This is a genomic window from Sphingomonas sp. (genome assembly GCF_965200105.1).
Classification (GTDB): Bacteria; Pseudomonadota; Alphaproteobacteria; order Sphingomonadales; family Sphingomonadaceae; genus Solisphingomonas.
Genome location: NZ_CBDATN010000002.1, coordinates 2,185,077 through 2,238,352 on the forward strand (window position 1 = coordinate 2,185,077; position 53,276 = coordinate 2,238,352).

The 53,276-nt window shown below is 71.7% G+C and carries 60 protein-coding genes (2 of these 60 cut by a window edge); 39 read left to right on the forward strand and 21 right to left on the reverse strand.

What is annotated here, in order from left to right; all coding sequences use genetic code 11:
- Together purE and gpmA are read right to left on the reverse strand one after the other, a co-directional pair.
- Positions 1-374, reverse strand: the 5' portion of a protein-coding gene (gene purE / locus ACOFKX_RS12175) for a 5-(carboxyamino)imidazole ribonucleotide mutase (RefSeq protein WP_419827232.1). Its footprint begins 109 nt before the window's first position; only the first 374 of its 483 coding nucleotides appear in the window; it begins with the start codon at positions 372-374; its stop codon lies beyond the left edge, outside the window.
- A gap of 21 nt (positions 375-395) precedes the next feature.
- Positions 396-1,082: a 2,3-diphosphoglycerate-dependent phosphoglycerate mutase gene (gpmA, locus tag ACOFKX_RS12180; RefSeq protein ID WP_419827233.1), complete on the reverse strand. Its 687-nt coding sequence runs from the start codon at positions 1,080-1,082 to the stop codon at positions 396-398.
- Positions 1,083-1,153: 71 nt separating this feature from the next.
- On the opposite strand from gpmA, the gene ACOFKX_RS12185 reads away from it, so the two are divergent.
- Positions 1,154-1,849, forward strand: coding sequence for a dienelactone hydrolase family protein (locus ACOFKX_RS12185; protein WP_419827234.1), 696 nt, complete (start codon positions 1,154-1,156; stop codon positions 1,847-1,849).
- Here the strand turns inward: ACOFKX_RS12185 and ACOFKX_RS12190 are convergent.
- Both ACOFKX_RS12190 and ACOFKX_RS12195 read right to left on the reverse strand, forming a co-directional pair.
- Complete coding sequence (locus tag ACOFKX_RS12190; RefSeq protein ID WP_419827235.1) at positions 1,846-2,967, reverse strand: M14 family metallopeptidase; 1,122 nt, start codon at positions 2,965-2,967, stop codon at positions 1,846-1,848. The genes ACOFKX_RS12185 and ACOFKX_RS12190 overlap by 4 nt on opposite strands.
- The gene (locus ACOFKX_RS12195; RefSeq protein WP_419827236.1) at positions 2,964-3,617 is read right to left on the reverse strand and encodes a DUF4136 domain-containing protein; all 654 of its coding nucleotides are present in this window, start codon (positions 3,615-3,617) and stop codon (positions 2,964-2,966) included. The genes ACOFKX_RS12190 and ACOFKX_RS12195 overlap by 4 nt, the downstream gene beginning before the upstream one ends.
- Before the next feature lie 155 nt (positions 3,618-3,772).
- On the opposite strand from ACOFKX_RS12195, the gene ykgO reads away from it, so the two are divergent.
- Genes ykgO through ACOFKX_RS12210 form a run of 3 tightly spaced genes read left to right on the forward strand, consistent with a single transcriptional unit; the run spans position 3,773 to position 5,929 of the window.
- Positions 3,773-3,898: a type B 50S ribosomal protein L36 gene (gene ykgO / locus ACOFKX_RS12200; protein WP_004210176.1), complete on the forward strand. Its 126-nt coding sequence runs from the start codon at positions 3,773-3,775 to the stop codon at positions 3,896-3,898.
- Positions 3,898-4,530, forward strand: a complete 633-nt coding sequence (locus ACOFKX_RS12205) for an HAD family hydrolase (protein WP_419827423.1) — start codon at positions 3,898-3,900, stop codon at positions 4,528-4,530. Before ykgO ends, ACOFKX_RS12205 begins: the two co-directional genes overlap by 1 nt.
- 25 nt (positions 4,531-4,555) lie before the next feature.
- Positions 4,556-5,929: a serine hydrolase domain-containing protein gene (locus tag ACOFKX_RS12210; protein ID WP_419827237.1), complete on the forward strand. Its 1,374-nt coding sequence runs from the start codon at positions 4,556-4,558 to the stop codon at positions 5,927-5,929.
- A 10-nt stretch (positions 5,930-5,939) separates the two neighbouring features.
- Here the strand turns inward: ACOFKX_RS12210 and pyk are convergent, their stop codons facing one another.
- Positions 5,940-7,412, reverse strand: a complete 1,473-nt coding sequence (pyk, locus tag ACOFKX_RS12215; RefSeq protein WP_419827238.1) for a pyruvate kinase — start codon at positions 7,410-7,412, stop codon at positions 5,940-5,942.
- Between the two features lie 67 nt (positions 7,413-7,479).
- Here pyk and ACOFKX_RS12220 point away from each other — a divergent pair, with 67 nt between their 5' ends.
- The 5 genes from ACOFKX_RS12220 to ruvA all read left to right on the forward strand — a co-directional run bounded on the left by ACOFKX_RS12220 (position 7,480) and on the right by ruvA (position 10,005).
- Positions 7,480-7,773 carry a DUF1244 domain-containing protein gene (locus ACOFKX_RS12220; RefSeq protein ID WP_419827239.1) on the forward strand — a complete coding sequence of 98 codons (294 nt, stop codon included), beginning with the start codon at positions 7,480-7,482 and terminating at the stop codon, positions 7,771-7,773.
- A gap of 59 nt (positions 7,774-7,832) precedes the next feature.
- On the forward strand, positions 7,833-8,075 hold the full coding sequence (locus ACOFKX_RS12225) for a DUF2312 domain-containing protein (protein ID WP_419827240.1): 243 nt from the start codon (positions 7,833-7,835) through the stop codon (positions 8,073-8,075).
- Positions 8,076-8,145: 70 nt separating this feature from the next.
- Positions 8,146-8,892, forward strand: a complete 747-nt coding sequence (locus ACOFKX_RS12230) for a YebC/PmpR family DNA-binding transcriptional regulator (protein ID WP_419827241.1) — start codon at positions 8,146-8,148, stop codon at positions 8,890-8,892.
- A gap of 22 nt (positions 8,893-8,914) precedes the next feature.
- Positions 8,915-9,409: a crossover junction endodeoxyribonuclease RuvC gene (gene ruvC / locus ACOFKX_RS12235; protein WP_419827242.1), complete on the forward strand. Its 495-nt coding sequence runs from the start codon at positions 8,915-8,917 to the stop codon at positions 9,407-9,409.
- On the forward strand, positions 9,406-10,005 hold the full coding sequence (ruvA, locus tag ACOFKX_RS12240) for a Holliday junction branch migration protein RuvA (RefSeq protein ID WP_419827243.1): 600 nt from the start codon (positions 9,406-9,408) through the stop codon (positions 10,003-10,005). The genes ruvC and ruvA overlap by 4 nt, the downstream gene beginning before the upstream one ends.
- 113 nt (positions 10,006-10,118) lie before the next feature.
- Here ruvA and ACOFKX_RS12245 read toward each other — a convergent pair whose 3' ends face one another.
- Positions 10,119-10,601: a pyridoxamine 5'-phosphate oxidase family protein gene (locus ACOFKX_RS12245; protein ID WP_419827244.1), complete on the reverse strand. Its 483-nt coding sequence runs from the start codon at positions 10,599-10,601 to the stop codon at positions 10,119-10,121.
- Positions 10,602-10,700: 99 nt separating this feature from the next.
- On the opposite strand from ACOFKX_RS12245, the gene ACOFKX_RS12250 reads away from it, so the two are divergent.
- The 10 genes from ACOFKX_RS12250 to ACOFKX_RS12295 all read left to right on the forward strand — a co-directional run bounded on the left by ACOFKX_RS12250 (position 10,701) and on the right by ACOFKX_RS12295 (position 18,385).
- The gene (locus tag ACOFKX_RS12250; protein ID WP_419827245.1) at positions 10,701-11,219 is read left to right on the forward strand and encodes a hypothetical protein; all 519 of its coding nucleotides are present in this window, start codon (positions 10,701-10,703) and stop codon (positions 11,217-11,219) included.
- On the forward strand, positions 11,216-12,238 hold the full coding sequence (ruvB, locus tag ACOFKX_RS12255; RefSeq protein WP_419827246.1) for a Holliday junction branch migration DNA helicase RuvB: 1,023 nt from the start codon (positions 11,216-11,218) through the stop codon (positions 12,236-12,238). Before ACOFKX_RS12250 ends, ruvB begins: the two co-directional genes overlap by 4 nt.
- Before the next feature lie 24 nt (positions 12,239-12,262).
- A complete protein-coding gene (locus tag ACOFKX_RS12260; RefSeq protein ID WP_419827247.1) occupies positions 12,263-12,727 on the forward strand; it encodes a YbgC/FadM family acyl-CoA thioesterase in 465 nt (154 codons plus the stop codon).
- Positions 12,724-13,410 (forward strand): protein TolQ, encoded by a 687-nt coding sequence (gene tolQ / locus ACOFKX_RS12265; RefSeq protein WP_419827248.1) that lies wholly within the window; start codon positions 12,724-12,726, stop codon positions 13,408-13,410. The genes ACOFKX_RS12260 and tolQ overlap by 4 nt, the downstream gene beginning before the upstream one ends.
- Positions 13,411-13,860 (forward strand): protein TolR, encoded by a 450-nt coding sequence (gene tolR, locus ACOFKX_RS12270; RefSeq protein WP_419827249.1) that lies wholly within the window; start codon positions 13,411-13,413, stop codon positions 13,858-13,860.
- Between the two features lie 10 nt (positions 13,861-13,870).
- Positions 13,871-15,118, forward strand: a complete 1,248-nt coding sequence (locus ACOFKX_RS12275) for a hypothetical protein (RefSeq protein WP_419827250.1) — start codon at positions 13,871-13,873, stop codon at positions 15,116-15,118.
- Entirely contained in the window at positions 15,118-16,473 is a 1,356-nt protein-coding gene (gene tolB / locus ACOFKX_RS12280; RefSeq protein WP_419827251.1) for a Tol-Pal system beta propeller repeat protein TolB, read from the forward strand. Before ACOFKX_RS12275 ends, tolB begins: the two co-directional genes overlap by 1 nt.
- Positions 16,474-16,557: 84 nt before the next feature.
- Complete coding sequence (pal, locus tag ACOFKX_RS12285) at positions 16,558-17,106, forward strand: peptidoglycan-associated lipoprotein Pal (protein ID WP_419827252.1); 549 nt, start codon at positions 16,558-16,560, stop codon at positions 17,104-17,106.
- 77 nt (positions 17,107-17,183) lie between these two features.
- The gene (gene msrA / locus ACOFKX_RS12290) at positions 17,184-17,843 is read left to right on the forward strand and encodes a peptide-methionine (S)-S-oxide reductase MsrA (RefSeq protein WP_419827253.1); all 660 of its coding nucleotides are present in this window, start codon (positions 17,184-17,186) and stop codon (positions 17,841-17,843) included.
- 50 nt (positions 17,844-17,893) lie between these two features.
- Entirely contained in the window at positions 17,894-18,385 is a 492-nt protein-coding gene (locus ACOFKX_RS12295) for a DUF3429 domain-containing protein (RefSeq protein WP_419827254.1), read from the forward strand.
- On the opposite strand, the gene ACOFKX_RS12300 is transcribed toward ACOFKX_RS12295, so the two are convergent.
- Positions 18,382-19,719, reverse strand: coding sequence for a glutamate--tRNA ligase (locus tag ACOFKX_RS12300; RefSeq protein ID WP_419827255.1), 1,338 nt, complete (start codon positions 19,717-19,719; stop codon positions 18,382-18,384). The two genes, ACOFKX_RS12295 and ACOFKX_RS12300, sit on opposite strands and share 4 nt — an antisense overlap.
- Positions 19,720-19,808: 89 nt before the next feature.
- Between ACOFKX_RS12300 and ACOFKX_RS12305 the strand changes: the two genes are divergently transcribed.
- Positions 19,809-20,744, forward strand: a complete 936-nt coding sequence (locus ACOFKX_RS12305; RefSeq protein WP_419827256.1) for a ribose-phosphate pyrophosphokinase — start codon at positions 19,809-19,811, stop codon at positions 20,742-20,744.
- 18 nt (positions 20,745-20,762) lie between these two features.
- Here the strand turns inward: ACOFKX_RS12305 and moaB are convergent, their stop codons facing one another.
- On the reverse strand, positions 20,763-21,290 hold the full coding sequence (gene moaB, locus ACOFKX_RS12310) for a molybdenum cofactor biosynthesis protein B (protein ID WP_419827424.1): 528 nt from the start codon (positions 21,288-21,290) through the stop codon (positions 20,763-20,765).
- A 126-nt stretch (positions 21,291-21,416) separates the two neighbouring features.
- Between moaB and ACOFKX_RS12315 the strand changes: the two genes are divergently transcribed.
- On the forward strand, positions 21,417-22,721 hold the full coding sequence (locus ACOFKX_RS12315; RefSeq protein ID WP_419827257.1) for a chloride channel protein: 1,305 nt from the start codon (positions 21,417-21,419) through the stop codon (positions 22,719-22,721).
- 30 nt (positions 22,722-22,751) lie between these two features.
- On the opposite strand, the gene ACOFKX_RS12320 is transcribed toward ACOFKX_RS12315, so the two are convergent.
- Together ACOFKX_RS12320 and ACOFKX_RS12325 are read right to left on the reverse strand one after the other, a co-directional pair.
- Positions 22,752-24,539: a lytic transglycosylase domain-containing protein gene (locus ACOFKX_RS12320; RefSeq protein ID WP_419827258.1), complete on the reverse strand. Its 1,788-nt coding sequence runs from the start codon at positions 24,537-24,539 to the stop codon at positions 22,752-22,754.
- The gene (locus ACOFKX_RS12325) at positions 24,536-25,246 is read right to left on the reverse strand and encodes a uracil-DNA glycosylase (RefSeq protein ID WP_419827259.1); all 711 of its coding nucleotides are present in this window, start codon (positions 25,244-25,246) and stop codon (positions 24,536-24,538) included. Before ACOFKX_RS12325 ends, ACOFKX_RS12320 begins: the two co-directional genes overlap by 4 nt.
- A gap of 142 nt (positions 25,247-25,388) precedes the next feature.
- Between ACOFKX_RS12325 and ACOFKX_RS12330 the strand changes: the two genes are divergently transcribed.
- The 3 genes from ACOFKX_RS12330 (at position 25,389) to ACOFKX_RS12340 (ending at position 29,685) form a co-directional block, all read left to right on the forward strand.
- A complete protein-coding gene (locus ACOFKX_RS12330; RefSeq protein WP_419827260.1) occupies positions 25,389-27,041 on the forward strand; it encodes an electron transfer flavoprotein-ubiquinone oxidoreductase in 1,653 nt (550 codons plus the stop codon).
- Between the two features lie 158 nt (positions 27,042-27,199).
- Positions 27,200-28,849 (forward strand): tetratricopeptide repeat protein, encoded by a 1,650-nt coding sequence (locus ACOFKX_RS12335; protein WP_419827261.1) that lies wholly within the window; start codon positions 27,200-27,202, stop codon positions 28,847-28,849.
- Positions 28,846-29,685, forward strand: coding sequence for a 4-(cytidine 5'-diphospho)-2-C-methyl-D-erythritol kinase (locus tag ACOFKX_RS12340; RefSeq protein ID WP_419827262.1), 840 nt, complete (start codon positions 28,846-28,848; stop codon positions 29,683-29,685). Before ACOFKX_RS12335 ends, ACOFKX_RS12340 begins: the two co-directional genes overlap by 4 nt.
- 9 nt (positions 29,686-29,694) lie before the next feature.
- Here ACOFKX_RS12340 and ACOFKX_RS12345 read toward each other — a convergent pair whose 3' ends face one another.
- Positions 29,695-31,431 (reverse strand): DUF885 family protein, encoded by a 1,737-nt coding sequence (locus ACOFKX_RS12345; RefSeq protein WP_419827263.1) that lies wholly within the window; start codon positions 31,429-31,431, stop codon positions 29,695-29,697.
- Between the two features lie 56 nt (positions 31,432-31,487).
- Between ACOFKX_RS12345 and ACOFKX_RS12350 the strand changes: the two genes are divergently transcribed.
- From ACOFKX_RS12350 to ACOFKX_RS12375, 6 genes are read left to right on the forward strand one after another with little or no spacing between them, the layout of a single operon-like run.
- A complete protein-coding gene (locus ACOFKX_RS12350; RefSeq protein ID WP_419827264.1) occupies positions 31,488-31,799 on the forward strand; it encodes a hypothetical protein in 312 nt (103 codons plus the stop codon).
- Positions 31,796-32,533 (forward strand): N-formylglutamate amidohydrolase, encoded by a 738-nt coding sequence (locus ACOFKX_RS12355; RefSeq protein WP_419827265.1) that lies wholly within the window; start codon positions 31,796-31,798, stop codon positions 32,531-32,533. The genes ACOFKX_RS12350 and ACOFKX_RS12355 overlap by 4 nt, the downstream gene beginning before the upstream one ends.
- A gap of 32 nt (positions 32,534-32,565) precedes the next feature.
- Positions 32,566-32,937, forward strand: coding sequence for a hypothetical protein (locus ACOFKX_RS12360; protein ID WP_419827266.1), 372 nt, complete (start codon positions 32,566-32,568; stop codon positions 32,935-32,937).
- Complete coding sequence (locus tag ACOFKX_RS12365; RefSeq protein WP_419827267.1) at positions 32,934-34,322, forward strand: NAD(P)H-hydrate dehydratase; 1,389 nt, start codon at positions 32,934-32,936, stop codon at positions 34,320-34,322. Before ACOFKX_RS12360 ends, ACOFKX_RS12365 begins: the two co-directional genes overlap by 4 nt.
- Positions 34,307-35,509, forward strand: a complete 1,203-nt coding sequence (locus tag ACOFKX_RS12370) for a class I SAM-dependent RNA methyltransferase (RefSeq protein WP_419827268.1) — start codon at positions 34,307-34,309, stop codon at positions 35,507-35,509. Before ACOFKX_RS12365 ends, ACOFKX_RS12370 begins: the two co-directional genes overlap by 16 nt.
- Positions 35,509-35,844: a GFA family protein gene (locus ACOFKX_RS12375; protein WP_419827269.1), complete on the forward strand. Its 336-nt coding sequence runs from the start codon at positions 35,509-35,511 to the stop codon at positions 35,842-35,844. Before ACOFKX_RS12370 ends, ACOFKX_RS12375 begins: the two co-directional genes overlap by 1 nt.
- A gap of 3 nt (positions 35,845-35,847) precedes the next feature.
- Here ACOFKX_RS12375 and ACOFKX_RS12380 read toward each other — a convergent pair whose 3' ends face one another.
- The gene (locus ACOFKX_RS12380; protein WP_419827270.1) at positions 35,848-36,903 is read right to left on the reverse strand and encodes a 1,9-bis(guanidino)-5-aza-nonane synthase; all 1,056 of its coding nucleotides are present in this window, start codon (positions 36,901-36,903) and stop codon (positions 35,848-35,850) included.
- Positions 36,904-36,990: 87 nt separating this feature from the next.
- Positions 36,991-38,226 carry a type III PLP-dependent enzyme gene (locus tag ACOFKX_RS12385; RefSeq protein ID WP_419827271.1) on the reverse strand — a complete coding sequence of 412 codons (1,236 nt, stop codon included), beginning with the start codon at positions 38,224-38,226 and terminating at the stop codon, positions 36,991-36,993.
- Between the two features lie 195 nt (positions 38,227-38,421).
- On the opposite strand from ACOFKX_RS12385, the gene ACOFKX_RS12390 reads away from it, so the two are divergent.
- Both ACOFKX_RS12390 and ACOFKX_RS12395 read left to right on the forward strand, forming a co-directional pair.
- Positions 38,422-39,345 (forward strand): threonine ammonia-lyase, encoded by a 924-nt coding sequence (locus tag ACOFKX_RS12390; RefSeq protein WP_419827272.1) that lies wholly within the window; start codon positions 38,422-38,424, stop codon positions 39,343-39,345.
- A 51-nt stretch (positions 39,346-39,396) separates the two neighbouring features.
- Complete coding sequence (locus ACOFKX_RS12395) at positions 39,397-40,128, forward strand: energy transducer TonB (protein WP_419827273.1); 732 nt, start codon at positions 39,397-39,399, stop codon at positions 40,126-40,128.
- 15 nt (positions 40,129-40,143) lie between these two features.
- On the opposite strand, the gene ACOFKX_RS12400 is transcribed toward ACOFKX_RS12395, so the two are convergent.
- A complete protein-coding gene (locus tag ACOFKX_RS12400; RefSeq protein WP_419827274.1) occupies positions 40,144-40,452 on the reverse strand; it encodes a hypothetical protein in 309 nt (102 codons plus the stop codon).
- A 165-nt stretch (positions 40,453-40,617) separates the two neighbouring features.
- Here ACOFKX_RS12400 and thrC point away from each other — a divergent pair, with 165 nt between their 5' ends.
- Genes thrC through ACOFKX_RS12415 form a run of 3 tightly spaced genes read left to right on the forward strand, consistent with a single transcriptional unit; the run spans position 40,618 to position 44,104 of the window.
- On the forward strand, positions 40,618-42,015 hold the full coding sequence (gene thrC, locus ACOFKX_RS12405) for a threonine synthase (protein ID WP_419827425.1): 1,398 nt from the start codon (positions 40,618-40,620) through the stop codon (positions 42,013-42,015).
- Positions 42,012-43,241, forward strand: a complete 1,230-nt coding sequence (locus ACOFKX_RS12410; RefSeq protein WP_419827275.1) for a M16 family metallopeptidase — start codon at positions 42,012-42,014, stop codon at positions 43,239-43,241. The genes thrC and ACOFKX_RS12410 overlap by 4 nt, the downstream gene beginning before the upstream one ends.
- Positions 43,238-44,104, forward strand: a complete 867-nt coding sequence (locus ACOFKX_RS12415) for a class I SAM-dependent methyltransferase (protein WP_419827276.1) — start codon at positions 43,238-43,240, stop codon at positions 44,102-44,104. The genes ACOFKX_RS12410 and ACOFKX_RS12415 overlap by 4 nt, the downstream gene beginning before the upstream one ends.
- Here ACOFKX_RS12415 and ACOFKX_RS12420 read toward each other — a convergent pair.
- The 3 genes from ACOFKX_RS12420 to ccmA are packed head-to-tail and all read right to left on the reverse strand — an operon-like array spanning position 44,098 to position 45,729.
- Positions 44,098-44,502, reverse strand: a complete 405-nt coding sequence (locus ACOFKX_RS12420) for a cupredoxin domain-containing protein (RefSeq protein ID WP_419827277.1) — start codon at positions 44,500-44,502, stop codon at positions 44,098-44,100. The genes ACOFKX_RS12415 and ACOFKX_RS12420 overlap by 7 nt on opposite strands.
- Positions 44,503-44,515: 13 nt before the next feature.
- Entirely contained in the window at positions 44,516-45,151 is a 636-nt protein-coding gene (locus ACOFKX_RS12425) for a heme exporter protein CcmB (protein ID WP_419827278.1), read from the reverse strand.
- Positions 45,148-45,729 (reverse strand): heme ABC exporter ATP-binding protein CcmA, encoded by a 582-nt coding sequence (gene ccmA / locus ACOFKX_RS12430; protein WP_419827279.1) that lies wholly within the window; start codon positions 45,727-45,729, stop codon positions 45,148-45,150. Before ccmA ends, ACOFKX_RS12425 begins: the two co-directional genes overlap by 4 nt.
- Before the next feature lie 205 nt (positions 45,730-45,934).
- On the opposite strand from ccmA, the gene ACOFKX_RS12435 reads away from it, so the two are divergent.
- The 4 genes from ACOFKX_RS12435 to ACOFKX_RS12450 are packed head-to-tail and all read left to right on the forward strand — an operon-like array spanning position 45,935 to position 49,004.
- Positions 45,935-46,693, forward strand: a complete 759-nt coding sequence (locus tag ACOFKX_RS12435; RefSeq protein WP_419827426.1) for an ATP-binding cassette domain-containing protein — start codon at positions 45,935-45,937, stop codon at positions 46,691-46,693.
- Positions 46,690-48,201 carry an ABC transporter permease/substrate-binding protein gene (locus tag ACOFKX_RS12440; RefSeq protein WP_419827280.1) on the forward strand — a complete coding sequence of 504 codons (1,512 nt, stop codon included), beginning with the start codon at positions 46,690-46,692 and terminating at the stop codon, positions 48,199-48,201. Before ACOFKX_RS12435 ends, ACOFKX_RS12440 begins: the two co-directional genes overlap by 4 nt.
- Entirely contained in the window at positions 48,201-48,377 is a 177-nt protein-coding gene (locus ACOFKX_RS12445; RefSeq protein ID WP_419827281.1) for a DUF4169 family protein, read from the forward strand. Before ACOFKX_RS12440 ends, ACOFKX_RS12445 begins: the two co-directional genes overlap by 1 nt.
- Before the next feature lie 9 nt (positions 48,378-48,386).
- On the forward strand, positions 48,387-49,004 hold the full coding sequence (locus ACOFKX_RS12450; protein ID WP_419827282.1) for a hypothetical protein: 618 nt from the start codon (positions 48,387-48,389) through the stop codon (positions 49,002-49,004).
- A 10-nt stretch (positions 49,005-49,014) separates the two neighbouring features.
- Here the strand turns inward: ACOFKX_RS12450 and mmsB are convergent, their stop codons facing one another.
- The 4 genes from mmsB to ACOFKX_RS12470 all read right to left on the reverse strand — a co-directional run.
- Positions 49,015-49,908: a 3-hydroxyisobutyrate dehydrogenase gene (gene mmsB / locus ACOFKX_RS12455; protein WP_419827283.1), complete on the reverse strand. Its 894-nt coding sequence runs from the start codon at positions 49,906-49,908 to the stop codon at positions 49,015-49,017.
- 102 nt (positions 49,909-50,010) lie between these two features.
- On the reverse strand, positions 50,011-50,787 hold the full coding sequence (locus tag ACOFKX_RS12460; RefSeq protein ID WP_419827284.1) for an enoyl-CoA hydratase-related protein: 777 nt from the start codon (positions 50,785-50,787) through the stop codon (positions 50,011-50,013).
- The gene (locus ACOFKX_RS12465) at positions 50,784-51,929 is read right to left on the reverse strand and encodes an acyl-CoA dehydrogenase family protein (RefSeq protein ID WP_419827285.1); all 1,146 of its coding nucleotides are present in this window, start codon (positions 51,927-51,929) and stop codon (positions 50,784-50,786) included. The genes ACOFKX_RS12460 and ACOFKX_RS12465 overlap by 4 nt, the downstream gene beginning before the upstream one ends.
- Before the next feature lie 115 nt (positions 51,930-52,044).
- On the reverse strand, positions 52,045-53,276 hold the 3' portion of the coding sequence (locus ACOFKX_RS12470; protein ID WP_419827427.1) for a CoA-acylating methylmalonate-semialdehyde dehydrogenase. Its footprint extends 280 nt past the window's final position; 1,232 of the gene's 1,512 nt are visible here — the last part of the coding sequence; the start codon falls outside the window, past its right edge; it ends in the stop codon at positions 52,045-52,047.

Consider the following 53,276-nt stretch of genomic DNA (forward strand, 5'->3'; position numbering starts at 1 on the left):
GCGTTGACCGCGCCCGCGCGTCCGATCGCGAGCGTGCCGACGGGCACGCCGGCGGGCATCTGCACGATCGAGAGCAGGCTATCCATGCCGCTCAGCGCCTTGGATTCCACGGGCACGCCCAGCACCGGCAGCGTCGTCATCGCCGCCGTCATGCCGGGCAGGTGCGCGGCACCGCCCGCGCCCGCGACGATCACCTTGAGGCTCCGCGCCGAGGCACCGCGCGCGTAGTCATAGAGCCGGTCCGGCGTGCGGTGCGCGGATATCACCTTCGCTTCGTAGGGCACGGCCAAGGCCGCCAGAGTCTCGGCGGCGTGGCGCATCGTCTCCCAGTCGGAACGCGAACCCATGATGATGCCGACGAGCGGTGCGGTCATCGTCACGCTATGCCCCGGCGATCAACGCTCGGAAAGATAGTAGCGGTCGAGCGCGTTGAGCTCGCCATCGAGCTCGTAGACGATCGGCTGGCCGGTCGGGATCTCCAGTCCGGTGATCTCGTCGTCGGGTATGGCGGAGAGATGCTTGACGAGCGCGCGCAGCGAGTTGCCGTGCGCGGAGATGACGACGCGCTCGTCGCGCAGGAGCGCGGGCGCGATCGCCTCCTCCCAGTAGGGGAGCACGCGCGCGATCGTGTCCTTCAGGCTCTCGGTGGCGGGGATGGCGATGCCGTCGTAGCGCCGATCCTGCGCCAGATCATAGGGGCCGCCCGCCTCCAGCGGCGGCGGCGGCGTGTCGAAGCTGCGGCGCCACACCTTTACCTGCTCGTCGCCATGCTTGGCCGCCGTCTCCGCCTTGTCGAGCCCGGTGAGGCCACCATAGTGGCGCTCGTTCAGCCGCCAGTCCTTGGCGACGGGCAGCCACAGCCGCCCCATCGCCTCAAGTGCCAAGTTGAGCGTCTTGATCGCGCGCGTCTGGAACGAGGTGAAGGCGCGATCGAAGTCGAGCCCCTTGGCGGCCATCAGCTCGCCCGCCGCCTTCGCCTCGGCCTCGCCCTGCGGCGTCAGCGTCACGTCCCACCAGCCGGTGAAGCGGTTCTCCAGGTTCCAGGCGGACTGGCCGTGGCGGATCAGCACCAGGCGGGGCATCGCGATCTCCCAATGTCGAGCGACAGTCCCTATGGGCGGGCGCGCGATCGGTCCAGCGAGGATGAACGGCGATGAGGACGCAGACGGTAGCCTACGAGGTGGACGGCACCCGCTTCGAGGGTCTCGCCGTGTGGGACGACGAGGATACGGGTGCGCGCCCCGGCGTGCTCGTCGCACCGACGGTGATGGGCCGCACCGCGTTCGAGGAAGGAAAGGCGGAGGCGCTGGCTCGGCTGGGCTATGTCGGTCTCGCGCTCGACATCTACGGTGTCGGCGTGCGGCCCACCGAGATGGACGAGGCGCGCCGCCACATGGACTCATTGAATGCCGATCGTCGGCTGATCGCCGCGCGGATGGCGGCGGCGCTCGCCGCGCTGCGCGGGCTCGACGGGGTGGATGCGGCGCGGACGGCGGCGATCGGCTTCTGCTTCGGCGGCAAGTGCGTGCTCGATCTCGCGCGGAGCGGCAGCGACCTGCTCGGCGTCGCCACGTTCCACGGCCTTTTCGATCCGCCGGGCATATCCGTCGCGGATCGGATCACGGCGAAGGTGCTGGCGTTGCACGGCTGGGACGATCCGCTCGCCAAGCCCGAGGACGTGATCGCGCTCGCCCAGGAGCTGACCGACAAGGGCGCGATCTGGGAACTCGATGCCTATGGCCATAGCGAGCACGGCTTCACCGCCCGGCATCGCCCGCAGATGTATCGCCCGCTCGCGGACGCGCGCTCGTGGACGCGGCTGACCGGCTTCCTGGCCGAGTTGTTCTAGAACTCGCCGATCACGTCGTGGAGCGCCGCGAGGCACGCCTCCGCGAGCCGCATCGATCGGCCCGGCGACCAGCCGAAATCGGGATCGGGCAGGTCGTCATTATCCTTGAACGGCATCTCCAGCGTCATCGCCACTGCGCCGAAGCGCTCGGCGACCTGGTTGGTCGCCATCGACAGATTGCCCTTGCCCGGCTGGCTCGACGGGTAGCCGTGCTTCGACTGAAAATCGGGCGTGCGGCGGACGAGCGCGTCGGAATAGGCGCGGTAGAGCCGGGTCTGGCGCTCGGTAAGCGAGGGGATGCCCTCGAAGCCGGCGATGAAGACGTACGGGATCGTCTCGTCGCCGTGCGCGTCGATCGCGAAGTCGACGCCGGTCGCGTCCATCGCGGCGAGCACCGCCTTCACCTCCGGGCTGCGATCGTCGCTCGGCGCGTGCCACTCGCGGTTGAGGTTCACGCCGGCGGCGTTGGTGCGCAGGTGGCCGCGCGCGCTCCCATCCGGGTTCATGTTGGGCACGATGCGGAAGGTGGCCTTGCGGCGCAGCGAGCGGGCGATGGCGTGATCGGGGTCGGTCAGCACCGTCAGTGCGCCGTCCGCCCACCACTCGGCCATCGTCTCGCCGGGATGCTGGCGGCAGAAGAACCAGACGGAGAGCGGGCCCTCGCCCAGCGTCAGGCATTCGATCTCGCGCCCGTCGAGCGTGCGGCCGAGCGTCTCCAGCGTAACGCCGGGCGAGGCGGCGGCGCGCGCCACCAGCGCGAGGTGGCGTTCGGTGGAGTAAGGCGCGAAGTAGGCGAAGCGCACCTCGTCGCCCGCCGCTTCATGCGCGAACCGCAACGTGCCGTCGGCGTACGACGTGTCCGCGACGCGCCGCCACGTCGCCCCGTCCGTCGACCAGCAGGCGCGATAGTCCGTCCAGCCGCCGGGGAAGGCGGCGCCGCCGGCGTTGACGATCTCGTACGTCAGCCGCCGCCCGCGCGCGCCCAGCACGCGGAAGTGGAACCACTGGTAGAAGTCAGACTGGCGATCGGGTGAGATCTCCAGTGTCACCCGATCGTCGTCGATGCCGAGGACGCGGATGTTGCCGCTGTCGAGCGCGGCGGAAACGGTGATCCTCATCTGACCGTGATCGTGCGACCCGACTCGCCCGGGAAGCCGGCGAACAGCGCACGGGCGAGCTTGGCGACGGCGACGTCGGGCTGCGCATCGGGGCTCTGCGCCTTCGCCTCCGTCTGCGCGCGGCCCTCCCAGACCACCGTGCCCTCCGAGCGGCGCTTGATCTGCACCATCAGCCGAGTGCCGGTGACGTAGCGGGGACGGTTGCCCCCGACGGGCACCGTCACCCCCGCGCCGCCGCCGATGGCGGTGCCGCCGCCGTGGCGGTAGCCGCCGCCGCCGAGCCCGAGGCCACCCAGCCCGAAGCTGAACCCGCTCTGCCGCGCCGCGAGATCCTCGCGCGCGCCGCGATCGACGGTAACGGTAGCCACCAGGTCGGCCTGCGCGATCGTCGGCGCCTGCGTGAAGCCCAGCCGGGTGAGCTCGCCCGCGACGATGCCTTTGTAGCTCTGGCCCTCGAGAGTGCCGCCGCCCAGTGCCTGCGGCGCAGCGATGCCCGCCGGCACGCCCTGCTCGATCGCGAAGCTCGACGGCGCGATCGGCGTCGGCAGGTGGAAGCGCGTGACCTCGACCGGATTGCTGGTGGCGCAGCCCGACACCGCCGCGCAGAGGGCGGCGCCGGCGGCGAGCGGGAGGATACGCGCGAACGACATCGGTGCTGTCTCCAAGGATCGGATCAGGTGCGTAACGTCCGAGCGCGGGGAAACGCTCCGACGGTCCGATCCGGCAGCTTGACTCGGCGGTGGGCGTCCCATAGGCGGGCGCCTCGCTTTTTCCGGCAGATTACGAACAGGTACGGGCGCGCGCCATGAAGATACGCAACTCTCTGAAGTCGCTCAAGGGGCGCCACCGCGACAACCGCGTGATCCGTCGTCGCGGCCGCACCTACGTCATCAACAAGACCAACCGCCGTTTCAAGGCGCGCCAGGGCTGATCCAGCCCGCCGGCGTAGAGCCGGCGACAGTAGGCGCCGTCGTCTTCGACGTCGGCGACGTGCTGGTGCCGTGGGATCCGCGAGGTTTCTTCGCCACGCTGATCCCGGAGGAGGCGCGGCTCGACTGTTTCCTCGCGCATATCGCCACGCGCGAATGGCATGCGCAGCATGATGCAGGCCGGCCGTTCGCGGAGACCTCCGCCGAGCTTATCGCGCTCTATCCGGACGAAGGCCCGCTGATCCGCGCTTGGGGCGAGCGTTTCGTCGAGCAGATCGGCCCGCCGCTGCCCGCCATGCGCGCGATCCTCTCCGAACTCGCAGCCGCGCACGTGCCGCTCTACGCGATCACCAACTTCAGCGCGGAGTTCTGGCCGCCGTTCGCGGCACGCGAGGCAGCGCTCCTTGCTCCGTTCCGCGAAATCCTCGTGTCGGGCGAGGCGGGGATCACCAAGCCCGACCCGGCGATCTACGCGCTCGCGCTCACCCGCTTCGGTCTCGCGCCGGGCGAGGCTCTGTTCGTCGACGATCGGGCGGAGAATGTCGCGGGCGCCGAGGTGGCGGGCTTCGTCGGCCACCTGTTCGCGGGCGCGGAGCCGCTCCGCGATGCGCTGGCGGGGCATGGCTTGCTCTGAGCGGCCGCGCGGCTAGCATCAGGCCATGCGTCTCCTGCCGGTCTTCGCCCTGCTCTTCGCCGCGCCGACCTCCGCGGCGCTCCACCCGCTTGACCCCGCCGACAAGGCGGCGATCGACAGGGCGGCGGCTGACGTCCTCAAGCGTACGCAGGTGCCGGCCGCCTCGATCGCGGTCGTACAGGACGGCCGTATCGTCTACGCCAAGGCCTATGGCGAGCAGGCGGCGGGCGTGCCCGCGCGCACCGACGCGCGCTACCCGATCGCGTCGATCTCCAAGCAGATCACTGCCACCGCGATCCTGATGCTGGCCGACCGGCATCGGTTGACGTTGGACGATCCCGTGGCGCGGTGGGAGCCGACGCTCACGCAGGCGAACCGGATCACGGTGCGCCAGATCCTCAGCCACACCTCCGGCTATCGCGACTACTGGCCGCAGGATTACGCGTTCGCGGCGATGGAGCGGCCGACGACGCCCGACGCCGTCCTCGCGCGTTGGGCCAAGGTGCCGCTCGATTTCGCGCCGGGCAGCCAGTATCAATATTCAAACACGGGCTACGTGATCGCCGGCCGCATCGTCGAGAAGGCGTCGGGCCAGCCGCTCCTGCCCTATCTCGCCGCCCACATCTTCAAGCCGCTCGGCATGACGAGCGCGGTCGATGCCGACACCGGCATGACGTCCGCCGATGCGCACCCGCACGGCCGCTACGCGCTCGGCCCGGTGCGAGAGGAGAAGCCGGCGGCGGCGGGCTGGCTGTTCGCGGCCGGCGAGCTGGCCATGACGGCGTCGGACCTCGCGCGCTGGGACATCGGCATGATCGACCGGCGGCTGCTCTCGCCCGCCTCCTATGCGGCGCAGCGCACGGCGGTCGCGCTCCCCGGCGGGCAGAAGAACGACTATGGCCTCGGCGTCGACATCGATACCGTGTCGGGCCACCGCCGGCTCCATCACGGCGGCGAGGCGGTGGGCTTTCTCTCCGAGAACCGCGTCTACCCGGACGACCGTGCCGCCATCGTGGTGCTCGACAATGCCGATTTCGGTAACGCCGAGACCGCGATCGCCGACAGGATCGAGGCGATCCTGCTGGGCGGCGACGGGGGCGGCACGGCGCGCGCGAGGTCGCTGTACGACGCGCTGCGGCGCGGCACGCTCGATCCGTCGCTGCTCACCGCCAACGCCCGCTATTACTTCAAGCCCACCGCGCTCGCCGACTATCGCGCCAGCCTCTCGGCGCTGCCCGAGCCCGATGGCGTCACCCGGATCGCAAGTGCGCTGCGCGGCGGCTTCACCGAGGAGGTCTACCGCCTGCGCTTCCCCGGCCGCACGCTGGTGGCGGTGCTGCGCGCCGAACCCGGCGTGCGCGGCCGCGTCGAGCAGTTCACGATCTTTCCGGCGGACTGACCGCCGGAGCCTACCCTTTCGCCACGTAGTTGCGCAGTTCGTCGCCGCTCAGCCGGACGACGTGGAGCACGTTGGTCGAACCCGGCGTCCCGAACGGCACGCCCGCCATCAGCACGATCGGATCGCCGCCCGCCGCCACCTTGGTCCGCAGCGCCATGCGCTTGGACTTGGCGATCATCTCCTCGAAGCTGCCGACGTCGCGGGTATGGACGGCGTGCGTGCCCCACACGATGCCCATGCGCCGTGCTGTCGCGAGCTTCGGCGTCAGCGCCAGCATCGGCACGCGCGGCCGCTCGCGCGCCACGCGGCGTACCGTCGACCCCGAGTTGGTGAAGCACACGATGGTGGTTGCCGACACCGTGTCGACGATCCGGGTCGCCGCCGCCGCGATCGCGTCCGCCGTGGTGGCGTCGGGCGGCGTCTCGGTGAAGTGGAGGCGCGCCGCGTAGTCGGGGTCGTTCTCCACCGAGACGGCGATGCGGTCCATCATCGCCACCGCCTCCTCGGGCCAGTCGCCCGCTGCGCTCTCCGCCGAGAGCATGATCGCGTCCGCCCCGTCGTAGATCGCGGTGGCGACGTCGGAGACCTCGGCGCGGGTGGGGGACGGGCTCTTGATCATAGATTCGAGCATCTGCGTCGCCACCACCACCGGGCGGCCCATCGTGCGCGCGGTGGAGACGATGCGCTTCTGGATCGGCGGCACGCGCTCGGGCGGCAGCTCGACGCCGAGATCGCCGCGCGCCACCATCACCGCGTCGGACAGCTCGACGATCTCGTCCAGCCGCTCGATCGCGGCGGGCTTCTCGATCTTGGCGAGCAGTGCCGCGCGGCCGCCGATCAGCCGCCGCGCCTCGCTGAGATCCTCGGGCCGCTGCACGAAGGAGAGCGCGATCCAGTCCACGCCCTGATCCAGCGCGAAGGCGAGATCGGTGCGATCCTTGTCGGTGAGTGCGGCGAGCGGCACCACCACGTCGGGCACGTTCAGGCCCTTGTGGTTGGACAGCGCGCCGCCGACCTCGACGCGCGTGATGATCGCGTCGCCCGCATTCTCCGTCACGCGCAGCACGATCTTGCCGTCGTCGAGCAGCAGCCGCTGGCCCGGCCCCAGCGCCTCGTAGATCTCGCGGTGGCGGAGGTGGACGCGGGCGGCGTCGCCGGGCGTTGCGTCGCGGTCGAGGCGGAAGGCGTCGCCGGTCTTCAGCGTCACGATGCCGTCGGCGAAGGTGCCGACGCGCAGCTTGGGGCCCTGCAGGTCCGCCAGGATGGTGGTCGGCCGGCTGAGCGTCTTCTCCAGCGCGCGGATCGCCTTCACGCTGGCGGCGTGGTCGGCGGGCTCGCCGTGGCTCATGTTGAGCCGAAAGGCGTCGGCGCCGGCGCGCATCAGTGCCTCGATGATCGCGGGGTCGCGGCTGGCGGGCCCGAGCGTCGCGAGGATGCGCACCTTGCGCCGACGAGGGCCCATCGCGCTCGTCTTGATCGACATGCCGGCATCCTACATCGGGCGGGAAGCCCGAACCCTTAGGCGCTCAACATGGTTAAGGAAACACGACATGGACATCGACGCGATCGATGACGCGCACGCCGCCGCCGCCTTCCGCCGGCTGGTGCGCCACCTGCGCCACCGCAGCGACGCCGAGAATATCGACCTGATGGGGCTCTCCGGCTTCTGCCGCAACTGCCTGGGCGACTGGCTGGCGGAGGCCTCCGGCCTCGACAAGGCGGTTGCGCGCGAGGCGGTGTACGGGATGCCGCAGGCCGAGTGGAAGGCGCGGCACCAGGGCGAGGCGACGCCCGAGCAGCTCGCGCGCATGGCCGAGAGCATGAAACTCAACCCGACGGCTTGAGGCAGCCCTCCGCGCCGCCTATCCCGCCGCCCTTCTCAAGGGAATCGGGGGAACGGACATTGAGCGAGGGCAACGTCGCGGCGGACCAGCTTCGCCTCTTCATCGAGCGCATCGAGCGGCTGGAGGAGGAGAAGAAGGGCATGCAGGACGACATCAAGGACGTCTATCTGGAGGCGAAGTCCGGCGGCTACGATCCCAAGACGATGCGCACGATCGTGCGGCTGCGGAAGATGAACAAGGACGACCGCGACGAGGCGGACGCTCTGCTGGAGACGTACAAGTCGGCGCTGGGAATGGGGTGAGGCGGCGGTTGCGCCCCGGCCGCGCCGGGGCCTAGACCGAGGCCACGCGAAACAAGGACGAGAGACGGCGATGGCCGGCCATTCCAAGTTCAAGAACATCATGTACCGCAAGGGCGCGCAGGACAAGAAGCGCTCCGCGCTCTTCTCCAAGCTCAGCCGCGAGATCACCGTCGCGGCCAAGAGCGGGCTACCCGATCCGGCGATGAACGCGCGGCTCAGGTCCGCGATCATCGCGGCGCGCGCGCAGTCGATGCCCAACGACAACATCAAGCGATCGATCGACAAGGCGTCGGCGGCGGACGGCGCCAATTTCGAGGAGATACGCTACGAGGGCTTCGGCCCCGGCGGCGTCGCGCTCATCATCGAGACGCTGACCGACAACCGCAACCGCACCGCCACCAACGTGCGTCTCGCCGTATCGAAGAACGGCGGCAATCTGGGCGCGCCGGGTTCGGTGAGCCACGGCTTCGACCGGCTCGGGCTCATCTCCTACCCCGCCAGGGCGGGCGAGGCGGACGCGGTGTTCGAGGCGGCGCTGGAGGCGGGCGCGGAGGACGTCTCCTCGTCCGAGGACGGGCACGAGATCTGGACGGCGGCGGATACGCTGCACGAGGTCGCCAAGGCGATCGAGGCGACGCTGGGCGAGCCGGAGGGCACCAAGCTCGCCTGGCGCCCGCAGACGCAGGTCACGCTCGCCAGCGTGGACGAGGCGACGCAGCTTATGAAGCTGATCGACCAGCTCGACGAAGACGACGACGTGCAGACCGTATGGGGCAATTACGACGTGCCCGACGAGGTGATGGAGCAGGTTTCCTGATCCTACCCGCCACGCGGCCGCCATGCTGATCCTCGGCTTCGATCCCGGGCTCGGCTGCACCGGCTGGGGGGTGATTCGCGCCGAGGGCAGCCGCCTCGCCCACGTCGCTGACGGGCAGGTGCGCACCGATGCCTCCATGCCGCTCGCGCGCCGGCTCCAGCTCCTCCACGGCGCGCTCGTCGAAATCGTACGCGCGCACCGGCCCGATGGCGCGGCGGTGGAGGAAGTGCTCGGCAACGCCAACCCGCAGTCGACGCTCAAATTGGGCCAGGCGCGTGGAATGGCGCTGCTCGCCGCCTCTCAGGCGGGGCTGGTGGTCGGGGAATATCATCCGCTCACCGTCAAGAAGGCGGTGGTCGGCACCGGCGGAGCCGCCAAGGTGCAGGTGCAGGCGATGATCGCGCGGCTGCTGCCCGGCGCACGACCGAGCGGCGCGGACGCGGCCGACGCGCTGGCGGTGGCGATATGCCACGCGCATCACGGCGCCGGCGCGCTGGCGCTGATGAGGCGGGCGTGATCGCGCGGCTTTCCGGCCGGCTTGCCGAACTGGGCGTCGACCATGTGGTGGTCGACGTTCATGGCGTCGGCCTGCTGGTGCTGCTGTCGGCGCGCACGCTGGCCGCGATCGGCGGCATCGGAAGCGACGTGCTGCTGCTCACCGAGTTCCACGTCCGGGAGGACGCGCTCACGCTCTACGGCTTCGGATCGGGCGCCGAGCGTGACTGGTTCCGGCTGCTGACGGGCGTGCAGGGGGTGGGCGGCCGCGTCGCGCTCGCCATCCTGTCGGTGCTTGCGCCCGACGAGCTTTCGCGCGCCGTGGCGGCAGGCGACAAGGCGATGGTAGCGCGCGCCAACGGCGTGGGCGCGAAGCTCGCCACGCGCATCGTCACCGAACTCAAGGATCGCGCCGGGCCCGCCCTCGGACCTGCGGCGAGCGGCTCAGGGCAACCCGTCGGGGGAGTGGAGGCGGACGCGCTGTCTGCGCTCGCCAATCTCGGCTTCCGGCCGGCGGAGGCAACCGCAGCAGTCGGCGCGGCGATCGCGGAGCTAGGTGGCGAAGCTGGTCTCGACGCCGTCGTCCGGATCGCGCTACGCAAGGCGTCACGCGCATAAGCACGAACTCGGCATGGCCGCGACGGCCATGCGAGGCGCGGATCGTGTCGCGCGAAGCCGGGCCGGCGATGCGGGCGCTTTCGGAGCGCCCGCGATCGCACCGCCTTACGCCGTCAGAGCGTCACCTCGGCGATCTTGTCCTTGTAGGTGTCCTTGGGATCCTTGCCGAACAGCCGGGTGATCGCCGCGCCGATCGAGCTGCCGCCGAGCCAGATCTCGGCCTTCTCCGTATCGAGGCGAAGCAGCGCCAGGTTCGGGTCGGTCTTCCCACCTTCGTACCAGGCCGCGACATGCGGGTTCCACAGCCGATCAATCGTCGTCTGGTCGGAGTCGACCGTCAGCGCGCCATGAACGCTGGCAAACACGTCGTGACCCTTGCTGGTGAAGGTCGCGATGGCGCGGTGCGACTCGCTGAGCGCCTTGGTAAGCGAATTGTCCTTGGTCGCGAAGAACCAGACCGGGCCGTGATCGCCCTCGGTCTGCGCGGTCATCGGCTGGGTGTGGCCGTCGCGCGCGCCGTCGAGGCCGAGCATCATGAAGGGCGAAGCCTTGAGCGCCTTCCAGAACTTCGCCTCAATCTCGCTATCGTCCGCCATGATCGTCTCCCATATGTCGGAAGCAAAACCGGCGGAGCCGCGCGACTGTTCCCTCGCGGGGCTTCGCGTGGATCGGGTCGCCCGCTAACGGAGGTGGCGATGTTACGCTCGATGGCATGGATGCTGCTGGCGGCGGCGAGCGCGGCGGGTGCCGAGGACGCGCCCGCCACGGAGCCGCCGCCGACGCTTTGCGACGCGCTGCCCGCCTTTGCGGCGTGGGTGCGCCCGGCCTCGATCGTCGCCGCGCCGCGCGCCGATCGCGGGCCGCTGCCGCGCATGACGATGGGGCAGGCCGCCGCCGTCACGCTCTCGCCCGCGCAGGATCTGGTGCCGGTGGTCGCGCCGCGTCGCACCGGGGGCCCGCTCGCCTATGCCGGGCTGCTGCGCGTCCACGCGCCCGTCACCGGCACCTACCGCTTCGCGCTGAGCGGCCCCGTCTGGCTCGACGTCGTCGATCGCGGCGTATCGGCGGCGTCGGTCGCGCACGGCCACGGGCCGGAATGCGGGCCGATCCGCAAGCTGGTCGACCTGCCGCTCACCGCCGGCGATCACGTCGTCCAGATCGCCGCCGCGCCCACGCCCAACGTCGAGATCATGGGCGTGCGGGTCGTGCCGTGAGCGAGGACCGGCTGCTCGCCCCCGATCGCGCGCCCGAGGACGTCGACGCGGCGCTGCGCCCGCGTACGCTCGACGATTTCGTCGGCCAGAAGGCGGCGCGCGAAAACCTTCGCGTGTTCATCCAGGCCGCCAAGGCGCGCGGCGAGGCGATGGACCATGTCCTCCTCTTCGGCCCGCCCGGCCTCGGCAAGACGACGCTGGCGCAGATCGTGGCGCGCGAGCTGGGCGTCGGCTTTCGCGCCACCTCGGGCCCGGTGATCGCCAAATCGGGCGATCTCGCCGCGCTGCTCACCAACCTGGAGGAGGGCGACGTCCTCTTCATCGACGAGATCCACCGCCTCCAGCCGGCGGTGGAGGAGGTGCTCTATCCCGCGATGGAGGATCGGGTGCTAGACTTGATGATCGGCGAGGGGCCGTCGGCGCGATCGGTGCGGATCGACCTGCCGCGCTTCACGCTGGTCGGCGCGACGACGCGACAGGGGCTGCTGACGACGCCGCTGCGCGATCGCTTCGGCATCCCGGTGCGACTGCAATTCTACACCGTCGACGAACTCACTCACGTCGTCACGCGCGCGGCGCGACTGCTGATGCTGCCGATCACGCCCGAAGGCGCGGGCGAGATCGCGCGGCGGGCGAGGGGGACGCCGCGCATCGCGGGGCGGCTGCTGAGGAGGGTTCGCGATTTCGCGCATGCCGCCGGCGATCCCACCGTCGACCGCAAGGTGGCGGACGCGGCGCTGCTCCGGCTGGAGGTGGACGCGCTCGGCCTCGACGCGATGGACCATCGCTACCTGCTGATGATCGCCGACATCTATCGCGGCGGCCCGGTCGGCGTGGAGACGCTCGCCGCCGGCCTCGCCGAGCCGCGCGACACGGTGGAGGAGGTGATCGAGCCCTTCCTCATCCAGCTCGGCCTGCTCGCGCGCACCGCGCGCGGCCGCTGCCTGACAGGCCGCGCGTGGACGCATCTCGGCTTGCCGCCGCCCACTGGCACGCAGGAGGGGCTTGCCCTCGAATAGCCTTCCGCTATCCCGTCCCGGATCATGGTTAACGACGCGACCGACCTGCCGCCGACCGGCCGCCTCGTCGCGGGCGCGCATCGCTATCCGGTGCGCGTCCACTGGGAGGATACCGACCAGTCGGGCGCGGTGTACCACGCAGATTATCTGCGCTTCCTGGAACGGGCGCGCTCCGAGATGCTGCGCTGCGCCGGCATCGATCAGCGCGCCGCCATCGCGGAGGGGACGGGCAGCTACACCGTCGCGGACCTGCGCGTGCGCTATCGCCGTCCGGCCCGCTTCGACGACGCGCTCACCGTCGTCAGCCGGGTGACGGCGGCGCGCGGCGCGTCATGCGCCATTCAGCAGACGGTCATGCGCGAGGGCGAGACGTTGGCGGAGGCGGACGTCACCGCCGCGTTCGTCGCGCCCGACGGCCGGCCGCGCCGGCAGCCTGCGGCGTGGATCGCGGCGATAAGACGGCTGCAAGGGGAGCCCATTCAGCAATGACGCCCACCATCGCCACCGATGCGACGATGTCGCCGATTTCGCTGTTCCTCCAGGCCGACATCATCGTGAAGATCGTCATGCTCGGCCTTATCGCGGCGTCGATCTGGACGTGGTCGATCATCATCGTCCACGGCCTGCGGCTGCGGCGCCTGCACGCGCGCACCGTCCGCTTCGAGCGCGACTTCAAGGGCGCCGAGGACATCGACAATTTCTACACCGCCAATCGCCAGTCCGATCTGCCCTCCGCCAAGGTGCTCGCCGCCGGCGTCGGCGAGTGGCGGCGCTCCACCTCGGGCAAGGCGATCGATCGCGACGGCACGCGAACCCGGCTGGCGCAGGCGATGGCGACCGCCGCCGACGCCGAGGTCGATCGGCTGTCCGACAGGCTCAACATCCTCGCCACGGTGGGCTCGGTCGCGCCCTTCGTCGGGCTGTTCGGCACGGTGTGGGGCATCATGCGCGCCTTCACCAACATCGCGGCGCAGCAGAATACCTCGCTGGGCGTCGTCGCGCCGGGCATCGCGGAGGCGCTGTTCGCCACCGCGCTCGGCCTGTTCGCGGCGATCCCGGCGGTCATCGCCTACAACCGGCTGACGCACGGCGTGAACCGAATCGAGGCGCGGCTGCACCGCTTCGCCGACGGTTTCCACGGCACGCTCAGCCGCGAGCTGGAGGCCGAATAGGTGGCGATGGGGGGGATTCCGTCGGGCGGCGGCGGGCGACGCCGCTCGCGCGCGCCGATGGCGGAGATCAACGTCACGCCGATGGTCGACGTGATGCTGGTGCTGCTCATCATCTTCATGGTGACGGCGCCGCTGCTGATGTCCGGCGTGCCGGTGAACCTGCCCGACAGTCGCGCCAAGGCGCTGGAGCAGCCCAAGAAGCCGGTGCAGATCTCGATCGACGCCAAGGGCGGCACCTATGTCGACGACCAGCCCGTCGACGACGCGGCGCTCGCCGCGAAGCTGGATCAGATCGCGGTACGCAGCCCGCCGGGCGATCCTACCCAGATCTTCCTGCGCGCCGATCGTGCGGTCGATTACGGCAAGGTGATGCGCGTGATGGGCGAGCTCAACAACGCCGGGCTCAACAAGGTGTCGCTGGTTTCGGTCGCCGAGCAGGGCGGCGGGTAGGGCCTGAGCGATGGAGCGGGCGGAGAAGCGGGGGCTCGCGGTCGCGACGGCTGGCCACGTCCTGCTGTTCGCGCTGCTCTCGCTCGGGCTGTTCCAGGCCAAGGTGCCCAAGCCCGAACTCGCCGACACGATGGACGTGACGATCGCGCAAGAGGTCGGCGCGCGCTCGGCCGCGCCCGAGGCCGCGCAGGAGGCGCCCGAGGCCGCGCAGGAGGCGCCCGACGAGGGAAAGCCCGAGGACGCAGCGCCCCCGCCGCCCGCGCCCGAGCCGGAGGCCGCGCCACCGCCGCCACCCGCGCCGAAGCCCCAGCCTGCGCCGCCGAAGCCCGTGCCCGCGAGGCCGACGCCACCCAAGCCCACACCGCCGGAGCCGAAGCCGCCGGAGCCCAAACCGACGCCGCCCAAGCCCGAGCCGAAGCCCAAGCCCATCCCGCCCAAGCCGGTGACGAAGCCCGAGCCGAAGCCAGTTCCCAAGCCGATCCCTAAACCGGAGAAGCCGAAGCCCGAGCCCAAGCCGCAGAAGCCCGCGCCAGCGAAGCCGGCCAAGCCCGAGAAGGCGAAGCCGGTCGAGAAGCCTGCGCCGCCCAAGCCGACGCCTTCCAAGCCGACGCCCGCCAAGCCCGCGCCCGCCAAGCCAGCGCCGACGACGCCGGCCAAGTCCGCGCCCGCCACGTCGGCGAAGTCGACGACCGCCACGTCGTCCAAGTCGACCTCGCAGAGCGCGATCCCGTCCAAGGCGGAAGGCAAGGCGACGCCGGCGAAGAAGGCGCCCGGCCTGCCGTCCGACTTCCTCAAGGATCTTCCCAAGGATGTCGGCACCGGCAAGTCGCAGGGGCAGGCCAAGCCTCGGGGCTCGCGCATCGGCAGCGATTTTCTGAAGGGCCTCAGCCCCGACAAGGCGCCCGCCAAAGGGCCTGCCCCCCACGCTGCGCAGGTGAGCGCGCAGTCGATGGCCGGCCTCGTCGGGCTGATCGCGGCCAAGGTGAAGCCCTGCTACAACCCGCCCGCCGGCGGCGCGGACGCGGGCACCATCGTCACCACCCTGTCGATCCGAATGCGCCGCGACGGCACCGTCGCCTCGGTGACGGCGGGCCAACAGTCCGGCGTCAACGGCCAGAACGGTGCCTATGCCCGCCAGATGGCCGACGCGGCGCGGCGCGCGGTACTGCGCTGCTCGCCGATCGGCGGGCTGCCCGCCGATCTCTACGAGGGCGGCTGGGACGATTTCGACTTCCGCTTCCGACCGGACAGGATGTGATGACCAGAACGCCCGCGATCCTCGCCTTGTTGCTGATCCCGGCGGTTGCCACCGCGCAGGTTCCCGCCACGCAGGCCGCGCCCGGCGCCGGCCCCGCGCCCGGCCAGCGCCTCGTCGTCGACATCACCGGCGGCATCTCCGAGCCGATGCCGATCGCGATCCCTGCGATGCCCACCCCGCAGGCGCAGGCGACGGCCGCCGGGCAGACCGACGCGCTCGGCCGCCAGGTTGCGCAGATCGTCACCAACGACCTCAAGGGCTCGGGTCTGTTCAAGCCGGTCTCTACCGATCACGCGGTGGCCTACCCGCAGGTCTCCGCCCCCGATTACGGCTACTGGACGACGACGGGTGCGTCCGCGCTGGTGCAGGGCTTCGTGCAGGCCAATGGCGACGGCACGCTGACGGTCGGTTGCTACCTGTACGACGTCTACAGCAAGAACGAGATGGCGCGGCAGGGCTTCGTCGTGACGCCGCAGTTCTGGCGCCGCGCCGCGCACAAGTGCGCCGACACGGTCTATACCCGGCTGACCGGCGAGGGGCCGTACTTCGACAGCCGCGTCGCCTACGTGTCGGAAACCGGCCCCAAGGCGCACCGCACCAAGCGGCTGGCGATCATGGACCAGGACGGCGCCAACCACCGTTTCCTGACGAACGGCCAGTCGATCGTGCTGACGCCGCGCTTCGCGCCCAACCAGCAGTCGATCGTGTACATGAGCTTCGAGGGCAACCGCCCGCGCATCTACACCTACGATATCGGCTCCGGTCGCAATCGCCTGGTGGTCGATCGCGCCAACCTCACCTTCGCGCCGCGCTACTCGCCCGACGGACGCTCGATCGTCTTCTCGATGTCGACGGGCGGCAACACCAACATCTATCGGGTCGCCGCGTCGGGTGGCCAGCCGCAGCAGCTCACCTCCGCGCCCGGCATCGACACCGCGCCTTCCTACTCGCCAGACGGATCGAAGATCGTGTTCGAGAGCGATCGCTCGGGCGGGCAGCAGATCTACGTGATGAACGCGGACGGTTCTGGCCAGCATCGCGTCAGCTTCGGCGGTGGCCGCTACGCGACGCCGGTGTGGAGCCCGCGCGGCGACCTCATCGCGTTCACCAAGCTCTCCACCTTCAACGTCGGCGTGATGGCGCCAGACGGTTCGGGCGAGAAGATCCTGACGCATGGTTGGCAGGACGAGGGGCCGACCTGGTCTCCCAACGGCCGCGTCATCATGTTCTTCCGGACGGGCCAGGGATCGGGCAAGGCGGACCTGTGGTCGGTGGACCTGACCGGCGTGAACGAGCGCGCGATCCCCACCCCGCTCGATGGATCGGACCCGAGCTGGTCGCCGCTGCTGCCGTGAGCAGGGTTGACCGCGCGGGCGTCAGTCCGCACGTTTCGGCCGTCATGCGGGGGCGCCCCAGTCTACGCCGTGAGGGAGAAGATTATGTCCGCACGTACCGCCACGCGCACCGTTACGATCGTGGCGCTCGCCGCCGGGCTGGCCGTCGCCGGCTGCTCCAAGAAGAAGCCCAAAGAGCTGCCGCCGCCGCCGCCTTCGTCGAGCAGCCCCGCCGATGGATCGGGTGGCGCCGGCGGCTACGGCAATGGTGGGGTCGGCCGCGACGGGCTCACCGGCCAGCGCGCGGACTTCATCGCGCAGGCGGGCACGGACACCGTCCACTTCGCCACCGACAGTTCGGATATCGACGGCGAGGCGCAGGGCATCATCACCGCGCAGGCGCGCTGGCTGTCCGCGCACCCGGCGGTGCGCGTGACGGTGGAGGGGCATTGCGACGAGCGCGGCACGCGAGAGTACAACCTGGCGCTCGGCGACCGGCGCGCGAACTCGGCCAAGAACGCGCTCGTCTCGGCGGGCATCTCGCCCGATCGCATCAGCGTCATCAGCTACGGCAAGGAGCGGCCGTCGGCGACGGGCTCCGACGACGGCGCCTGGGCGCAGAACCGCCGCGCCGTGACAGTAGTGCCGCAATAAGGCTCCGGTCGGGCGGCGCGGGCTTGCGGGATCGCCCGCGAGCCCCGATCTTCCGGGCCTGATCGGAGACCCCGCTTATGCGCCTGCCTGTCCTCGCCACCGCCGCCGCCGCCGCGATCGGCCTCGCCGTCGTCGCCGCGCCCGCCGCGGAGCCCGTGTTCAAGGCACCGCCCGCGAAACTCGACCCGCGCTCCGACGCGCCGACCGAGACGGCGGTGTTCGCGGGCGGCTGCTTCTGGGGCGTGCAGGGCGTCTATTCGCACGTGAAGGGCGTGAAGGGCACGGTGTCGGGCTACACCGGCGGCGCGCAGAAGGATGCCGAGTATGAGACGGTGTCGAGCGGCACGACAGGGCATGCCGAGTCGGTCAAGGTCACCTTCGATCCACGCGTCGTCAGCTACGGCCAGTTGCTGCGCATCTACTTCTCGGTGGTCGCCGATCCGACGCGGCTGAACGCGCAGGGGCCGGACGAGGGCACGCAGTACCGCTCCGCGCTGTTCCCGCAGAATGCGCGCCAGCTCGCCGTCGCCAAGGCCTATGTTGCGCAGCTCTCCGCCGCGCACGTCTATGCGCGCCCGATCGTGACGCGGATCGAGCGCGCGCAGGGCTTCTACCCGGCGGAAACCTATCACCAGGATTTCTACGCCCTGAACCCGACCTATCCCTACATCGTCGCCAACGACCGGCCGAAGGTGGAGGCGCTGAAGCGGCTCTATCCGCTCTCCTACAAGGCCTGACGGTTGAGCCCGAGGCGGAGCCCGGCGGGCGGCGGCGCGTTGCCGCCGCCATGACCCCGATCAACACCGCGGACGATCGCGATCCGCGCGTCCCGCTGCTCAGCCTCGTCTTCGGCTACGGCCCGATGCTGCCGGTCGTCGCGGCGGCGATCGTGGCGTGGACCGCGAGCCGGGCGTGGCCGTACGTCGCCACCTCGCTCGCCGTGTGGTGGGCGGGCGCGCTGGTGATCTTTCTTGCCGGTGTGCGGCGCGGGCTCGCCTTCCGCACCGCGGGTGGCGAGAATATCGCGCAGATGGCGACGATGCTTTGGCTGTTCGTGATCGGCGCCGCCGCCTTCGTGGTTCGGACGCCCCAGGCCGCGCTGGGGCTGTGCCTGCTCGGCTTCGTCAGCATCGCCGTCCTCGATCCGATCGCGGCGCGGCGCGGCGAAGCGCCGGCGCACTTCGCGCGGCTGCGCCCGCCCCAGATGGCGGTAGGGGCGCTGGCGCTGGCGGCTCTGATCGCGTGGCACATGCGCGCGGGCGGGGTGATCGCGGCCTAGACGGCGGCGAGCCGCCGCAGCGTCCGCTCGCGCCCGATCAGCGGCAGCAGCGCCGCCATGTCGGGGCCATGCTCACGCCCGGTCAGCGCACGGCGCAGCGGCAGGTACAGCGCGCGGCCCTTGCGGCCCGTCTCCGCCTTGAGCGCGGCGGTGAGCGCGAGCCAAGGTGTGTCGCCCCACTCGACGGTCGCGGCGACCTCCGCCGCATGCACGACATAGGCGTGCTCCGCTTCGTCCAGCGCGGGCGGCACGGGATCGTCGGTGACGACGCGCCACCAGTCCGCCGCCTCCAACAACCGTTCGATGTTAGGCCGGATCGCCAGCCAGCCGGGCTCGTCCATGCCTGCCGGCAGTCGTTCCGTCACCGCCGAGAACGGCAGCAGGTGGAGCGTCGTGCCGTTGACGCGCGCGAGCTCGGCGGGATCGAAGCGCGCCGGCGCGCGCGCCCACGCATCGAAGCTGAAGTTCGCGATCAGGTCCTCCGCGCGCGCCACCGCCACCACCGGATCGCGCGTGCCCAGCCTGGCGAGCAGCGCCAGCAACGCCACCGCCTCGATCCCGCCGTCGCGGATCGCCTCGACGCCGACCGCGCCCTCGCGCTTGGAGAGCTTGCCGTCCGCAGCCGTCAGCAGCGCCAGGTGCGCGAAGGCGGGCGGCGGGGCGCCCAACGCCTCGAACATCTGCCATTGCACCGCCGTGTTGGCGACATGATCCTCGCCGCGCACGACGTGGCTCACCCGCATGTCGATATCGTCGATCACGCTCGGCAGCAGGTAGAGCCAGCTCCCGTCGGCGCGGCGGACGACGGGATCGGAGAGGTTCGCCGCTTCGAAGCGCTGCTCGCCGCGCACGAGATCGCGCCAGCCGATCGCGCTCTCCTCCAGCCGGAAGCGCCAGTGCGGGCGCACGCCGCCGCCCTCCAGCGCGCGGCGCTCGTCCGCCGACAGCCGCAGCGCGGCGCGATCGTAGACCGGCGGCAGCCCGCGGCCGAGCGCGACGCGGCGCTTCACCGCCAGCTCCTCCTCGCTCTCGTAGCAGGGATAGACGCGGCCGGACGCGTGCAGGGTCTCGAATGCTTCCTGGTAGAGCGCGCCTCGCGCCGATTGCCGCACCTCGCCGTCGGGCAAGAGGCCGAGCCAGGCGAGGTCGGCGCGGATCGCCTCGACATGCTCCTCGCGCGAGCGTTCCGCGTCGGTGTCGTCGAGGCGCAGCATGAACGCGCCACCCGCCGCCCGCGCCGCCAGCCAGCAGACGAGCGCGGTACGGATGTTGCCGACGTGCAGCCGCCCGGTCGGCGAGGGCGCGAAGCGGGTGACGGTGCGGACGGCGGCCATGTCCCGCCGCCTAGCAGGAAAGCGGCTGGCGGGAAGCGCCCCCCGCCGCTAGACGCCGCCCGTCTCACGCCCGCACCGGGGAAACCACGATGAAGCTGCTCTCGGGCAACTCCAACCTCGCTCTCGCGGGCGCGATCGCCGACTATCTCGACGTCAAGCTGACGGAGGCCAGCGTCCGCCGCTTCGCCGACGAGGAGGTGTTCGTCGAGATTCACGAGAATGTCCGCGGCGAGGACGTGTTCGTGATCCAGTCGACCGGCTACCCGGCCAACGACAACCTGATGGAGCTGCTGATCTGCATCGATGCACTCAGGCGCGCGTCGGCCAAGCGGATCACCGCCGTCATCCCCTATTTCGGCTACGCCCGGCAGGATCGGAAGCCTGGCCCGCGGACGCCGATCTCGGCCAAGCTCGTCGCCAACATCATCACCGGCGCGGGCGCCGACCGGGTGCTTTCGGTGGATCTCCACGCCGGGCAGATCCAGGGCTTCTTCGATATTCCCACCGACAACCTCTACGCGGCGCCCGTGATGTCGGCGGACATCCGTGCGCGCTTCGCGGGGCGCAACCTGATGGTCGTCTCGCCCGACGTCGGCGGCGTGGTGCGCGCGCGCGCGCTGTCCAAGCGGCTCGACAACGCACCGCTCGCGATCGTCGATAAGCGCCGCGAACGGCCCGGCGAATCGGAGGTGATGAACATCATCGGCGATCCCGCCGGGCGCTTCTGCATCCTGGTCGACGACATCGTCGATTCGGCGGGCACGCTGTGCAACGCGGCCGCCGCGCTGCGCGAGGCTGGCGCGGAGGACGTCGTCGCCTATGTCAGCCACGGGGTTCTGTCGGGCGGGGCGGTCGCGCGCGTCGAGGGATCGGTGCTGACCGAACTCGTCGTCACCGATTCGCTTGCGGCGCCGCCGGGCTTCGCCGAGGCTAGGCGCCTGCGCCAGCTCACCATCGCGCCGCTGCTCGCCGAGGCGATCAAGCGCATCGCGGACGAGAGTTCGGTTTCCTCGCTGTTCGACTGAGGGCTTGCGGGCGCCGCCTCAACGCTCGGTCAGGCGGGGCATCAGCTCGACGAAGTTGCAGGGGCGGTGGCGAATGTCGAGCTGGTCGCGCAAGATGCCGTCCCAGCCGTCCCTTACCGCGCCGGTGGAGCCCGGCAGCGCGAACAGGTAGGTGCCGCGCGCGACGCCGGCGCAGGCGCGCGACTGGATCGTCGAGGTGCCGATCTTGGCGTAGGACAGCCGGCGGAACAGCTCGCCGAAGCCCTCCACCTGCTTGTCCCACACCCGCGCGAACGCCTCGGGAGTTACGTCGCGGCCGGTGACGCCGGTGCCGCCCGTCGAGATCACGACGTCGACCGCTGCATCGTCGATCCAGGCGTGGAGCTGCGCGACGATCCTCTCCACGTCGTCGACGACGATCGCCCTGTCGGCGAGCAGGTGCCCCGCCGCCTCCAGCCGCTCGACCAGCGTATCGCCCGAGCGATCGTCGGCGGGCGTGCGGGTGTCGGACACGGTCAGCACCGCGATGCGGACGGGTACGAAGGCGCGGCTCTCGTCGATGGGCATGGGCGGCGTGTAGCCTCTCGCGATCGGGTGAGCGATCCCCGGGCGCACGGGGATCAAGGCGGTCGGCTTTCTCGATCCCTGCGGCTACAAGCCGCCGTTCACGCGTCTGGACCGCCGGGATACGAGATGAACGACGACAGCCAGCATCGCGTGCGTCGGCACGTCCGGCGCGGGCAGGTGCTGCTGCGTCGACACGGGCCGACCGCGCCGCGATGGCGCAAGCGGGCGGCGATCTTCGGCGGCGCCGTCGCGGTCGGCCTCGTGGCGATCGCCTTCGCGTGGATCGCCGACCGGGCCAGCGGACTGTTCTCGGCACTTGTCTCGCGCGCGTGGTGGGTGCCGATCGTCCTGACGCCGTGCGCCTACGCGGCGATCGCGTGGTTCACGCGGCGGTTCGCACCGGCGGCGGGCGGCTCCGGCATCCCGCAGATCATCGCCGCCAAGGCGACGCCCGAAAGTGCGACGGAGGATCTCGCTTCGGCCAGGACCTCTCTCGTGAAGATCGTCATGACGGCGGGCGCGCTCGCGGCCGGCGCATCGGTCGGCCGTGAAGGGCCGACGGTGCAGGTCGGTTCCACCGTCATGGCCTACGCCCACCGCATCATGCGCGTGCCGCTGACGTCGTCGGTGCTGGTCGCGGGCGCCGCGGCCGGGGTGGCGGCGGCCTTCAACACGCCGCTCGCCGGTGTCGCCTTCGCCATCGAGGAACTCGCCGCCGCCTACGAACAGCGCATGACGCTGCTCGTCATGACGGCGGTGCTGATCGCGGGCATGATCAGCCTCGGGTTTGCCGGCGACTATGTCTATTACGGCATCGTCGGCCAGACGCTCTCGGTCGGCGCCACGCTGCTGATCGCGCCGGTCGCGGGGGTGGTGGGCGGCCTTGCCGGCGCCTGCTTCTCGCGCGCGATGCTCTGGTTGTCGCGCGGCGGCGTCGCGCGGCTGTCCGGCGGCAGGCCGGTGCTCGCTGCGGCGGTGGCCGGCATCGTTGTGGCCGCGATCGGCATCGCGACGGGGCTGACCTGGGGCACGGGTTATCAGGCGGCGCGCGACATGATCGGCGGCGTCCACGCGCCCTTATGGTATGGACCCGCGAAGTTCGTCGCGACGCTCGCGACGGCGGCGGCCGGGTTGCCCGGCGGCATCTTCGCGCCCAGCCTGTCGACGGGTGCCGGCCTTGGTGCCGCGCTCCACCTGCTGTTCCCGCTCCAGCCGATCGGCGCGGTCGTCCTGCTCGGCATGGTCGCCTATTTCGCGGGGGTGGTGCGCGCGCCGCTCACCTCCGTCATCATCCTGTCCGAGGCGACGGGCAGCCGCGGGCTGATGATGCCGCTGCTCGCCACCGCCCTGATCGCGGACGGGACCGCCTCGCTGATCTCGCGCGAGCGCCTGTACCACGGGCTCTCGGAGGCGTTCGCCCGGCGCGGCTGACTGCGCGGGCTTAGCGGCGCACCCGCCGCCTCAGTTCGCCGACGTCACGCCCTGCAGCGCCGCCGTCCGCGCGCCCGTCGCGCCGCCGGCTCCGGGGAAGCGCGGCCATTGTCCCTGCGCCAGCGCGGTGAGGCTGGGGCGGAGCTCGCCCGCCTGCCCCTGGTACATCCAGTAGTTCCTGAGCACCATCGTCACGTAGCCCCGCGTCTCCGCATAGGGGATTGATTCGATGTAGAGCAGCGGGTCGTTCTCGGCCCGGTTGTTGATGTTCCAGCGCGCCACCGCGCCCGGCCCGGCATTGTAGGCGGCGATCACCTTGGGCAGCAGCCCGCCGGTGCCGGCCGTGTCGCGCAGCCGCTCCAGATAGGCCTGGCCATAGGCCATGTTGACCGCCGGCACGACCAGCGACCCCGCCGCCACCGGCTGGCCGCCGCGCTTGCGCTCGATCAGGTCGGCGGTGCCGGGCAGCACCTGGAGCAGGCCGTAGGCGCCCGCCTTCGACTGCGCGTCGGTGCGGAAGCGCGATTCCTGGAGCGCGTGCGCGAACACCAGCGCCTTGTCGACCTGCCAGCCGCCCTGCGGAATCCAGCTCGGCCGGGGATAGCGCGCGGACGCCTCCACCACCTCGCCTGCCGGGCAGTTGTGCGCGAGCCAGACCTGCGTCGCGGGCAGGTCGAGCTGGGCCGCGAGGTGGAGCAGCGCGCGATGCTCGCCGTCGTCGCCGATCTTCGCCTGCCACCGCAGCATCTCGTCGGCGAGGCCGTACTCGCCGACCTCGACGAGTGCGGCGGCGCGGCGGATGTCGGGGTGCGGCGACAGCCGGTTCCACTCGTCGCTGGTCAGCGCGGCGCGGGCGTCACCGGCGCGCGGCTGCGTGCCGAGCATCCGCGCCGAGATCAGGCCGTAGAAGGTCTCGGGCACGCGCGCGGCCTGGCGCAGGCGGCCCTGCACGCGATCGAAGCGGCCGCACGCCATCTCGGATCGCGCGGTCCAGAACAGGCCGGCGGCCTTCATCTCGTCGTCGCCGGCATTAGCGGCGACACGGCTGAAGGCATCCTCCGCCGTCTTGCAGTCGTGCGTGCGCCAGGCGGAGAGGCCCGCTACCCAGCTCGCCTGCGTTGCCCACTCCCCCGGCCCACGCGCGGCGCTGTCGGCGAGGCGGCGGGCGTTCGCGTCGTCGCCGTTCAGGTAATAGCTCCACGCGACGCGCTGCTGCCACTCGGTGCGCGACTCGGGCGCGAGGCTCGTGTCGGCACCGGTGAGCAGCGCCTCGGCGGCGGCGGGCTGGTCGGACTTGAGCAGCGGGCGTGCCTGTTGCGCGAGTGCGGCGGCGGCGACGTCGTCCGCCTGAGCGCGCGCCGCGACGCGGGTCGGCGCGCCGTTCACCCAATCCAGGTCGCGTGGCGCGGGCAGCGTCGGCAGCTCGGTCGCGCCGCGCTTCTTGGCGAGCGCGAGCAGTTGCGGCGCCTGCGGCAATTCGGGCGCGCGCGCGACGAGCGAGAGGATAGCGTCGCGCTCGACGCGCGGCGAGTTCTTGGCGAGCATCAGCTCGGCCTCGGCGACGGGCGCCAGCACGCTGTCCGGATTGGCGGCGATGCCGGCGCGGGCGGCGGCCCAATCGCCGGCGCGCATCGCGTCGAACACGGCGGCGTAGGCTTGGCGCTCGGCGGGGCGCAGCGCGCCCGACGAGGTGCGCGTCGCCCCGTCGCGAACGGTGTCGCGAGCGCCCGCCATACCGTCCGACGCCGCTGCCGCCGGGGCGGGCAGCGCCACGGCGGCAAGGAGAAACGCGAGAAGCGGGCGGCGGGTACGAATCACTGGGCAAGCACTCCGAGTATCTGTCGCATCGCCGCCCAAGCGTCGGCCTTGCACGCCGGCCGGCGCACGAGGATGCGCGGGTGGATGGTCGCGATGGCCGCCACCGTGCCGCCATCATAGTTAACGGATCGTAAAGTGGCGCAGGCTTCGGCGCGCTCGACGCCCATCAGCGCGCGGCACGTCTCCTCGCCGAACAGAAGCAGCGCGGAGGGCCGCGCGAGGCCGATATGCGCGCGCATGAGCGCGGCGAGCCCGTCCGCTGCTGCCCCGATCCGCCCGCCGGTAATGCGGCCGGGGGAGAGCGGCGCGAGGTAGACCGAGGCGCGCGTCAGCCCCATCGCGGCGAGCATCGCGTCGAACAGCGCCGACTCCGCCGAGAGCAGCCGGCGCGCACGCAGGTCCGCCTCGTCGGGCATGTCGGTGACGATCATCAGTCGGGCGCCGGCCTCGCCCTCGGCCGCGACGCGGCGCTGCGGCGGCGGCGCGCCGGGAAGATAGGCATTGCTCGCCAGCATCGCGCGGAAGGCGGCGAGATCGGCCGGGGGTGCCGCCGCCGGCGGCGCCTGGCTGGGCGCGACCTTGGGCGCGGGCGGCGCCAGCCAGTCGCGCCGGTTCTCGTCGGCAAACGACGTCACCCCCGCCTCGGCCCACCAGCCGATCAGGCTCGCGATCTCGTCGCGATACCGTTGCGCGCCCCCGTTCAGCACCCGATATCCCCGCCGCAGCTTGACCTGCGCGTCAATGTCGGGGCACCGCCGCGGGGTCGAAGCGTTGTTACGTTGCGGCGGCCCGCCGCACGAGCCCGGAACCGATCGCGCCGGCCGGGCTCGCATCGCCTAAGGAGTGGGCATGTCCGATCGTGAGTCGATGGAATATGACGTCGTCATCGTCGGCGCAGGCCCGGCCGGCCTGTCGGCGGCGATCCGGCTCAAGAAGCGCGCCGAGCAGGAAGGCCGCGAGATCAGCGTCTGCGTGCTGGAGAAGGGCTCGGAGGTCGGCGCGCACATCCTGTCGGGCGCGGTGATCGATCCCAAGGCGCTGGACGAGCTGATCCCCGACTGGAAGGATCTCGATAGCCCGCTCACCGTGCCGGTTATCGAGAACCATCATTGGGTGCTGGGCGAGAAGAGCAAGTTCGAGCTGCCGCACTTCATCATGCCGCGCTTCATGTCCAACAAGGGCACCTACACCTGCTCGCTCGGCAACGTCTGCCGCTGGCTGGCGGGGCAGGCGGAGGCGCTGGGCGTCGAGATCTTCCCCGGCTTCGCGGCGGCCGAGCTGCTGTTCGACGAGAAGGGCGCGATCCGGGGCGTCGCCACCGGCGACATGGGCGTCGCGCGCGACGGCACGCGCAAGCCCGACTACCAGCCCGGCATGGAGTTGCTGGCGAAGTACACGCTGATCGGCGAGGGCGCGCGCGGCCACCTGACCAAGGAGCTGAAGCGCACCTTCGATCTGGAGCGCGATTCGCAGCCGCAGGTCTACGGCATCGGGCTGAAGGAGCTGTGGGACGTCGATCCTGCGAAGCACGTCGCCGGCCGCGTGATCCACACGCAGGGCTGGCCGCTCGACGACGCGTGGGGCGGCGGCTTCATCTACCACCAAGCCAACAACCAGGTGGCGATCGGGTTCGTCGTCGCGCTCGACTACAAGAACCCCTGGATGTCGCCGTTCGACGAGTTCCAGCGATTCAAGCAGCATCCCGCGATCCGCCCCCTGCTGGAAGGCGGCAAGCGCGTCTCCTACGGCGCGCGCGCGATCAACGAGGGCGGCTGGCAGTCCGTGCCCAAGCTCGCCTTCCCGGGCGGCGCGCTGATCGGCTGCTCGGCGGGCTTCGTGAACGTGCCGCGCATCAAGGGCACGCACACCGCGATGAAGTCCGCGATGCTCGCCGCCGACGCGGTGTTCGACGCGATCGGTTCGGGCCGCAGCCATGACGAAGTGGCGGACTATCAGGCCAACCTCAACGAGAGCTGGATCGCGCGCGAGCTGAAGGGCGTGAAGAATGCCGAGCCCGCGGTCGCCAAGTTCGGCGGCACGATCGGCACGGCGGTGGCGGGCGCGGACATGTGGATGCGGCTGCTCCGCGTCGGCCTGCCGATCACGCTCACCCACAAGAAGCGCGACAACGAGAAGATCCGCCCGGCCAACGCGCAGACGAAGATCGCCTATCCCAAGCCCGACGGACAGGTGAGCTTCGATAAGCTGTCGTCGGTATTCCTCTCGGGCGTGAACCACGAGGAGGATCAGCCGATCCACCTCACGCTGCGCGACGCATCGGTGCCCACCGACGTTAACTGGCCGGTTTATGCCGGGCCCGAGACGCGCTACTGCCCCGCCGGCGTCTACGAATATGTCGGCGTGGAGGAGGGCGAGCCCCGCCTCCAGATCAACGCCCAGAACTGCGTCCACTGCAAGACGTGCGACATCAAGGATCCCACCCAGAACATCAACTGGGTGGTGCCCGAGGGCGGCGGCGGCCCCAACTACCCCAATATGTGAAGGCGTCGCTTCCCATGTTGGAATGGGCCGGCTAGGCTCGCGCGATGCTCAGTCTCCCGCTCGTGCGCCGCCGTGCCTTTACTGGTCGGCGGACGGGGAGGCGATCCCCCCCCGCTGTGGCGTCAACTTCGTCAACTTGCGTGTCCCCGGCTCGCGCGTTGGTCCTCGCCTCGCTGGTCGCGGCCGCGCCCGGCTGGACGGTGCCGCGCGTTACGCCCGACCGGCATGACGCGCTCGCCGACTATGTGCGCGGGCGCGCCGCCGACGATCTCGGCGAACTCGACGTCGCGGCGCGCAGCTTCGCGTCGGCTTATCAGGCCGACCCTGGCGACTCGACGCTGGCGTTGCGCACATTCCGTCAGGCGGTGACGGCGGGCGACATGGCGCTCGCCTTCCGTACCGCGCACGCGCTCGACGCGACGCGCTCGCTGCCGCCCGACGGCACGATGCTGCTGTTCGCCGAGGCCGTGCAGCGCAAGGACTGGAAGCGCGCGGACGCGCTCGCCTATCGCATCGACGCGCAGAAGCTATTCGCCTTCTCCACGCCGGTGCTGCGCGCGTGGATCGGCTTGGCCCGCCGCCGGTCCGATCCCGCCGCGCTGATCGATCGCGCGCAGGCGAGCCCGCTCGCGGCGAGTTACGCCGTCGAGCATCGCGTGCTGCTGCTGTTCGCCGGCCCCGATCCCACGGCCGGGGTGGCGGCGCTGTCCGCGCTCAACCTGCCGCAGGGTGCGCGCGTGGTGCGGCTGCGCATCGCCGCCGCCGCCGCGCTGGCCAAGCGGGGCAAACGAGACGACGCGCAGAAACTGCTGGTCGGCGACGATCCGGCGACGGCGCGCGCGCGCGAGACGCTCGCCGCCGGCCGCAAGCTGCCCGGCGCCATCGACACCGCGCAGGCCGGCATCGCCGACCTGTTCGCGCGCATCGCCACCGACGTCGATCGCGAGCAGGCCGGCACGCTGGCGCTGGAGTTCGCGCGGGCGGCCACCTTCCTCGATCCCGCCGACAGCGCCGGCTGGCTCGCCACCGCCAGCTTGCTCGTCGGCAAGGGTGATACCGACGCGGCCCTGGCGGCGCTCGCCCGCGTGCCCGCCGACGATCCGTTCGCGGGCACCGCCAGCGATGCGCGTCTCGCGCTGCTCGTCCGCGCCGGCCGCAAGGACGAGGCGCTGGCCGAGGCGAAGGCGGCGGTGGACGCCGCGAACCCGCGCGCCGCCGACTGGTCGCGCTATGGCGACATGCTGTCTGAACGCCAGCGCTACGCCGACGCGGCGCAGGCCTATGCCAGGGCGGTTGCGGTGTCGGGGCCGGGGATCGCGCCCGGCGATGCCTGGCCGCTGCTCCTCCAGCAGGCCAATTCGCAGCTTCAGGCCGGTGACTGGCCGGGCGCGCGCGTCACCGCCGGGCGTGCGCTCGCGGTCTCGCCCGATCAGCCCGCGACGTTGAACTTCCTCGGCTATTCCGAGCTCGATCATGGCGGCGACGTAACCGCCGCGACGGCGCTGATCGCCAAGGCGAGCGCGCTAGCGCCCGACGATCCCTCGATCACCGATTCGCTCGGCTGGTCCTGGTACCTGCGTGGCGATCTCGCGCGTGCGGTCCCGCTGCTAGAACAGGCGGCGCGCGGGGCCCCCGCCGAGACCGAGATCAACGAGCATCTCGGCGACGCCTATTGGCGCGCCGGCCGCCGGCTGGAGGCCCGCTACGCCTGGCGCGCCGCGCTCGTCGCCGCCGAGCCCGACCGCAGGAAGCGCATCGAGGCCAAGATCGACGGCGGCCTCGCCGCGCCTGCCCCGCTGCGATTGTGAGCGACGCGGAGACCGCCTACGCCAAGCTCAACCTCGCGCTCCACGTCCGGCGGCGACGCGAGGACGGCTATCACGACATCGAAACGCTGTTCGCCTTCTGCGCCGACGGCGACGAACTGAGCGCCGAACCCGCCGACGATCTGACGCTGACGATCGAGGGGCCGTTCGCGGGAGGGCTGTCGAGCGGCGCCGACAACCTCGTCCTGCGCGCGGCGACGGCGCTGCGCGACGCGGCGGGTATCGCGGCGGGCGCGGCGATCCGGCTCGACAAGCGGCTGCCCGTCGCCTCGGGGGTCGGCGGCGGATCGGCGGACGCGGCGGCGGCGCTACGCCTGCTCGCCCGGCTGTGGAGGATCGATATCGCGCCCGAGCGGCTGCACGCGCTCGCCGCCGCGCTCGGCGCCGACGTGCCCGCCTGCCTCGCCTCGCGCACCTGCCGGGGCGATGCGCGCGGCGATCGCCTGACGCCGGTCGATGGCGGTGCGCTCGCCGACACGCCCGTCCTGCTCGTCAACCCTCGCGTGGCGGTGCCCACCGGGCCGGTGTTCGCAGGCTGGGACCGCGAAGATCGCGGCGCCTTGGCGGGAGGCGATCCGCTCGCCGCCGCGCTCGCCGGCCGCAACGACCTCGAACCGCCGGCCCGTGTGCTCGCCCCGTTGATCGCCGAGGCGGTGGCGCTGCTTGCGGGCGGTACCGGCCTGCGCCTCGCCCGCATGTCGGGTTCCGGCGCCACCTGCTTCGCGCTCTACGTCAGCGACGAGGCTCGCGACGACGCCGCCGCCCGCATAGCCGGGGAGAAGCCGCACTGGTGGCGCTCGACGACGCGTCTCTTGTAGGAGGGGCGCTCACGCCAGCATCGCGATATCGCGTTCGATCAGCGCGAACGGGCGCGCCCCGCCGGAGAGCACGGCCTGATGGAAGGCGCGGGTGTCGGCGTGTTTGGCCGTGCCCCTCGCTTGTTCCCGGAGCGACAGCAGGCGGTGCAGGCCCAGCGTCTCGGCGGCCGCCTCGCCGGGCAGCGCGACGATGCGGTCGATCGCGGCGGCCTGCGGCGCGCCGGTCATCGCAGTCATCTCCGCCTCCGCTCGCTCGCGCGTCCAGCGTTGCTGGTGAATCCCGACATCGACGACGAGGCGCGCGGCGGCGGCGAGTTCGTCCGCCAGTCGCGCGATGTCGCCCCAAGGGTCGCGCGCGAACAGCCCCGCCTCGGCGGACAGGCGGGCCGCATAGCCGCGCCATCCCGCCGTGATCGCCGGCCATGCGCAGAGCTTCGCGAGGAGAGGACGCACGGCGGTGTCGCTGGCACTGGCCAGCAGATGCTCGCCGGGCAGACCCAGCCGACAGGCGAGCGGCGACACGCCGGGGATCGGCAACGCGTAAACCGAGCGGACGTCGAGCCACAGCGTGGCCTCGCGTCCGTAGGCCGCGCGGCCGTAGGAGGATCCCGCCGGCCACATCCGCCCCGCATCCGGCAGCGGCGCGACGCCGAGCGGCGGCGTCGCGGCGAGCGCGGGCGGCACGATCCGGCCGAGCACCGCGTGCGCCGCCTCAATGCGCCCGCGGGCGGCCGAGACGAGCGCGGAGCGCCCTTCCTCGTCGTCGCCCGCGACGAAGGCGGGCCGATCGGCGAAAGCGGCGGCGATGCGAGCATCGATCGACCCGTCGCGAAAGCCGCGTACCGCCAGCCGGCGATCGAGCAGCGCCGCGATCCTCGTCACCTCGTCGCGCGCATAGCCCTGCGCCGCCTCGGTCGACAGCCCGGTGTCGCCGGCGCGCGCGAGGTTGGCGGCATGGAGCGCCTCGCCACCCGGCTGGCGCCAAACGCCCTGATCCTCGACACCCCGCCGGGTGAGCGCCGCCACGGTATCGCGAAGCAGCGCGGCCGCCGGCTTGACGCGGCGGGCGAGGATCTCGCGGGCACGCGCCGCGACGGCGGGATCGGCGAGGAAGCGGACGAGAGGATTGGCGCCCGGCGTGGTAGCGGCGATAGCGTCGAGCGTCGCGAGCGCGCCGCGCCCGACCGCGACCGGCGGCAGGCAGCCCGCCGCCTCATCGGCGCGGAGCGACTCGGCGGCCCGCATCAGCGCGTCGGCATGGCCATCGAGCCGGGCCAGCCAAGCCTCGGCCGCCTCCGGCGTGTCGGCCGGCTGCACGAGCGCCAGCAGTCGAGGCGTCTCGATATGCGGTCCTGCGAAGCCTGTGATGCGATAGGGGCGGTGGATGGCGGCGGTGGGATCGTTGCGGCCATAGCGGAGGTTGCGGGTCGCGTCGGCGGCGGCGAGCGGCGCGCGCGCGATGCTCGCGGCATCCCAGACGCAGCTCTGCGGGATCGCGGCGAGCGCCGCCGCCGTCGCGAGCGCCAGCGCGGCGTCGCCGTCGGTCGACTGATCGTCGAGGAGGGCGAGCGCGTGCCGGTCGGCGACGCCCGCGCGGGTCGCCGCCTCGGGCAGCAGCGCCACGAGCGGGGCGCAGGCGGCGTCGATCGCCTCCGGCGACGGGCAGGGCCCCTGCGTCGCGCCGCGCGCCGGCCAGGCGAGCGCCGCTGCTCCCATCACCAGGGCCTCGCGCCGGCTCAGCCTCATGCTTGCTCCCGCTCCGGGGGTGACAGCCGCGCCGCCATCCGCCACAGACGAACCCGATGTCCAGGCTCGAACGCACCGATGGCGTCGCGCGCGTGGTGATCGATCGCGCGGCGAAGCGCAACGCCGTGGGGCTTCACGACTGGAACCGGCTGCGCGAGGTGTTGGCGGCGGTCGGCCTCGTCGAGCTGGTCGACGCGGTTGTCGCGCAAACCGCTGTCAACGCGCCCACGAGCCTCGTACCAGTCAAGGCTGGGCTATGCGGCGAAACGGGCGGTGACGCGCGCTTCGATGACGCCTTCGCCTCTGCCGATACCGCGGAGGGCCTCGCCGCCTTAGCCGCGCGCCGCGACCCGGCGTTCGCGCGATGAGCGAGGCGGCGGAGACGATCGCTGCCGCGCGCGACACGGGCGTGCTGATCGTCGCCGACCATGCGTCGGCGCGGGTGCCTACCGACATCGTCCTCGGGATCGAGGAGGCGGCGCTTACCAAGCATATTGCGGTCGACATCGGCGTCGCGCCGCTTGCCGCCGCTTTGTGCGGGGCAATCGGCTGCGGCGCGGTGCTGGGCGGCGTCTCCCGCCTCGTGTGCGACTTCAACCGCGAGGAGGAGGCGGCCGGCGTGGTGCCGGCCGAGAGCGACGGCGTGGTCGTACCCGGCAACACGCTCGACACCGCCGGCCGGCGCGCCCGGATCGAGCGCTTTCACCGGCTATACCACCTCGCTGTGGAGCGGGCGATCGCGGTCGCGCGGCCGACCCTCCTCGTCTCTCTGCACAGCTTTACGCCGTGCCTTGCCAGCCGGCCGGACGAGGCGCGGCCGTGGCAGGTAGGCGTGCTCTACAACCAGGACGATCGCGCCGCGCGGATCGGGCTGCCGCTGCTCCGCGCGGCCGGCGTCGTCGCGGGCGATAACCAACCCTACTCGGGCGCCGTGCTCAACGCGACGATGAACCGCCACGCGGAAGGCGCGGGCATCGCTTATCTAGGGCTGGAGGTGCGGCAGGACCTGATCGGGGACGAAGCCGGCGTGGCGGCGTGGTGCGCCCGGCTTGCCCCGTTGATCGTCTCGGTACGCGACAAGCTGGTGGCGGGGGCGGCATGACGGTCGCCGTTCCCATGGCTATGCCGCCGGCCATGCGCCACGCTCTCCTCCTCCTGCCGCTGCTCCTCGCCGCCTGCCACAAGGCGCCGAGCCGGGCGATCGTCGATCAACCGGAGACGGCTGGCCGTAGCGAGGCTGCGCCCGCCCTGCCGACGATCCCCTGCACGCTTCAGGGGCACGCGCAATCGTGCACGGTCGAGCGCATCGAGGCCCCGGATGGGCTGGTGCTGCTCGTCCGCCACCCCGACGGCGGCTTTCGTAGGTTGTTGGTGACGGAGGACGGGCGAGGCGTGGCCGCCGCCGATGGCAACGAGCCCACGCGCGTGACCGTGGCGGGGCCGGGCGAGATCGACGTCGTCCTGGGTGGCGAACGCTATAGGCTGCCCGCGACCGTAGGCGGATGAGTGGCCGCCCGATCCTGACCGCCGCCGAGACCCGCGCGGCGGAGCAGGCGCTGTTCGATCGCGGCCTGTCCGTCCATACGCTAATGGAGCGTGCGGGCCGCGCCGCCGCCGACCTGACCTGGGATCGCTTCGGCCCGCTGTCGGCGCTGGTCGCGTGCGGGCCGGGCAACAATGGCGGCGACGGATATGTCCTCGCGGCGCGCCTGCGCGAGCGGGGGGTGGCGGTGCGCGTCGCCGCCTCGACCGAGCCGGCGACCGATGCCGCGCGCGGCGCTCGCGCGGTGTGGGGCGGAGAGGTGGAGCCGCTGGCGACGGCGGCGGCCGCGCCTCTGTTCGTCGACGCGCTATTCGGCACCGGTCTCTCGCGCCCGCTCGACGAGGCGGTTGCCGGCGCGGCGCGGCGGCTGGCGGAGGCGGCGCGCGCGCGTGTCGCGATCGACCTGCCGAGCGGGATCGCCACCGACGACGGCGCGGTGCTGAGCGAGCCGCCGCGCGCCGACCTCACGGTCGCGCTCGGCGCGCTCAAGCGCGCGCACCGGCTGATGCCGGCCATGGCGCTGTGCGGCACGGTGGTGGTCGCCGACATCGGCGTCGCGGCGACGAGCAGAGTCGTCGAGGTCTCGCCGCCGGCGGTCGCCCGGCCAGGGTTCGAGAGCGACAAGTATAAGCGCGGCAAGGTCGTCGTGTTGGCAGGTGCGATGCCGGGCGCCTCGCTGCTCTCCGCGCTGGCGGCGCAGCGCAGCGGCGCGGGCTATGTCGAGCTGCTGGGTGCCGGGGGCGAGGCGCCGCCGCACGCGCTCGTCCGCCGCGCCTGGGACGCCGAAGCACTCGGCGATGCACGGATCGGTGCGATCGTGGCGGGGCCGGGGCTCGGCACAGGCGATTTGGCGAAAGACCGGCTGCGGGCCGCGCTCGCCACCGATCGGCCGCTGGTGGTCGACGCCGACGCGCTCAACCTCCTCTCCGAGAACGGCATCGAGGAGCTGCGCGAGCGGAGGGCGCCGACGGTCCTGACCCCGCATATGGGCGAATTCGCGCGCCTGCTGCCCGACGCCGCGGGTACCGCGCTCGACAAGGCGCGCGCGGGTGCTGCCGCGGCGGGCGCGGTATTCGTGCTCAAGGGCGCGGCGACGGTGATCGCTGCGCCAGACGGTCGCGCCGCGATCGATCCGCCCGCGCCCCCCTGGCTGGCGAGCGCGGGGACGGGCGACGTGCTGTCGGGCGTGATCGCCACCATGCTCGCGCAGGGCATGGCGCCCTTCGCGGCGGCACAGGCGGGCGTGTGGCTGCACGCGGAGGCGGCGCGGCGCGCGGGTCCGCTGCTGATCGCCGACGATCTGCTTCCCTGCTTGCGCGAGGCAGTGGCGGCGTGCCTGGCGCGCTGATCGCCGGCGACCCCATCGTGCGCATCGCGGCGCGCGGCGACGGCGTGAGCGAGCGCGGCGTCGCCGTTGCGCTCGCCGCCCCCGGCGACACGCTGCTCGACGACGGCCGCGTCGTGCCGGGCCAGCACCGGCAGGCGCCGCCCTGCCGCCACTTTCCGACGTGCGGCGGCTGCGTGCTCCAGCATGTCGACGACGCCGCCTACGCGGCGTTCCTCGCCGACCGTATCGTTTCGGCGTTGCACGCGCAGCGGCTGGATGCGCCGGCGATGCGGCCCGCCCACCTCTCGCCGCCGCGCAGCCGCCGGCGCGCCTCGTTGCGCGCCGAGCGGGTGGGCAGGGTCGCGATCGGCTTCAACGAAGCGGCGTCGCGCCGCATCGTCGACTTGGCGGAGTGCCACATCCTTCACCCGGCGCTGTTCGCGCTGGCGGGGCCGTTGCGCGCGCTGCTCGGGCCGATGCTCGCCGAGCGGCGGCAAAGCGAGATCATGATGACGCTCGCCGATCAGGGTATCGACCTGCTGCTCGCGGGTGTCGACGCCGACGGGCTCCGGGCTACGGAGGCGCTCACCGCCTTCGCCGAGCGCCACGCGCTCGCGCGGCTGACGGTCGACGCCGGGATGGGTGCCGAGACGCGGTGGGAGCCGCGTCCGGTTACGGTGACGCTGGGCGGCGCTGCGGTCGCGCTGCCGCCGGGCGGGTTCCTTCAGGCCACGGCGGACGGGGAGGCGGCACTGGTCGCGAGCGTGATCGAGGCGGTGGGCGACGCCGCCACCGTGGCGGACCTGTTCTCCGGGCTCGGTACCTTCGCGCTGCCGCTCGCCGCCGGCGCGCGCGTGTTGGCGGCGGAGGGCGCGCGCGACGCCGTGCTGGCGCTGAAGGCGGCGGGCGCGGGCCGCATCGTCGCCGATCACCGCGACCTCTTTCGCCGGCCCTACGCGGCGGCCGAGTTGTCGCGTTTCGAAGCGGTGGTGCTCGATCCGCCGCGCGCCGGCGCGAAGGAACAGGCGGCGGAGTTGGCGGCGGCCACTTGCCGGCGGATCGCCTACGTCTCGTGCAATCCCGCCACCTTTGCGCGCGACGCCGCCACGCTGGTCGCCGGCGGCTGGCGGCTGGACTGGATCGCGCCAGTCGGGCAGTTCCGCTGGTCGACACATGTCGAACTGGTCGCCGCCTTCGCGAGGAGCTGATGCCCACCCCCACCTGCCATTGCGGCGCCGTCCGCATCGAGGCGGAGCGCGCGCCCGACGCGCTCAACGAATGCCTCTGCTCGATCTGCCGTCGCTATGGCGTGCGCTGGGCCTATTATCGCACGGCCGAACTGCGTCTCCCGGAGCCGCAGGCGACGCAGACCTACGAGTGGGGCAGGCGCATGATCGCCTTCCACCGCTGCCCGACCTGCGGCTGCGTCAGCCACTGGACGTCTAACGACCCGGCGCGCGACAAGGTGGGCGTCAACGCTCGCCTATTCGATCCCGACGATCTCGTCGGCGTGCCCGTCCACCAATCGGACGGGCCGCCCTGAGGCTCAGGCGTCGAACATCCTGGCGAAGGCGCGCACGGCGCGGTCTTTCCAGTGGCCGCGATGATAGGCATCGGACGCGATCAGCGGCATGACCGAGGTCGCCTCGGCATAGACCATCTGCTCCATCGCGGTGGACACTTTGCCCCACGACGCCGCCTCCTGCAGCGTGGAGGAGGAGCAGGCACCGTCGCGCACGTCCGCGACCGTGATCTGTATCGCGTACTTATGGACGTCCACCTCGTGGCCCAGGATCTCGGCGCAGACCACCGTGTCCTGCACGAAGTTCTTGGGCACGCCGCCGCCGATCATGAGCAGGCCGGTGACGCCCGCCTTGATCTTGATGTCGGTCAGCTCGCGGAAGTCGGCGATCGAATCAATCGTCAGGTAGGGCTTGCCCGCCTTCATGCTGTCGACCTGATGCTTGACGAGGCCGAAGCCGGCGGACGAGTCCGTAAAGGCCGGGCAGAAGATCGGCACGTCATGCTCATAGGCGAGCTTGACGAGGCTGTTGTCCTTCTTGCCGTAGTCGACGAGATACTTGCCCATCTCGCGGATGAAGGCGCGCGAGGAGTAGGGTTTGGGCGCGAGGCCCTCGGCGATCTCGAACACCGTGTGGTCGACGTTCTGGAGCGCGACCTCGTCGATATAGGTGTCGTAGATGCGATCGATGTAGAGCGAGCGCAGCGTGTCGTCGTCGGGGATCTCGCGCGCCTGATAATGGGTGTGGCCGAGGCCTTCGAAGAAATCCATGTCGACGATGGTGGCGCCGGTGGCGACGATCGCGTCGACCATGTTGTTGCGGACGAGCTCGGCATAGAGGTCCATGCAGCCGCCCGCCGAGGTGGAGCCGGCGATCACCAGGATCACCGAACAATCCTTGTCGGCGAGCATCTGGTTGTACATCTCGGCGGCGCGGCCGGTGTCGCGCGAGGTGAAGCTCATCTTCTTCATGGCGTCGACGATCGGGCGCGCGTCGAAGGAGCGGATGTCGATATGCTCGACGGGGGTGGAGAGCAGCTCCGCCTTGCGGGTGTCGTTGATCTTGGTCTCGGTGTTCATCGCATCGCTCCAGCCGCTGGACGTCGGCGGGGGTCGCGAGCACGCGCTCGCGACTCCCGTGGAATGGATTACCTGAAGGGAAGCGCGTTACAGCTTGACGACGCGGCCCACTACCCGCCGCTCGGGCTGGGTGACGTAGAGGCTCGCCATCGGCTCGTCGCCGGCCATCACAGTCTCGTTCGAGCCGAAGCCGTTGAAGTCCGTCCGCATCGCCGAGCCGTAGGCGCCGAGCATCCCGATCTCGATATAGTCGCCGGCGGTCACGTCGGCGGGTAGCATGAACGGGCCCGCCATATGGTCCATGTCGTCGCAGGTCGGGCCGTAGAAGCTGAACGGCTGCAAGCCCGCCCGGCTCGCCTCGTCGCGGATGAGCGCCACGGGAAAGCGCCAGCCGATGTGCGCCGCGTCGAACAGCGCGCCATAGGCACCGTCGTTGATATAGAGTTCGTCGCCGCGGCGCCGCTCCACCCGCACCAGCAGCGATGCGTATTCGGCCGAAAGGGCGCGGCCCGGCTCGCACCACAGTTCGGCCGAGTAGCTGACCGGCAGCGCCTCGAACGCCTCGTGGATGACGCGGAAATACTGCTCCAGCGGGGGCGGCTCCATGCCGGGATAGGAGGAAGGGAAGCCGCCGCCGACGTCGATCACGTCCACCGTCACCGACGCCGACACGATCGCCGCGCGCACGCGCGCCATCGCGTCCGCATAGGCCGCCGGGCTCATCGCCTGGCTGCCGACGTGGAAGCAGATGCCGAGCGCGTCGGCCGCCTGCCGCGCCGCCATCAGCAGCGGCGCCGCGTCGGCGAGGTCGCAGCCGAACTTGGAGGCGAGGCTGAGCTTGGAGTGATCGGACGAGACGCGCAGCCGCACGCACAGCGTCAGATCGTCCGCGCCGCCCGTGGCGCGGACGATCTTCTCCAGCTCGTCGACGCCGTCGAGCGAGAAGGTGCGCACGCCGTGGGTGAAGTAGGCCTCGGCGATCGCCTCCTCCGCCTTCACCGGGTGCATGAAGCACAGCGTCGCTTGCGGGAGCGTGCGCGCCACCAGCCGCACCTCCGCGACCGAGGCGACGTCGTAGTGGGTGATGCCGCTCGCCCACAACGTCTCCAGCAGCGCCGGCGACGGGTTCGCCTTCACCGCGTAGAGCGACTGGCCCGGGAACTTCTCCGCGAAGAACCGGGCGGCACGCGCTGCGGCGTGGGGACGGACGAGTGTCACCGGCTGAACCGGCCGCCGCCTTGCGATCTCAATGCCGCCGATCGAAGAGCCGGCAGCCTTGTAGGGGATGGTCGCTACCCCCAGCGCGCGATGATGCTTGTGCAATTCAAGGGACCTCCAAGTGGCCGTGGCCGTCGTCAGAGCTGCCTTGCGGTTGGAAGTCCCATGGGGCAGCGGGAGGCGGGCATATAGATACGGGTGCCCCCCCTGTAAACCCTTACCCGAAAGCCGCGGAGAACTGCCGTTTCCACGATCGAATCGGAGCCTTGCGCAGGCCCACGGCATCCCACCGCCGCCGGCGTGACGGCGGCGGCCCGCGCCCTGTCGCTCGTCTGCCCCGAGACGCCGCTGCTGCCGGTCGAGATCGCCGGCGAGACAGTGTTCGCCAAGGCCGAGTCGCTCCAGCGCACCGGCAGCTTCAAGGCGCGCGGCGCGTGGTGGCGGCTGTCCTCGATCCCGGAGGAGCGGCGGCCCGCCGGCGTCGTCGCCTTCTCCTCGGGCAATCACGCGCAGGGCGTCGCGTGGGCAGCGGCCCGGTTGCAAATGCCGGCGACCATCGTGATGCCCGCGGACGCGCCCGCGGCCAAGATCGCCGGCACGCGCGCGTTCGGCGCGGAGATCGTCTTCTACGATCGCGCGACGCAGAGCCGCGAGGCACTCGCTGCCGCGCTGGCGCAAGCGCGCGGCGCGGTTCTCGTGCCGTCGTTCGACGATCCGTGGATCATCGAGGGGCAGGGGACGTGCGGGCTGGAGATCGCCGGCCAGTATGCGCGAGCCGTCGGTGCGGCGCCGGCCAGGATCGCGATATGCTGCGGGGGCGGCGGCCTCTCCGCCGGCATCGCGCTGGCGGTGGCGGACGCGGAGATCATCGTCGTCGAGCCCGAAGGGTGGGACGACATGGGCGAGAGCCTGGCGTCCGGCACTATCGTGGCGGTCGGCCCCTGCCCGCCCGCGACCGCCTGCGACGCGCTCCAGACCCAGCGCGTCTCGCCGCTGACCTTCGACGTGCTGCGCACGCGGGGCGCGCGGGGCGTCGCGGTCAGCGAGGCGGAGATCGCGGCCGCGATGCGCTTCGCCTTCGAGCGGCTGAAGCTGGTGGTGGAACCGGGCGGTGCGGTGGCGCTTGCCTCCGTCCTGGCTGGCCGGGTGCCGGCGGCGGGCACGGTGGTGACGCTGTCGGGCGGCAACGTCGATCGCGCGCGGTTCGCCGCCGCGCTGGGCTAAGGGAGGGCTCCGAACCGCCGCGCCCGCGTTGGCGTCGGCGAGGAAGATGGCGTGCGGACGGATACGAAGGACAGGCTGATCTCGGGTGCCGGTGCGGTGGCCGTCACGGGCCTGCTGGGCGCGATCCTGGTGGCGGGGCTCACGGTCTCGCCGCAACGGGCCGCGCAGGAGGCGCTGGCGGTGCTCGATCTGCCGTTGCCCAAGCCGCCGCCGCCACCCAAGCCGCCCGAGCTGGTCCACCACTACCGCGCCAGTCGAGCGGCCGGCGCGCCCGCGCCGCGCGCCAGGGCGACCCCCGTGGTGGCGCCGCCGCCCGTCGTGCGGCTGCCGCCCCTCGTGCCCGTTGTCGTGGCAGCGAAGCCGGATGTCGGCGCGGCGGCGGCCGACGGCGCCTCGACGCGGGGTGCGGGTACGGGGGCCGGCGGCGAAGGCGAGGGCCCGGGCGGCGGCGGACAGGGCGGAGACGGCGACGACACGCCGCCTCGCCAGGTCGCCGGCGAACTCCGGTTCTCGGACCTGCCCCCGGATCGGCGGCAGTCCGGCGCGCACTGGCTGGTCGGCGTCCGCTACCATGTCGGGGTGAACGGGCGCGTCCACGCCTGCGGCATCACGCGCACCAGCGGCGATCCGGAGGTGGACGCAGCAACGTGCGCCGCGATCGCGCGCCGCTATCGCTTCCGACCGGGTCTCGATGCCGCGGGGCGGCCGTTCGACGCCACCTTCGAGGAAAACCAGGAATGGACGATCGAGCGGGAGCGCGGCGACGACGAGCCGCCGCGCTGAACCGCCCGATACCCGTCAGCAGCCGTTGCGGCGGTTCTGCGCGGCGTCGTGCTTCTTGTCGAGGTGACGGCCGAGCAGCGCACCACCGCCCGCACCCGCGAGCGTGCCGAGCGTGCCGCCGCCGAGCAGGTTGCCGGCGAGACCGCCCGCGACGCCGCCGGCGACGAGCCCGGTCGTCCCGCTGGAGCGCTTGCAATGCTCGTAATAGCGGCCATTGCGGCCGTGATAATAACGGTCGTGGTCACGTGCCATCGCGGGCGCGGGCACCAGCATCGGCGCCGCCACCATCGCTGCCAGGGCGGCCTTCGCGAGCTTCGTCTTCATGGTCACTCCTCCTGGATCGTATCGACGCCACGAAAACAGGACAGGCCGGCTTTCGATCCCCGCGCCGTAGCAGCGCCAAGCTGAACCGCCGGTGGCGCGATCGTTGTGATGGCGAAAGCCGTCCGGCGCCTTGCCGCTGCCCGTCGCGGCGGCTACCGGCCGGCGATGCGCTATCTCAGCACCCGGGGGCAGGCGCCCAGGCTGGGCTTCGCGGAGGCGACGCTCGCCGGCCTCGCGTCGGACGGCGGCCTCTATGTGCCCGAGGACTGGCCGTCCTTCTCGCGCGAGGACATCGCCGCGCTGACCGGCCTGTCCTACGCCGAGGCGGCGGCGCGCGTGCTCGCGCCTTTCGTCGACGATGCGATCGACGAGGCGGCGCTGCTCTCTCTGTGCGAGCAGGCCTATGGCCGCTTCGGCCACGCCGCGGTGACGCCGCTCGCGCAGCTCGACGAGCGGCACTGGCTGCTTGAGCTGTTCCACGGGCCGACGCTCGCCTTCAAGGATGTCGCGCTCCAGCTTCTCGGACTGCTGTTCGAACGATTCTTGGAAGGCACCGGCCGGCGGCTGACCATCGTCGGCGCGACGTCGGGCGACACCGGATCGGCGGCGATCGAGGCGGTGGCGGGTGCGGCGCACGCCGACATCTTCATGCTCTACCCCGAAGGCCGCGTCTCCGACGTGCAACGCCGGCAGATGACGACGGTGGACGCCAGCAACGTCCACGCTATTGCCATCGACGGCGACTTCGATACCGCGCAGGCGCTGGTGAAGGCGGCGTTCGCGGATCGCGCGTTCGCCGAGCAACGCTCGCTATCGGCGGTGAACTCGATCAACTGGGCGCGGCTGGCGGCGCAGGTCGTTTATTACTTCTACGCCGCCGTCCGGCTCGGCGCGCCCGATCGCGCCGTCGCCTTCTCGGTTCCGACGGGCAATTTCGGCGACGTCTTCGCAGGCTATGTCGCGGCGCGCATGGGGCTGCCGGTGGAGCGGCTGATCGTCGCCACCAACGTCAACGACATCCTCGCGCGCGCGCTCGCCAGCGGCGACTATTCGGTGGGCGCCGTCATGCCTACCGCGACGCCGTCGATGGACATCCAGGTCTCGTCCAATTTCGAGCGGCTGCTGTTCGATATGCACGGTCGCGACGCCGGCACGCTCTCCTCGGCGATGCGGGGGTTCGAGGCGACGCGCGCGATGCGCATTCCGGCCGACGCGCTGTCCCGCGCCGGGCTGTTCGCGCCCGCGCGCGTCGACCACGCGGCGATGACGGAGGCGATGCGCTGGGCGCAGGCGCGGGCGGGGCAGGTGATCGATCCGCATACGGCGGTCGCGCTCGCCGCCGCCCGCGCCGCCGACCTGCCGCGCGACGTGCCACTCGTGACGCTGGCCACCGCGCACCCCGCCAAGTTCGGCGATGCGGTGGCTGCGGCGACCGGCTTCCGCCCCGTGCTGCCCGAGCGACTCGCCGGGCTGATGGACCGCCCCGAGCGGATCGAGCGGCTGCCCGCGACGCTCGCGGCGCTCCAAGGCTTCATCGCCGAGCGAGGGGCGGCCACGGCGTGACCGCGCGGCTCCACCGCCTCGCCAACGGGCTCACCGTCGCGGTCGAGCCGATGTCGCATGTCGAGACGGCCGCAATCGGCCTCTACGCCGACGTCGGCAGTCGCTCCGAGCCCGACGGCCTCACCGGCCTCGCCCACATGGTCGAGCACATGGTGTTCAAGGGTGCCGGCTCGCGCGACGCTCGCCAGCTCGCCGAGGCGATCGAGGATGTCGGCGGCCAGCTCAACGCCTGGACCGCGCGCGACCAGACCGTCTTCCACGCGCGTGTCCTCCCCGGCGACCTTCCGCTGGCGGTCGACCTCGTTGCCGATCTCGTCCGCGCGCCCGTGTTCGACGCGAAGGAGCTTGAGCGCGAGAAGCAGGTGGTGCTGGCCGAGCTCGGCGAGGCGCGCGATACACCGGATGATATCGTCTTCGATCACCTCGCCGCCGCCGCTTATCCCAGCCAGGCCTACGGCCGCCCGGTGCTCGGCACCGAGCAGACGATCGCGGCGATCGACGTGGCGCACCTGCACGGCTGGCTGGCCGATCAGTATCGGCCCTCCGGGCTCGTGCTCGCGGCCGCCGGCGCGGTCGACGAGGAGGCGCTGCTCCGCCTGGCCGAATCGCGTTTCGGCGATCTCGCGGCGGGCAACCCGCCCGCGCCCGCGCCCGCCACTTTCGCCAGCGGTAAGGCAACTGACGCGCGCCGCTTCGATCAGGTGCACATCGCCTTCGCGCATCCGGGCGTGGATCAGTGCCATCCCGATCTCCACGCGCTGTCGCTGTTCGCGGGCATTGCCGGCGGCGGCATGTCGTCGCGGCTGTTCCAAGAGGTGCGCGAGGTACGCGGGCTCGCCTATTCAGTCTACGCGTGGGCGCAGGCGACGGCGGACACGGGCCAGCTTGGCGTGTACCTGGCGGCCGGCAAGGCGGACGCGCCGCGCGCCTTCGCGCTCGCCCGCGACGTGCTGGCACGCTGCGCCGAGACGCTGGACGAGGCCGAGTTAGCGCGTGCGAAGGCGCAGGCGCGCGCCGGGCTGCTGATGGGGCTGGAGGGCGTGCAGGCGCGCTGCGACCATCTCGCGCGTACGATCCAGGTCCACGGCCGCATCGTGCCGCCCGCCGAGACGGTGGCGGAGATCGACGCCGTGACGATCGCGCAGGCGCGGCGCGCGGGCACGGCGGCACTGTCGGGCGGGCTCGCTACCGCCAGCGTCGGCGGCCGGCTCGCCAAGGCGGCGTGACCCTTCTCACGCTCGTCGCCGAGCCGTGGCGCGACTACGCGCTCGTCGATTCCGGCGACGGCCGCAAGCTCGAACGCTACGGCCGCTTCCGCTTCGTGCGGCCCGAGCCGCAGGCGATGTGGTCCCCCGCCTCGGCCGATTGGCGGCACGACGGCGAGTTCGTCGGTGCCTCCGACGAGGAGGGAGGTGGGCGCTGGCAGCTCGCGCGCACCGTACCGCGCGATTGGCCGCTGGCGTGGGAGGAGCTGCGCTTCCACGCCACCAACACGCCCTTCCGGCACCTCGGCTTCTTCCCCGACATGGTGCCGCAGTGGGCGTGGATGCGCGGTCGCGTTGCCGAGGGCGACGAGGTGATGAACCTATTCGGCTATACCGGCGTCGGCAGCCTGGCGCTCGCCGCCAAGGGCGCGCGCGTGACGCACGTCGATGCTTCCAGGAAGTCGGTGGAGGCGGGCAAGGCCAATGCCGCGCTCTCCGGCATCGGCGATCGCCCGATCCGGTGGATGGTGGACGACGCCGCCAAGTTCGCGGCGCGCGAGGTCCGGCGAGGACGGCGCTACGCCGGGATCATGCTCGACCCGCCCAAGTTCGGGCGCGGACCCGAGGGCGAAGTCTGGCGGCTGGAGGACGGGCTGCCCGGCCTGATCGCCGACTGCGTGCGGCTGCTCGACGAGCGTTCGCGCTTCCTCGTGCTTACCGTCTACGCGGTGCGGATGTCGGCGCTGGCGATCGCCGAGCTGCTCGCCCAAGCCACCGCCGCGCTCGGCGGCACCGTGGAGGCGGGCGAGATGGCGGTGCGCGAGGAGGCGCGCGGCCTGCTCCTCCCGACCGCTATCTTCGCGCGCTGGTGCCGCGTTCAGTAGACCAGCACCTGCCCCGTCATCCCGGACGCGACATCGAGCGCGACCGACGACTTGAGGTCGAACGGCCTTGCCACGCGCGGCGTGACATAGAGCGACACGGTGGACTGCGAGGGCACCGGCAGCACGCCGTCGCTGAACGGCGCGCTGGCGTGGACGTCGTCGCACGCGTCGAGGAAGCCCTGCGCATCGAAATTGTGGCCGCTGACGTCGCGGTTGACGAGCACCATGCGCGTCGGCCGATTGCGCGTGAGCTGGATCACGTTGGGTCGGAAATGGCGATCCTGCATCACCACCGTCACCGTCACGATCTTCGGGCGGGCGGCAGCACGCGGCGGCGCCGGCGTGGCGGAGGAAGGCAGCGCGGCGGCGAGTGCCAGCGCGAGTGCGGCGAGTTTCATATGTCCCTCCGTGTCAGTCGCGAAGGCTGCGTAACGCCGCGCCCGCCGCGAAGGGTGCGCCGAAGGTGAGGAGCAGCGACGTGGCGCCCAGCAGCTTCATCGCGCCCGTGCCGCCGTCGTCGGCGGCCCCGGCGCCGAAGATCAGCAGCGGCACGGCGAGCGGCAACATGACGAGCCCGGCCAGCGCGCTCGCCTGCCGCAAGCCCACCGTCAGCGCCGCCACGGTGACGCCCAGCGCCGCCAACGCGGGGGTGCCGATCGCCAGGCTCGCCTCCAGCCGGCCGAGCACCGCGCCGTCGAGCCCGAACAGCGCCGCGCCGGGCAGCGCCGCCAGCATCAGCGGCGGGCCGAAGCCCAGCCAGTGGCTCGCGATCCTCGCCGCTGCGACGACCTCGTCGGCGATGCCACGCGTCGCGAGCTGATCGAGCACGCCGGCTTCCGCATCGGGCGCCACCAGCCGATCGATCGGCAGCAAAGCGGCGAGCAGCGCGGCCAGCCACAGCATCCCAGCGCCCGTCTTGGCGAGCACCCGCGCGTCCGGCCCGACCGCGAAGGGGAACAGCGTCGCGGCGATCAGGAAGAAGGCGACCGGCAGCCCAGCGGCGCGCAGCCCGCGCCCGAGATCGCGCGCGATCAGCGCGGCGATCATGCGGGAGAGCGCCCCAAATCAAGCGTGACGGCGTCGTCGAGCGCGAGCGGCAGGTGCGTCGCCGCCAGGACTGCCCCGCCGCGCGCGCGGTGCGCGGCCATCGCGGCGGTGAGCCGCTCGCGGCCGTCCGCATCGAGGCCGTTGGCGGGCTCGTCGAGCAGCCACAGCGGCGCCGCCCCCGCGATCGTCCGCGCGATCGCGGCGCGGCGGCGCTGCCCGGTGGAGAGGTAGCGGACGGGAACGGGGGCGAGGTGCGCGATGCCCATGTCCACCATTGCCGCCTCCATCGCCGCCGGCGTCGCGCCGTCGAGCCGCGCCCAGAAGCCGAGCGCGGCTACCACCGTGCGCTCTCCGCCGAGCGCCGCCTCCTCCCCGAGCCAGCTCGCTCGCGCGCGTTCGGCACGTCCCGCCGAGGGCTTCAGCAGGCCGGTGGTGATGCGCAACAGGCTCGACTTGCCGACGCCGTTCGACCCCGCGACGATCGCCGCCTCGCCCGCGCCGAGCGCCAGCGTCACGCCCTCGAACAGCAGCCGGTGCCCGCGCAGGCAGGCGATGCCGTCGAGCGCGAGCAGGCTCATGCCGTTTCCTCCACAGCGGCCATGTCCATGGCGCGGAGGTCGGAAGGCTGGCTGTTCTCGTGCGTCACGACGTGCTGCACGATCCCGTCCCGCCGCATGTCCGCCGGTACAAGGCCCTTCTCGACGCCGCGCCCATATCCTCTTCGCCGCCGCTCATCGCGCCTCATATCTCGACTTCGTGCCGATCGCGACCGATACCGGCGGCATGGCGACGCAAGGTCCGGAGATCCGCTTCGAGGGCGTGACCAGGCGCCACGGCGAGCAGGTCGCCGTCGACGGCGTCACGAAGACGATCGCGAGCGGTTCGTTCGTGGCGCTGGTCGGCGGATCGGGCGCGGGCAAGACGACGCTGCTGCGCATGGTCAACCGCCTCGTGCCGCCCGACGAGGGTCGGGTGACGATCGCCGGGCGCGACGTCGCAGAGGGAGCGGCGCCAGCGCTCAGGCGGCAAATCGGCTACGTCTTCCAGGATGTCGGCTTGATGCCGCACATGACGGTGGCGGAGAACGTCGCGCTACCCGCGCGCGTGGCCGGTGCCGTCGCGCCGGACGTTGCGGCGCTGCTCGCGATGGTGGAGCTGCCCGCCGGCTACGCAGATCGCGCGCCGGCCGCCCTGTCGGGCGGTGAGCGGCAGCGCGTCGGCGTCGCGCGCGCGCTGGCGACGGGGGCCAAGGCGATGCTGCTCGACGAGCCGTTCGGCGCGCTCGATCCCGTCACCCGCGACGCGCTCGCCCGCCGCTACCGCGCGCTGCACGATCGGCTGGGGCTCACCAGCCTGATGGTCACGCACGACATGGCCGAGGCGCTGCTGCTCGCCGATCGCATCCTCGTCATGGCCGCCGGCCGCATCGTCGCCGACGCCACGCCCGCCGACATGCTGGCCGGGCGCGCGGGCGCGGAGGCGGACGCGCTCGTTGAGGTGCCGGCGCGCCAGGCGCGCGCGATCGCGGCGTTGCGGGGATGAGCGACGTGCTCGCGCAGGTGCCGGGGCTCGCCGCGCACCACCTGCTGCTCGCCGCCGCGGCGCTTGCGCTTGCGCTGGCGATCGCACTGCCGCTCGGCCTCGCCGCCGCCTCGCGGCCCCGGCTGGCGGCGATCGGCGTGGGTGTGGCGGGCACCATCCAGACGATCCCGGGCCTGGCGCTGCTGGCCCTCTTCTACCCGTTGCTGCTGGCGGTGGGGCACGGCGTGCCCGCGCTCGGCTTCCTGCCGGCGTTCGGCGCGCTGACGCTGTACGCGCTGCTGCCGATCCTCCGCAACGTGATCGCGGGGCTGCGCGGGCTCGATCCGGCGGTGGTGCGTGCCGCCGACGGCATCGGCATGACGCGCGCGCAGCGGCTACGGCTGGTGGAGGCGCCGCTCGCGGCGCCCGTGGTGATGGCCGGCATCCGCACCGCCGCCGTGTGGACGATCGGGGCCGCGACGCTGGCGACGACGGTAGGCGCGCCGAGCCTCGGCAACCTCATCTTCTCCGGCCTCCAGACGGAGGATTGGCCGCAGGTGGTGGCCGGCTGCCTCGCGTCCGCCGCGCTGGCGATCGTGGCGGACGCGGCGCTGGCGCTGGTCGAGCACGGGCTGGCGCGGCGGCGGCGGGTGCCGCTGTGGAGCGGCATCGCGATCGTCGCCGCCGGCCTGGCCCTCGCCGGGGCCGCGCTGGCGAGGCCGGCTCGGCCGACAATCGTGATCGGCGCCAAGAACTTCTCCGAACAGTTCATCCTGGCGCGCGTGATCGGCGATCGGCTGACGGCGGCGGGCTACGCCGTCTCCTTCCGCGAGGGGCTGGGCTCCGGCGTGGCGCTGCACGCGCTCCGGGGCGGCGACGTCGATGTCTATGTCGACTATTCGGGCACGATCTGGGCGGATGCCATGCACCGGAGCGACGCCGCGCCGCGCGAGACGATGCTCGCCGGCATCCGGCGCTTCCTGGCGCCGTCGGGCGCGACCGTGCTCGGACCGCTCGGCTTCGAGAACGCCTATGCGCTGGCGATGCGGCGCGATCGGGCCCGCGGGCTCGGCGTCGGCGACCTCGCCGATCTCGCGCGCGTCGCGCCGCGCCTCACGCTGGGCGCGGACCTGGAGTTCCTGTCCCGGCCCGAGTGGCGCGCGGTGACCTCCGCCTACGGCCTCGCCTTCGCCGCCACCCGCGCCTATGCGCCGAGCTTCATGTACCGGGCGCTCGGCGGCGGCCAGGCGGACGTGATCTCCGCCTTTTCCAGCGATGGCCGCATCGCGGCGGACGATCTCGTCGTGCTCGGCGATCCGAGGCATGCGCTGCCCGGCTACGATGCCATCCTGCTCGTCGACGGCGCGCATGCGCGCGATCCGCGGCTGGTGGCGGCGCTGCGCCCGCTGATCGGCGCGATCCCGGTGGCGGCTATGCGCGTCGCCAACTACATGGTGGATCGCGACGCCGGCAAGCGCCGCCCGGCCGAGGCGGCGCGGTGGCTGGAGGCGCGGGCAGGGAGGCCGTGATGGCGGAAATCGTCAACCTCAATCACGCGCGCAAGGCGAAGCGGAAGGCGGAGGCGACCGCCCAGGCGGAGGCCAATCGCACGCGTTTCGGCCGCACCCGGACCAAGCGCGAGGCCGACGCCGCCGATCGCGCCCGTCGCGACGCGCTGCTCGACGGCGCGCGGCGCGAGGATTAGGCGGAAGCGATGCGGATCTTCCTGCTCCCCGTCCTCGCGCTCCTCACGGCACCCGCCATCGCGCAGGCGCCACCCGCCGCCTCGCTGCAGGGCGGGCCGGACTTCATCAGTCCGATGGGCCAGCCCTTCCGCTCGCACGATCAGCTTCCCGGCGCCGAGCACTGGTTCGAGCAGGCGGACACGGATCATGACGGGCGCCTCACCGCCGCCGAGATGCGCGCCGACGCTGATCGCTTCTTCAAGATGCTCGACACCGATCACGACGACGAGCTCGGCCCCGACGAGATCAGCCACTACGAAACCGAGGTCGCGCCCGAGATTGCGGTGGCCAGCACCTACGGCGATCCCAACCTCGCCAAGACGGACGATAGCGGCAACGTCACCCCGCCGCCCTATCCCACGCGGCTGGGCGCCGGCCGCTTCGGCTATCTCGACATGCCCGAGCCGGTGATCTCCGCTGATGCCAACATGGATCGCGCGGTCTCGCGGCAGGAGTTCGCGGCGGCGTCGGCACGGCGCCTGCGGATGCTGGATACGGACGGCGACGGCGCCCTCACGCGGGCGGAGCTGCCCAAGCTCTCGGCGGTGAAGGAGGATCGGCAGGATCGCGGAGGCGGGCCGCGCTGATCCCAGGACTCTACGGAGCGGTGGGCAGTGTCCCGTCCAGGAAGCCGATGATCGCGGAGAAGTCCCTCGCGCCGCCGCCGGTGTTGGCGAAAGCCTGGTAGAGGCTCTCCGCCGCCGATCCCATCGGCACCGCCGCGTCCGCCCCGTGCGCGGCGGCGATCGCGAGCTTCAGATCCTTGAGCATCAGCGCGGCGGCGAACCCGCCCTCGTAGCCGCGATCGGCCGGGCTCTCCGGGCCGACGCCCGGCAGCGGACAGTAGCTCGTCAGCGACCAGCTCTGCCCCGAGGCCTTCGACGCGATGTCGTAGAAGCGCTGCGGATCGAGGCCCAGCCGCCTGGCCAGCGCCAGCGCCTCGCACGTCGCGATCATGGTCGCGCCCAGGACCATGTTGTTGCAGATCTTGGCGGCTTGGCCCGATCCGGCCTCGCCGGCGTGAATCACCGCCTTGCCCATCGCCTGGAGGATCGGCTCGGCGCGGGCGAAGGCTTGCGAGGTGCCGCCGACCATGAAGGTGAGCGTGCCGCCTGCCGCCGCCGCGATCCCGCCGGACACGGGCGCGTCGACCATGGCGTGGCTTCGCGCCTCCGCGTCGGCGGCCACGGCCTTCGCGGTGGCGACGTCGATCGTGGAGCAATCGATCAGCAGCGTGCCCGCCGGCACCGCCCCGAACAGCTGGTCACGGTAGACGGCGGCGACGTGGCGGCCGGCCGGCAGCATCGTCACCACAGCCTCGGCACCGGCCACCGCCGCGCCCGCGTTCGCAGCCGCCGAGCAGCCGCCGGCGCAGGCGCGCGCCAGCGCGTCCTCCGCAAGGTCGAACGCCACCACCTCGTGCCCGCCCTTGACCAAGTTGAGCGCCATGCCGCCGCCCATGTTGCCGAGGCCGACGAAACCGATCTTCATGTCATATCTCCGTCACCCGAGCGCAGGCCGGGTGTCATGAGGCCGGGGGCCGCGTTCCCTATCGGGGGAATCCGGCCTTCGCCGGGTTGACGCGGCAGTGTGTCAGTGCCCCTTCCACTCGCCGGAACGCTTGGCGACGAAGGCGCTCATTCCCTCCCTCTTGTCCTCGGTGGCGCAAAGGCCGTTGAACAGCCGGCGCTCGTAGGCAAGCCCGGTGGCGAGCGTCGTCTCGAAGGTGGCGGCGACCGCCTCCTTGTTGGCGATGATCGCGAGGGGAGGCATCGCGGCGATCGCGTTCGCCGTCTTGAACGCTTCGTCCAGAAGCTGGTCGGCGGGCACGACGCGGCTGGCGAGGCCCGAGCGTTCCGCCTCTTCCGCACCCATCATGCGGCCGGTGAGACACATCTCCATCGCCTTGGATTTGCCGACCGCGAGCGTGAGCCGCTGCGATCCGCCCATGCCGGGGAGGACGCCGAGCTTGATCTCGGGCTGGCCGAACTTGGCGGTGTCGGCGGCGATGATGATGTCGCACATCATCGCCACCTCGCAGCCGCCGCCCAGCGCGAAGCCCGCCACCGCCGCGATCATCGGCTTCCTCGTGCGCGCGAACCGCTCCCAGCCGGCGAAGAAGTTCTCGCCGTACATCTGGGCGAAACCCTTCTCTTCCATCTCCTTGATGTCGGCGCCGGCGGCGAACGCCTTCTCGCTGCCCGTCACGATCATGCAATGCTGCGTCGGATCGGCGTCGAACGCGTGCGTCGCCGCGATCATATCGGCGAGAACCTGGGTGTTCAGCGCGTTGAGCGCCTGCGGCCGGTTGATCGTCAACAGCGTGACGGCGCCGCGCGCCTCGATCAGGATGGTCTCGTAGTGGCTCATTGCCTCATCATCTCCCTGGCGACGATCATGCGCATCACCTCGTTGGTGCCTTCGAGGATGCGGTGGACGCGGAGGTCGCGCCAGAAACGCTCCACCGGATAATCCTGGAGGTAGCCATAGCCCCCGTGCATCTGGAGCGCGCGATCCACCACGCTCGATCCGGTGTCGGTGGCGAGCCGCTTGGCCATGGCGGCGAACTTGGTGCGATCGGGCGCCTTCGCCGTCACCTTGGCGGCGGCGAGGTAGAGCAGCGCGCGCGCCGCCTCCAGCTCGGTCGCCATGTCGGCGAGCACGAACTGGGTGTTCTGGAAGTCGATGATGCGCTGGCCGAACTGGCGGCGCTCGGTGGTGTAGGCCTGCGCGTCGTCGATGCAGCGTTGCGCGCCGCCCAACGAGCAGGCGCCGATGTTGAGCCGCCCGCCGTCGAGCCCGGACATGGCGATCGAGAAGCCCTGGCCCTCGGCGCCGACGAGGTTTTCCGCCGGCACGCGGACCTCGTCGAAATTGACCTGCGCGGTGGGCTGCGAGTGCCAGCCGAGCTTCCTCTCGGGCGCGCCGAAGGAGACGCCGGGCATGTCCTTCTCAATCACCAGGCAGGAGATGCCCCTGGGTCCATCCTGCCCGGTGCGGGCCATGACGACGTAGATTTCGTTGCTCCCGCCGCCCGAGATGAACGCCTTGGAGCCCGAGACGACGTAGGTATCGCCGTCCCTGACCGCACGCGTCTTGAGGGCGGAGGCATCGGAGCCCGAGCCGGGTTCAGTGAGGCAGTAGGAGCCGATGCGATCGCACGTCACCATCGAAGGCAGGAACTTGGCCTTCACCGCGTCCGAGCCGTAGGTGTCGATCATCCACGACGCCATGTTGTGGATCGAGACGAAGGCGCTGGTGGAGGGGCAGCCATAGGCCATCGCTTCCATGACGAGCGCCGCCTCCAGCCGACCGAGGCCGATGCCGCCCGACGCTTCGGACACGTAGAGCGCGCCGAAGCCGAGGTCGGCCGCGGCCTTGACGACGTCCCGCGGGAAGATGTGCTTCTCGTCCCACTCGGCGGCGTGCGGCGTGATCGCGTCGGCCGTGAAGCGCCGGGCGAGATCCTGGATCTCGCGCTGGTCGTCGGTGAGTTCGAACTGGGTCGTCATATTTCCCCCTTCGTCATGTCGGACTTGATCCGGCATACAGGGCCTCAGGCGCGGTGCTCAAAGCCACGGATGCTGACTCTCGTCAGCCTGACGGATGGGTGAGGTACGTCCATCCTCACCCCATCGTCGGGATGACGAAGCTGTCGCCCAGACGCGCCGGGCCGCCGTCCTCGCTGCCGCGCGGCAGGTCGAAGCCGCCGTCGGGCCAACGCGCGGTGACGGTCTTCACCTTGGTCCAGAACCGGACGCCCTCCATGCCATGCTGGTTGTGATCGCCGAAGCCCGAGCGCTTCCAGCCGCCGAACGAGTGGTACGCCACCGGCACCGGGATCGGCACGTTGATGCCGACCATGCCGACGTTCACCCGGCTCGCGAACTCGCGCGCGGCGTTGCCGTTGCGCGTGAAGATGGCGACGCCGTTACCATATTGGTGCGCACTTGGCAGCTCCACCGCTTCGTCGAACGTCTTCGCGCGGACGATCTGGAGGACCGGGCCGAAGATCTCCTCCTTGTAAGTGGTCATCTCTGTGGTGACGCGATCGAACAACGTCGGGCCGACGAAGAAGCCGTCCCCGTGGCCTTGCAGCTTGAACCCGCGCCCATCGATCAGCAGCTCGGCGCCCTCGTCGACGCCCATCTGGATATAGCCCTCGATCTTCTGCTTGTGCGCGGCCGTTATCACCGGCCCGTAATGCGCGTCGGGATCGCTCGACACGCCGACGCGCAGCGCCTCGATCGCGGGGATGAGCTTGGCCTTCAGCCGCTCGGCGGTGTCCTCGCCTACCGGCACGACGACGGGCAGCGCCATGCAACGCTCGCCCGCTGATCCGAAGGCAGCGCCGCACAGGTCGTTCACCGTCTGGTCAAGATCGGCGTCGGGCATGACGATGCCGTGGTTCTTGGCGCCGCCCATCGCCTGCACGCGCTTCCCGGCCGCGGTGCCGCGCGAGTACACATAGTGCGCGATGTCGGACGATCCGACGAAGCTAACCGCCTTGATGTCGGGGTGGTCGAGGATCGCATCGACCATCTCCTTGTCACCGTGGAGCACCTGGAGGATGCCGTCCGGCAGCCCGGCCTCGCTCATCAGTTCGGCGAGCCGCACCGGTACCGACGGATCGCGTTCGGAGGGCTTGAGGATGAAGGCGTTGCCCGTGGCGATGGCGGGGCCGAACATCCACATCGGGATCATCGCGGGAAAGTTAAACGGCGTGATGCCCGCGCAGATGCCGAGCGGCAAGCGCATGGTGTAGATGTCGATGCCAGGCCCGGCGCCCGTAGTATATTCGCCCTTCAGCGCGTGCGGGATGCCGCAGCAGAACTCGATCACCTCCAGCCCGCGCTGGA

What these genes read in the sequence shown, in the direction of transcription:
- ACOFKX_RS12355 (WP_419827265.1), top strand. Translation starts at nt 31,796, where the DNA reads ATGAGCGAGGCGGCGGAGACGATCGCTGCCGCGCGCGACACGGGCGTG.
- ACOFKX_RS12460 (WP_419827284.1), bottom strand. Translation starts at nt 50,787, where the DNA reads ATGAGCCACTACGAGACCATCCTGATCGAGGCGCGCGGCGCCGTCACG.
- ACOFKX_RS12375 (WP_419827269.1), top strand. Translation starts at nt 35,509, where the DNA reads ATGCCCACCCCCACCTGCCATTGCGGCGCCGTCCGCATCGAGGCGGAG.
- moaB (WP_419827424.1), bottom strand. Translation starts at nt 21,290, where the DNA reads ATGCCCATCGACGAGAGCCGCGCCTTCGTACCCGTCCGCATCGCGGTG.
- tolB (WP_419827251.1), top strand. Translation starts at nt 15,118, where the DNA reads ATGACCAGAACGCCCGCGATCCTCGCCTTGTTGCTGATCCCGGCGGTT.
- ACOFKX_RS12465 (WP_419827285.1), bottom strand. Translation starts at nt 51,929, where the DNA reads ATGACGACCCAGTTCGAACTCACCGACGACCAGCGCGAGATCCAGGAT.
- ACOFKX_RS12450 (WP_419827282.1), top strand. Translation starts at nt 48,387, where the DNA reads ATGCGGATCTTCCTGCTCCCCGTCCTCGCGCTCCTCACGGCACCCGCC.
- pal (WP_419827252.1), top strand. Translation starts at nt 16,558, where the DNA reads ATGTCCGCACGTACCGCCACGCGCACCGTTACGATCGTGGCGCTCGCC.
- ACOFKX_RS12380 (WP_419827270.1), bottom strand. Translation starts at nt 36,903, where the DNA reads ATGAACACCGAGACCAAGATCAACGACACCCGCAAGGCGGAGCTGCTC.
- ykgO (WP_004210176.1), top strand. Translation starts at nt 3,773, where the DNA reads ATGAAGATACGCAACTCTCTGAAGTCGCTCAAGGGGCGCCACCGCGAC.
- ccmA (WP_419827279.1), bottom strand. Translation starts at nt 45,729, where the DNA reads ATGAGCCTGCTCGCGCTCGACGGCATCGCCTGCCTGCGCGGGCACCGG.
- ACOFKX_RS12425 (WP_419827278.1), bottom strand. Translation starts at nt 45,151, where the DNA reads ATGATCGCCGCGCTGATCGCGCGCGATCTCGGGCGCGGGCTGCGCGCC.
- ACOFKX_RS12360 (WP_419827266.1), top strand. Translation starts at nt 32,566, where the DNA reads ATGCGCCACGCTCTCCTCCTCCTGCCGCTGCTCCTCGCCGCCTGCCAC.
- ACOFKX_RS12440 (WP_419827280.1), top strand. Translation starts at nt 46,690, where the DNA reads ATGAGCGACGTGCTCGCGCAGGTGCCGGGGCTCGCCGCGCACCACCTG.
- ACOFKX_RS12305 (WP_419827256.1), top strand. Translation starts at nt 19,809, where the DNA reads ATGAAGCTGCTCTCGGGCAACTCCAACCTCGCTCTCGCGGGCGCGATC.
- ACOFKX_RS12350 (WP_419827264.1), top strand. Translation starts at nt 31,488, where the DNA reads ATGTCCAGGCTCGAACGCACCGATGGCGTCGCGCGCGTGGTGATCGAT.
- ACOFKX_RS12420 (WP_419827277.1), bottom strand. Translation starts at nt 44,502, where the DNA reads ATGAAACTCGCCGCACTCGCGCTGGCACTCGCCGCCGCGCTGCCTTCC.
- mmsB (WP_419827283.1), bottom strand. Translation starts at nt 49,908, where the DNA reads ATGAAGATCGGTTTCGTCGGCCTCGGCAACATGGGCGGCGGCATGGCG.
- tolQ (WP_419827248.1), top strand. Translation starts at nt 12,724, where the DNA reads ATGACGCCCACCATCGCCACCGATGCGACGATGTCGCCGATTTCGCTG.
- ACOFKX_RS12250 (WP_419827245.1), top strand. Translation starts at nt 10,701, where the DNA reads ATGTTACGCTCGATGGCATGGATGCTGCTGGCGGCGGCGAGCGCGGCG.
- ACOFKX_RS12435 (WP_419827426.1), top strand. Translation starts at nt 45,935, where the DNA reads ATGGCGACGCAAGGTCCGGAGATCCGCTTCGAGGGCGTGACCAGGCGC.
- ACOFKX_RS12275 (WP_419827250.1), top strand. Translation starts at nt 13,871, where the DNA reads ATGGAGCGGGCGGAGAAGCGGGGGCTCGCGGTCGCGACGGCTGGCCAC.
- ACOFKX_RS12315 (WP_419827257.1), top strand. Translation starts at nt 21,417, where the DNA reads ATGAACGACGACAGCCAGCATCGCGTGCGTCGGCACGTCCGGCGCGGG.
- pyk (WP_419827238.1), bottom strand. Translation starts at nt 7,412, where the DNA reads ATGTCGATCAAGACGAGCGCGATGGGCCCTCGTCGGCGCAAGGTGCGC.
- ACOFKX_RS12245 (WP_419827244.1), bottom strand. Translation starts at nt 10,601, where the DNA reads ATGGCGGACGATAGCGAGATTGAGGCGAAGTTCTGGAAGGCGCTCAAG.
- ACOFKX_RS12365 (WP_419827267.1), top strand. Translation starts at nt 32,934, where the DNA reads ATGAGTGGCCGCCCGATCCTGACCGCCGCCGAGACCCGCGCGGCGGAG.
- ACOFKX_RS12300 (WP_419827255.1), bottom strand. Translation starts at nt 19,719, where the DNA reads ATGGCCGCCGTCCGCACCGTCACCCGCTTCGCGCCCTCGCCGACCGGG.
- ACOFKX_RS12185 (WP_419827234.1), top strand. Translation starts at nt 1,154, where the DNA reads ATGAGGACGCAGACGGTAGCCTACGAGGTGGACGGCACCCGCTTCGAG.
- ACOFKX_RS12220 (WP_419827239.1), top strand. Translation starts at nt 7,480, where the DNA reads ATGGACATCGACGCGATCGATGACGCGCACGCCGCCGCCGCCTTCCGC.
- ACOFKX_RS12210 (WP_419827237.1), top strand. Translation starts at nt 4,556, where the DNA reads ATGCGTCTCCTGCCGGTCTTCGCCCTGCTCTTCGCCGCGCCGACCTCC.
- msrA (WP_419827253.1), top strand. Translation starts at nt 17,184, where the DNA reads ATGCGCCTGCCTGTCCTCGCCACCGCCGCCGCCGCCGCGATCGGCCTC.
- ACOFKX_RS12230 (WP_419827241.1), top strand. Translation starts at nt 8,146, where the DNA reads ATGGCCGGCCATTCCAAGTTCAAGAACATCATGTACCGCAAGGGCGCG.
- ACOFKX_RS12260 (WP_419827247.1), top strand. Translation starts at nt 12,263, where the DNA reads ATGGTTAACGACGCGACCGACCTGCCGCCGACCGGCCGCCTCGTCGCG.
- gpmA (WP_419827233.1), bottom strand. Translation starts at nt 1,082, where the DNA reads ATGCCCCGCCTGGTGCTGATCCGCCACGGCCAGTCCGCCTGGAACCTG.
- ACOFKX_RS12445 (WP_419827281.1), top strand. Translation starts at nt 48,201, where the DNA reads ATGGCGGAAATCGTCAACCTCAATCACGCGCGCAAGGCGAAGCGGAAG.
- ACOFKX_RS12295 (WP_419827254.1), top strand. Translation starts at nt 17,894, where the DNA reads ATGACCCCGATCAACACCGCGGACGATCGCGATCCGCGCGTCCCGCTG.
- ACOFKX_RS12400 (WP_419827274.1), bottom strand. Translation starts at nt 40,452, where the DNA reads ATGAAGACGAAGCTCGCGAAGGCCGCCCTGGCAGCGATGGTGGCGGCG.
- ACOFKX_RS12195 (WP_419827236.1), bottom strand. Translation starts at nt 3,617, where the DNA reads ATGTCGTTCGCGCGTATCCTCCCGCTCGCCGCCGGCGCCGCCCTCTGC.
- ACOFKX_RS12345 (WP_419827263.1), bottom strand. Translation starts at nt 31,431, where the DNA reads ATGAGGCTGAGCCGGCGCGAGGCCCTGGTGATGGGAGCAGCGGCGCTC.
- ACOFKX_RS12330 (WP_419827260.1), top strand. Translation starts at nt 25,389, where the DNA reads ATGTCCGATCGTGAGTCGATGGAATATGACGTCGTCATCGTCGGCGCA.
- thrC (WP_419827425.1), top strand. Translation starts at nt 40,618, where the DNA reads ATGCGCTATCTCAGCACCCGGGGGCAGGCGCCCAGGCTGGGCTTCGCG.
- ruvC (WP_419827242.1), top strand. Translation starts at nt 8,915, where the DNA reads ATGCTGATCCTCGGCTTCGATCCCGGGCTCGGCTGCACCGGCTGGGGG.
- ACOFKX_RS12190 (WP_419827235.1), bottom strand. Translation starts at nt 2,967, where the DNA reads ATGAGGATCACCGTTTCCGCCGCGCTCGACAGCGGCAACATCCGCGTC.